The 54,339-nt window shown below is 68.3% G+C and carries 55 protein-coding genes (1 of these 55 only partly in view); 28 read left to right on the top strand and 27 right to left on the bottom strand.

The window, feature by feature from the left end:
* The 3 genes from HUJ28_09830 to HUJ28_09820 form a co-directional block, all read right to left on the bottom strand.
* Positions 1 to 1,236, bottom strand: the 5' portion of a protein-coding gene (locus tag HUJ28_09830; GenBank protein ID MBD3619761.1) for a hypothetical protein. Its footprint begins 297 nt before the window's first position; 1,236 of the gene's 1,533 nt are visible here — the first part of the coding sequence; the start codon lies at positions 1,234 to 1,236; the stop codon falls past the left edge of the window.
* 240 nt (positions 1,237 to 1,476) lie between these two features.
* Positions 1,477 to 2,595: a sensor domain-containing diguanylate cyclase gene (locus HUJ28_09825; protein ID MBD3619760.1), complete on the bottom strand. Its 1,119-nt coding sequence runs from the start codon at positions 2,593 to 2,595 to the stop codon at positions 1,477 to 1,479.
* A 20-nt stretch (positions 2,596 to 2,615) separates the two neighbouring features.
* Positions 2,616 to 3,512, bottom strand: a complete 897-nt coding sequence (locus HUJ28_09820) for a formylglycine-generating enzyme family protein (GenBank protein ID MBD3619759.1) — start codon at positions 3,510 to 3,512, stop codon at positions 2,616 to 2,618.
* A gap of 168 nt (positions 3,513 to 3,680) precedes the next feature.
* Here HUJ28_09820 and HUJ28_09815 point away from each other — a divergent pair, with 168 nt between their 5' ends.
* From HUJ28_09815 to HUJ28_09805, 3 genes are all read left to right on the top strand, one after another.
* Positions 3,681 to 3,908 carry a hypothetical protein gene (locus tag HUJ28_09815; protein MBD3619758.1) on the top strand — a complete coding sequence of 76 codons (228 nt, stop codon included), beginning with the start codon at positions 3,681 to 3,683 and terminating at the stop codon, positions 3,906 to 3,908.
* A 14-nt stretch (positions 3,909 to 3,922) separates the two neighbouring features.
* The gene (locus HUJ28_09810) at positions 3,923 to 4,132 is read left to right on the top strand and encodes a hypothetical protein (GenBank protein ID MBD3619757.1); all 210 of its coding nucleotides are present in this window, start codon (positions 3,923 to 3,925) and stop codon (positions 4,130 to 4,132) included.
* A gap of 141 nt (positions 4,133 to 4,273) precedes the next feature.
* A complete protein-coding gene (locus HUJ28_09805) occupies positions 4,274 to 4,594 on the top strand; it encodes a type 1 pili tip component (protein ID MBD3619756.1) in 321 nt (106 codons plus the stop codon).
* A 19-nt stretch (positions 4,595 to 4,613) separates the two neighbouring features.
* On the opposite strand, the gene HUJ28_09800 is transcribed toward HUJ28_09805, so the two are convergent.
* Positions 4,614 to 6,431: a SulP family inorganic anion transporter gene (locus HUJ28_09800; protein ID MBD3619755.1), complete on the bottom strand. Its 1,818-nt coding sequence runs from the start codon at positions 6,429 to 6,431 to the stop codon at positions 4,614 to 4,616.
* A gap of 185 nt (positions 6,432 to 6,616) precedes the next feature.
* Positions 6,617 to 9,262, bottom strand: coding sequence for an aminopeptidase N (gene pepN / locus HUJ28_09795; GenBank protein MBD3619754.1), 2,646 nt, complete (start codon positions 9,260 to 9,262; stop codon positions 6,617 to 6,619).
* A gap of 76 nt (positions 9,263 to 9,338) precedes the next feature.
* Between pepN and HUJ28_09790 the strand changes: the two genes are divergently transcribed.
* The 4 genes from HUJ28_09790 (at position 9,339) to HUJ28_09775 (ending at position 11,095) form a co-directional block, all read left to right on the top strand.
* Entirely contained in the window at positions 9,339 to 10,190 is an 852-nt protein-coding gene (locus HUJ28_09790) for a rhodanese domain-containing protein (GenBank protein ID MBD3619753.1), read from the top strand.
* 87 nt (positions 10,191 to 10,277) lie between these two features.
* The gene (locus HUJ28_09785) at positions 10,278 to 10,499 is read left to right on the top strand and encodes an acetyltransferase (protein ID MBD3619752.1); all 222 of its coding nucleotides are present in this window, start codon (positions 10,278 to 10,280) and stop codon (positions 10,497 to 10,499) included.
* 96 nt (positions 10,500 to 10,595) lie between these two features.
* On the top strand, positions 10,596 to 10,910 hold the full coding sequence (locus HUJ28_09780) for a BolA/IbaG family iron-sulfur metabolism protein (GenBank protein MBD3619751.1): 315 nt from the start codon (positions 10,596 to 10,598) through the stop codon (positions 10,908 to 10,910).
* Positions 10,910 to 11,095: a hypothetical protein gene (locus HUJ28_09775; GenBank protein ID MBD3619750.1), complete on the top strand. Its 186-nt coding sequence runs from the start codon at positions 10,910 to 10,912 to the stop codon at positions 11,093 to 11,095. The genes HUJ28_09780 and HUJ28_09775 overlap by 1 nt, the downstream gene beginning before the upstream one ends.
* A gap of 53 nt (positions 11,096 to 11,148) precedes the next feature.
* Here HUJ28_09775 and HUJ28_09770 read toward each other — a convergent pair whose 3' ends face one another.
* Together HUJ28_09770 and HUJ28_09765 are read right to left on the bottom strand one after the other, a co-directional pair.
* Positions 11,149 to 13,290 (bottom strand): sucrose-phosphate phosphatase, encoded by a 2,142-nt coding sequence (locus HUJ28_09770; protein MBD3619749.1) that lies wholly within the window; start codon positions 13,288 to 13,290, stop codon positions 11,149 to 11,151.
* A gap of 32 nt (positions 13,291 to 13,322) precedes the next feature.
* On the bottom strand, positions 13,323 to 14,684 hold the full coding sequence (locus HUJ28_09765) for a glycoside hydrolase 100 family protein (GenBank protein ID MBD3619748.1): 1,362 nt from the start codon (positions 14,682 to 14,684) through the stop codon (positions 13,323 to 13,325).
* A gap of 71 nt (positions 14,685 to 14,755) precedes the next feature.
* On the opposite strand from HUJ28_09765, the gene HUJ28_09760 reads away from it, so the two are divergent.
* Together HUJ28_09760 and msrB are read left to right on the top strand one after the other, a co-directional pair.
* Positions 14,756 to 15,655 carry an inositol monophosphatase family protein gene (locus HUJ28_09760; protein ID MBD3619747.1) on the top strand — a complete coding sequence of 300 codons (900 nt, stop codon included), beginning with the start codon at positions 14,756 to 14,758 and terminating at the stop codon, positions 15,653 to 15,655.
* Positions 15,656 to 15,697: 42 nt separating this feature from the next.
* Positions 15,698 to 16,102, top strand: a complete 405-nt coding sequence (gene msrB, locus HUJ28_09755; protein ID MBD3619746.1) for a peptide-methionine (R)-S-oxide reductase MsrB — start codon at positions 15,698 to 15,700, stop codon at positions 16,100 to 16,102.
* A 60-nt stretch (positions 16,103 to 16,162) separates the two neighbouring features.
* Here msrB and HUJ28_09750 read toward each other — a convergent pair whose 3' ends face one another.
* From HUJ28_09750 to HUJ28_09735, 4 genes are all read right to left on the bottom strand, one after another.
* A complete protein-coding gene (locus HUJ28_09750) occupies positions 16,163 to 16,888 on the bottom strand; it encodes a pirin family protein (protein MBD3619745.1) in 726 nt (241 codons plus the stop codon).
* A 12-nt stretch (positions 16,889 to 16,900) separates the two neighbouring features.
* Complete coding sequence (locus tag HUJ28_09745; protein ID MBD3619744.1) at positions 16,901 to 17,875, bottom strand: glutathione S-transferase family protein; 975 nt, start codon at positions 17,873 to 17,875, stop codon at positions 16,901 to 16,903.
* Positions 17,872 to 18,480 (bottom strand): NAD(P)H-dependent oxidoreductase, encoded by a 609-nt coding sequence (locus HUJ28_09740; protein ID MBD3619743.1) that lies wholly within the window; start codon positions 18,478 to 18,480, stop codon positions 17,872 to 17,874. Before HUJ28_09740 ends, HUJ28_09745 begins: the two co-directional genes overlap by 4 nt.
* Positions 18,481 to 18,548: 68 nt before the next feature.
* Positions 18,549 to 18,932, bottom strand: a complete 384-nt coding sequence (locus HUJ28_09735) for a DoxX family protein (protein MBD3619742.1) — start codon at positions 18,930 to 18,932, stop codon at positions 18,549 to 18,551.
* 109 nt (positions 18,933 to 19,041) lie between these two features.
* Here HUJ28_09735 and HUJ28_09730 point away from each other — a divergent pair, with 109 nt between their 5' ends.
* The 3 genes from HUJ28_09730 (at position 19,042) to HUJ28_09720 (ending at position 22,646) form a co-directional block, all read left to right on the top strand.
* Complete coding sequence (locus HUJ28_09730; protein MBD3619741.1) at positions 19,042 to 19,950, top strand: LysR family transcriptional regulator; 909 nt, start codon at positions 19,042 to 19,044, stop codon at positions 19,948 to 19,950.
* Between the two features lie 165 nt (positions 19,951 to 20,115).
* Positions 20,116 to 21,549, top strand: coding sequence for a HAMP domain-containing protein (locus tag HUJ28_09725; protein MBD3619740.1), 1,434 nt, complete (start codon positions 20,116 to 20,118; stop codon positions 21,547 to 21,549).
* Positions 21,549 to 22,646 (top strand): hypothetical protein, encoded by a 1,098-nt coding sequence (locus tag HUJ28_09720; GenBank protein ID MBD3619739.1) that lies wholly within the window; start codon positions 21,549 to 21,551, stop codon positions 22,644 to 22,646. Before HUJ28_09725 ends, HUJ28_09720 begins: the two co-directional genes overlap by 1 nt.
* Positions 22,647 to 22,697: 51 nt before the next feature.
* On the opposite strand, the gene HUJ28_09715 is transcribed toward HUJ28_09720, so the two are convergent.
* A complete protein-coding gene (locus tag HUJ28_09715; protein ID MBD3619738.1) occupies positions 22,698 to 22,892 on the bottom strand; it encodes a hypothetical protein in 195 nt (64 codons plus the stop codon).
* A 362-nt stretch (positions 22,893 to 23,254) separates the two neighbouring features.
* Here HUJ28_09715 and HUJ28_09710 point away from each other — a divergent pair, with 362 nt between their 5' ends.
* The 4 genes from HUJ28_09710 to HUJ28_09695 are packed head-to-tail and all read left to right on the top strand — an operon-like array spanning position 23,255 to position 27,937.
* Positions 23,255 to 24,535, top strand: coding sequence for a TlpA family protein disulfide reductase (locus tag HUJ28_09710; GenBank protein MBD3619737.1), 1,281 nt, complete (start codon positions 23,255 to 23,257; stop codon positions 24,533 to 24,535).
* A 57-nt stretch (positions 24,536 to 24,592) separates the two neighbouring features.
* Positions 24,593 to 25,159 carry a DUF2058 family protein gene (locus tag HUJ28_09705; protein ID MBD3619736.1) on the top strand — a complete coding sequence of 189 codons (567 nt, stop codon included), beginning with the start codon at positions 24,593 to 24,595 and terminating at the stop codon, positions 25,157 to 25,159.
* 14 nt (positions 25,160 to 25,173) lie between these two features.
* Entirely contained in the window at positions 25,174 to 26,721 is a 1,548-nt protein-coding gene (locus HUJ28_09700; protein ID MBD3619735.1) for an alpha/beta hydrolase, read from the top strand.
* Positions 26,722 to 26,740: 19 nt separating this feature from the next.
* On the top strand, positions 26,741 to 27,937 hold the full coding sequence (locus tag HUJ28_09695) for a TraB/GumN family protein (protein ID MBD3619734.1): 1,197 nt from the start codon (positions 26,741 to 26,743) through the stop codon (positions 27,935 to 27,937).
* A 6-nt stretch (positions 27,938 to 27,943) separates the two neighbouring features.
* Here HUJ28_09695 and HUJ28_09690 read toward each other — a convergent pair whose 3' ends face one another.
* The 7 genes from HUJ28_09690 to HUJ28_09660 form a co-directional block, all read right to left on the bottom strand.
* Positions 27,944 to 28,366 (bottom strand): response regulator, encoded by a 423-nt coding sequence (locus HUJ28_09690; GenBank protein ID MBD3619733.1) that lies wholly within the window; start codon positions 28,364 to 28,366, stop codon positions 27,944 to 27,946.
* Between the two features lie 81 nt (positions 28,367 to 28,447).
* Positions 28,448 to 28,963, bottom strand: coding sequence for a TlpA family protein disulfide reductase (locus HUJ28_09685; GenBank protein MBD3619732.1), 516 nt, complete (start codon positions 28,961 to 28,963; stop codon positions 28,448 to 28,450).
* A gap of 73 nt (positions 28,964 to 29,036) precedes the next feature.
* Positions 29,037 to 29,462, bottom strand: coding sequence for an FHA domain-containing protein (locus tag HUJ28_09680; GenBank protein ID MBD3619731.1), 426 nt, complete (start codon positions 29,460 to 29,462; stop codon positions 29,037 to 29,039).
* Between the two features lie 126 nt (positions 29,463 to 29,588).
* Positions 29,589 to 30,920 carry an adenylate/guanylate cyclase domain-containing protein gene (locus HUJ28_09675; GenBank protein MBD3619730.1) on the bottom strand — a complete coding sequence of 444 codons (1,332 nt, stop codon included), beginning with the start codon at positions 30,918 to 30,920 and terminating at the stop codon, positions 29,589 to 29,591.
* Between the two features lie 142 nt (positions 30,921 to 31,062).
* Positions 31,063 to 31,404, bottom strand: coding sequence for a DUF3135 domain-containing protein (locus HUJ28_09670; protein MBD3619729.1), 342 nt, complete (start codon positions 31,402 to 31,404; stop codon positions 31,063 to 31,065).
* Positions 31,405 to 31,497: 93 nt separating this feature from the next.
* Positions 31,498 to 33,276 (bottom strand): glutamate--cysteine ligase, encoded by a 1,779-nt coding sequence (locus HUJ28_09665; GenBank protein MBD3619728.1) that lies wholly within the window; start codon positions 33,274 to 33,276, stop codon positions 31,498 to 31,500.
* Positions 33,277 to 33,465: 189 nt separating this feature from the next.
* Positions 33,466 to 33,693, bottom strand: a complete 228-nt coding sequence (locus HUJ28_09660; protein MBD3619727.1) for a hypothetical protein — start codon at positions 33,691 to 33,693, stop codon at positions 33,466 to 33,468.
* A gap of 334 nt (positions 33,694 to 34,027) precedes the next feature.
* Here HUJ28_09660 and HUJ28_09655 point away from each other — a divergent pair, with 334 nt between their 5' ends.
* The 6 genes from HUJ28_09655 to HUJ28_09630 all read left to right on the top strand — a co-directional run bounded on the left by HUJ28_09655 (position 34,028) and on the right by HUJ28_09630 (position 41,397).
* On the top strand, positions 34,028 to 34,420 hold the full coding sequence (locus HUJ28_09655; protein ID MBD3619726.1) for a flagellar basal body-associated FliL family protein: 393 nt from the start codon (positions 34,028 to 34,030) through the stop codon (positions 34,418 to 34,420).
* Positions 34,421 to 34,438: 18 nt separating this feature from the next.
* Positions 34,439 to 35,143: an ABC transporter ATP-binding protein gene (locus HUJ28_09650; GenBank protein ID MBD3619725.1), complete on the top strand. Its 705-nt coding sequence runs from the start codon at positions 34,439 to 34,441 to the stop codon at positions 35,141 to 35,143.
* Positions 35,140 to 37,653, top strand: coding sequence for an FtsX-like permease family protein (locus HUJ28_09645; GenBank protein MBD3619724.1), 2,514 nt, complete (start codon positions 35,140 to 35,142; stop codon positions 37,651 to 37,653). The genes HUJ28_09650 and HUJ28_09645 overlap by 4 nt, the downstream gene beginning before the upstream one ends.
* 2 nt (positions 37,654 to 37,655) lie before the next feature.
* A complete protein-coding gene (locus HUJ28_09640) occupies positions 37,656 to 38,759 on the top strand; it encodes a carotenoid 1,2-hydratase (GenBank protein ID MBD3619723.1) in 1,104 nt (367 codons plus the stop codon).
* A 50-nt stretch (positions 38,760 to 38,809) separates the two neighbouring features.
* Entirely contained in the window at positions 38,810 to 40,561 is a 1,752-nt protein-coding gene (locus tag HUJ28_09635; GenBank protein ID MBD3619722.1) for a PAS domain S-box protein, read from the top strand.
* A 71-nt stretch (positions 40,562 to 40,632) separates the two neighbouring features.
* On the top strand, positions 40,633 to 41,397 hold the full coding sequence (locus HUJ28_09630) for an SPOR domain-containing protein (protein MBD3619721.1): 765 nt from the start codon (positions 40,633 to 40,635) through the stop codon (positions 41,395 to 41,397).
* 24 nt (positions 41,398 to 41,421) lie between these two features.
* Here HUJ28_09630 and HUJ28_09625 read toward each other — a convergent pair whose 3' ends face one another.
* Complete coding sequence (locus tag HUJ28_09625; protein ID MBD3619720.1) at positions 41,422 to 42,063, bottom strand: MarC family protein; 642 nt, start codon at positions 42,061 to 42,063, stop codon at positions 41,422 to 41,424.
* Between HUJ28_09625 and HUJ28_09620 the strand changes: the two genes are divergently transcribed.
* Positions 42,053 to 42,838 (top strand): pentapeptide repeat-containing protein, encoded by a 786-nt coding sequence (locus HUJ28_09620; GenBank protein MBD3619719.1) that lies wholly within the window; start codon positions 42,053 to 42,055, stop codon positions 42,836 to 42,838. The two genes, HUJ28_09625 and HUJ28_09620, sit on opposite strands and share 11 nt — an antisense overlap.
* A 65-nt stretch (positions 42,839 to 42,903) precedes the next feature.
* Here HUJ28_09620 and HUJ28_09615 read toward each other — a convergent pair whose 3' ends face one another.
* The 4 genes from HUJ28_09615 to HUJ28_09600 form a co-directional block, all read right to left on the bottom strand.
* Complete coding sequence (locus tag HUJ28_09615) at positions 42,904 to 43,416, bottom strand: DUF2914 domain-containing protein (protein MBD3619718.1); 513 nt, start codon at positions 43,414 to 43,416, stop codon at positions 42,904 to 42,906.
* 268 nt (positions 43,417 to 43,684) lie between these two features.
* Positions 43,685 to 43,981 carry a hypothetical protein gene (locus HUJ28_09610; protein MBD3619717.1) on the bottom strand — a complete coding sequence of 99 codons (297 nt, stop codon included), beginning with the start codon at positions 43,979 to 43,981 and terminating at the stop codon, positions 43,685 to 43,687.
* 98 nt (positions 43,982 to 44,079) lie between these two features.
* Positions 44,080 to 44,991: a pentapeptide repeat-containing protein gene (locus HUJ28_09605; protein MBD3619716.1), complete on the bottom strand. Its 912-nt coding sequence runs from the start codon at positions 44,989 to 44,991 to the stop codon at positions 44,080 to 44,082.
* On the bottom strand, positions 44,988 to 46,316 hold the full coding sequence (locus HUJ28_09600; protein ID MBD3619715.1) for a YihY family inner membrane protein: 1,329 nt from the start codon (positions 46,314 to 46,316) through the stop codon (positions 44,988 to 44,990). Before HUJ28_09600 ends, HUJ28_09605 begins: the two co-directional genes overlap by 4 nt.
* A 134-nt stretch (positions 46,317 to 46,450) precedes the next feature.
* Here HUJ28_09600 and HUJ28_09595 point away from each other — a divergent pair, with 134 nt between their 5' ends.
* Complete coding sequence (locus HUJ28_09595; protein ID MBD3619714.1) at positions 46,451 to 46,921, top strand: YchJ family protein; 471 nt, start codon at positions 46,451 to 46,453, stop codon at positions 46,919 to 46,921.
* Between the two features lie 16 nt (positions 46,922 to 46,937).
* Here HUJ28_09595 and HUJ28_09590 read toward each other — a convergent pair whose 3' ends face one another.
* Positions 46,938 to 48,830 (bottom strand): ATP-binding cassette domain-containing protein, encoded by a 1,893-nt coding sequence (locus HUJ28_09590; GenBank protein MBD3619713.1) that lies wholly within the window; start codon positions 48,828 to 48,830, stop codon positions 46,938 to 46,940.
* A gap of 289 nt (positions 48,831 to 49,119) precedes the next feature.
* On the opposite strand from HUJ28_09590, the gene HUJ28_09585 reads away from it, so the two are divergent.
* The 3 genes from HUJ28_09585 to HUJ28_09575 all read left to right on the top strand — a co-directional run bounded on the left by HUJ28_09585 (position 49,120) and on the right by HUJ28_09575 (position 51,832).
* On the top strand, positions 49,120 to 50,055 hold the full coding sequence (locus HUJ28_09585) for a GGDEF domain-containing protein (GenBank protein ID MBD3619712.1): 936 nt from the start codon (positions 49,120 to 49,122) through the stop codon (positions 50,053 to 50,055).
* Between the two features lie 78 nt (positions 50,056 to 50,133).
* Positions 50,134 to 51,111, top strand: a complete 978-nt coding sequence (locus HUJ28_09580) for a serine/threonine protein kinase (protein MBD3619711.1) — start codon at positions 50,134 to 50,136, stop codon at positions 51,109 to 51,111.
* Positions 51,089 to 51,832, top strand: coding sequence for a M48 family metallopeptidase (locus HUJ28_09575; protein ID MBD3619710.1), 744 nt, complete (start codon positions 51,089 to 51,091; stop codon positions 51,830 to 51,832). The genes HUJ28_09580 and HUJ28_09575 overlap by 23 nt, the downstream gene beginning before the upstream one ends.
* 25 nt (positions 51,833 to 51,857) lie before the next feature.
* Here the strand turns inward: HUJ28_09575 and HUJ28_09570 are convergent, their stop codons facing one another.
* Positions 51,858 to 52,061 (bottom strand): YdcH family protein, encoded by a 204-nt coding sequence (locus HUJ28_09570; protein ID MBD3619709.1) that lies wholly within the window; start codon positions 52,059 to 52,061, stop codon positions 51,858 to 51,860.
* A gap of 80 nt (positions 52,062 to 52,141) precedes the next feature.
* A complete protein-coding gene (locus HUJ28_09565; protein ID MBD3619708.1) occupies positions 52,142 to 53,776 on the bottom strand; it encodes a diguanylate cyclase in 1,635 nt (544 codons plus the stop codon).
* Positions 53,777 to 53,981: 205 nt separating this feature from the next.
* Between HUJ28_09565 and HUJ28_09560 the strand changes: the two genes are divergently transcribed.
* Complete coding sequence (locus HUJ28_09560; GenBank protein MBD3619707.1) at positions 53,982 to 54,299, top strand: hypothetical protein; 318 nt, start codon at positions 53,982 to 53,984, stop codon at positions 54,297 to 54,299.
* Positions 54,300 to 54,339 lie beyond the last annotated feature (40 nt).

Raw genomic sequence — 54,339 nt, 5'->3', positions numbered from 1 at the left:
GACGAAGGCCAGGGCGAAGGGCAGGATGAAACCCAGGATCATCTGCGCCACCGAGGGTATCCAGCGGAAGGACGGCGGGGCTCCGGCGATCTCGCCGGCCACGATCTCGGGCCCATCGCGCATGCTCTGGATGATCTCCTGGGTGAGGGCCTCGTCCTGCAGGGCGAGCAGATCGCGCATGTAGGCCAGCCCCGACTCGATGGAGGCGAGGATGAAGAGGATGGTGAAGGTCACCCAGATCATGCGCCGGCGCATGCGGTCGTCCAGGGAACCGATCACCGGGAACAGCCGCGTGATGCGCAGGCTCTCCATCAGGAAGATACCCATCGCCACCTCGAGGGCGACGATCACGATGGCGGCGATGTGCGAGATGTTCATGTCCAGCCCCAGCAGGCTGATGCCGGTGCTGGCCCCGACCATCTCCGACATCGGACGCTGGATGAGCCAGAAGTTGACCGCACCGCCGAGGATGGCGATGAACATGACCAGGCCGTCGACGAAGAACTGCTTGGTGGCCGAGGCCGAGAGGGTATTCACCACCCGGTCGGTCTTGGCACGCATCTCCTCGAAACGCTCCATCTGGGTATCGATCACCTCGGCCCGCTCCTCCAGGCCGGTGATGGTCTTGCCCACGTCCTCGAGCTGGTTCGAGATCTGGCGCCAGTGCGGCATCATGCGCTTGAGGTAGAGGTGGCGCTTCTGGCTGGCCGCGCGGTACTCCTCGATGGCATCGCGGCTGGCCTTGTTCAGGGTGCCGTGGATGTCCTCGAGGATGCGCGCCACGGTGGGATCGCCGTTGGAGGGGATCTTCGCCACCGCCTCCACGGCATCCAGCCAGGCCGGCGGCGCGGGCGGCACCTCGGTGGATTCGCGATAGTCCTCGTCGATCTTGGCGACCTGGTTGCCGATCTGGCGCTGCAGGGCCGGATAACCGCTGAGGTCACGGCGCACCACTGCGTTCACGCGGTGGAACTCGCGCTCTAGGATACGCTGCTGCTGCTCCTCGGCCATGTTGAGCAGGACTTCGCGGTTGCGCGCCTGCGCCTGCTGTTCGGCCTTCATCACCGAACGCGATGCCAGCCGCAGGCTGCGCTGGATGCCGCGACCCAGCCCCAGCAGAGCCTCGTGCGCCGGCGAACGGGCCAGGTACAGCAGGGTGATGAGAATCACGAGCCAGATCAGCACCGACAGGGCGATGCTGTCCGACCACAATGTCAGGATCTGCTCCCAGGTCATTGGAAACCTCACAATGGTGGCATATGGGCGACCGGGCGGCCGCCGCTCCTTGCTTCTTGTCGAACGCCGGGACCAGGGCCCCGGCAGCGCCCGCCGGTTGTTCCCCCCGGTCGGACTGCCCAGCGCCAACAGTAGCCCATCCCCTGCCTCCCGTCCCGTGACGGGCTACCCGTTTCCCACACATGCCGCCGGTCCCCGGTAGCCACGGGCGGCCGGGGACCGGTGTTCATCGCCAACGGCTCAGGCCTCGGTGCAGTCGGAGGCCACCACGCGATTGCGGCCACCCTCCTTGGCCGCGAGCAGGGCGTCGTCGGCACGCCGCAGCAACGACTCGCCCACGATCCGCGGGTCGCTGTCACGGCGCGGCGTGACGCAGGCCAGGCCCAGCGAGACGGTCACGGCGAGCCCGCCGGCGGTGCCATCGACCAGGTAGCCGACGGGGGCCGCGGCCAGCACGCTGCGGATACGCTCGGCGATCTCCCAGGAATCGCCCCCATCCATGGCCGGCAGCAGCACCACGAACTCCTCGCCACCGTAGCGGGCCAGCACATCGGATTTGCGCAGCTGCGAGGCGATGCGCCGGGCCGTCTCCGCGATCACGGCATCGCCCACGGGGTGTCCCAGGTTGTCGTTGATGCGCTTGAACTTGTCGATATCGACGAACAGGCAGCCCAGCGGGCTGTCCTCGCGCTGGGCACGGGCCACCTCCTCTACCAGGCGCTGGTCGAAATACCGACGGTTCTTGATGCCGGTGAGGGTGTCGGTGACGCCGAACTGCTTGAGGCGCTGGATGTTGACGGCGTTTTCGATGCACACCGCGGTGACGGCCGCCAGGCGCTCGATGAAATAGGTGCCCACCCCCTCGGCGTAACGGGCTGGGTCGCGGGTACCCAGGTGCAGGCGCCCGAGCAGCTTGTCGCCGCGCTTGAGCGGCACCAGGGCCACGCCACGCAGCTCGTGCAGCTCGCCGAACCAGTCGCTGTGCAGGGTCGGGTCGTAGGCACCCACATAGAAACGCGACAGCCGGGCGTGGGCGGCCTCGGCCGCATCCAGCAGGAACAGGGTGGACGGAATCTCGACCCCCTCTTCCTCGAGCAGGGCCTGCAGCTCCTCTTCCTCGTCCACCACCGCCAGGCCGATCATGTCGAGGCCATTGGCCATGCGCAGGTCGTGGAACAGGACGTCGACCAGGGCCCGCAGGCCCTCGGCACCGATCAGTCGCGACTCGATCTCGAGCATGCGCATCTGCTTCTGCTCGTTCTCGCGTGCCTGGTCCCAGAGCTGGCGCAACTGGCTCTTGAGCTGGCGATTCTCGTCCTTGAGCTCGCGGTGCCGTGTTTCCTTGAGATTCTCTTCCATGCGGCCGGTCCTTTCCGGGGCTAGGGGAGTTCGCGCAGCACGCGAAAACCGAGGTTCACGTCCATCTCGTCACGCAGCCGGGGACGACGGGCAGCGGAGCGGGCCAGGACCGCGGCATCGAACCAGGAGCCGCCCTTCACCACGATCCAGTCGCGATGCCGGCTGCTCCCCACGGTGCCATCACGGTGCGCACCGAGATGCGAGGTGGTCCAGGGATTTTGCGTGAACTCCCAGACGTTGCCGTGCATCTCGTGCAGCCCCCAGGCATTGGGCGGCTTGCTGCCCACTTCCAGCGCGGTGGGCAGGGGCACGCAGCGAGGCAGGAACCAGCGGCGCTTCTCACGTGCCTCGTTGTAGGGAAAGGTGGCATTGAAATGGACTTCCCGGCAGGTCACCGAATCGCCAAAGTGAAAGGGGGTGGACGTGCCTGCCCGACAGGCATACTCCCACTCCGCCTCGGTGGGCAGACGGTAGACCTGTCCCGTACGCTCGCTGAGCCAGGCGCAATAACGCTTCGCGTCGGCGATGCGAATATTCATCACCGGATGGCGGCCGCGGGCGACGATGAGATCGGAACGAAAGCGATAGCCGCTGTCGCGCTGGAAGACGGCGAACTCGTCGGCAGTGATGGTGAAGCGCCCCAGGGCAAAGGCGCGCTGCAGGGCCACGTAGTGCACCGGCCCCTCCTCCGGACGGTGACCGAACTCCTCCGGCGGCGACCCCATCTCGAAGCTGCCGGCCGGAATCACGCACAGCTGCACCCCCTCGCCGCCATCGTCCAGCCGGTCACGAAAGACCGGTGGCAGACCGGCCGCATCGGCCGCCTGCCGCTGCAGGGCCTGTAGTGCCGGGGTGTCGAGCTCCCCGACATGGACCAGGCGGTCATTGAAGGAAGAAACGTCTGCGGTATGGGCCATGGCGTCACCTGAACTCGGCTCAGTTTATCGCGTCATCGGGGCATTTTCCCGTGTTTTCCTCGCAAAACCCAGGGAAACTGGATATCAGGCCGACGCTGGACTACAAATAGAAGGGCCGGAATCTTCCGGCCAGCGCGACCCCGGTCATTCATCAGTTAGGAGGTCAGCATGAAAGTCGAACGTGCCGAAGACGGCAGCGTCCTCATCGAGATCGACGTCAACGACGGCCGCAAGCTCGTCAACGCCATCCGCGGACATGCGGACGAAATCACCAACGGCTGCCTGGAACTCGCCAGCCTCCTGAGCGAGGCCAACTACAACGCGAAGAACGACTTTCGCCAGCCGCCGCATGCCTTCGACGAAAACGCCCCCAAGGCGCCGTCCGTCGAAGACTGAGAGGAGGTTACCACATGAACATCGACAAACTGGAAGGCAAGACCGTTACCATCCGCGCCCGCGAAAGCAAGGCCCGTGACCTGCTCGATGGCCTGCTTGCCCACCAGGAAGAACTCGGCGAGCTGGGCCAGGAGCTGGCACGCCTGCTGCAGGCCGCCGGGATCGAACCAAACGCCCAGCCGGAGCATGTGCGTACCGAGTACATGCCACCACTGGCGCATTAGTGCCCCACCGCATGCATCCATGCCTGCGAGGGACGCGACGCCGGGCCGGGGGATACCCCCGGCCTTTTTCGTTCCCCCATTTTCCCCGTTCCTGGATTACACTGGATTGATGGCAATGACGCAGCCAACGAGGAACCCGCGATGCGTGTCAGAGAACTGTTGAATCAGTGGCAGCGATCCGGTGAGCAGGAGATACAGGATCAGGCCTTCACCGTGCGGCTCACCCGCCACGAAAAGGCCAAGATCGCGGCGCTGGCCGACATGTTTCCGGGACGCAGCGAGACCGACATCGTGCTCGACCTCCTGCGCGCGGCCCTGAGCGAACTGGAGGCCGGCATGCCCTATGTCCCGGGCCCACGGGTGGTGAGCGAGGACGAACAGGGCGATCCGCTCTACGAGGATATCGGCCCCATGCCCCGCTACCGCGAACTCACCCGCAAGCACCTGGAAGGCCAGGACTGAGGCGCCGCCCCGGCACCAATCACTTGATGGGCGGCGGCAACGCCTGACACTCCTGGAAGATACGCTTGTCGCAACGGCTGCAGATGTCGCGGTCGAGCTGATCGAAGATCGTCTTGATGGCGACCGTCTTCGACTCGAAGATGTTCTCCTCGCCGATGGTCTCCACGAAACCACCGCGCTTGAGCGCCTCGCAGACAGCCTCCTTCACTTCATAAAGGTACAGCCGCCCGCCCTGGGCCCGGCGCTTCTTCGCCTCCGCGGCGATGAATTCGGCACCGGCCACGTCCAGGAAATTGATCCCCTTGGCAATGATCAGCAGGTGCTTTTGCAGCGGCTGACGCTGCTCGAAGTCGCGCAGGCGCTCGGCCACGTAGGGCACTGCACCGAAGAACAGCGAACCATCGATACGCACCATCTTGAACTGCGGACATTCCGGAAGATCAGGATTGGTGGTGAATTCGCGCCGCGGCTTGTCCGGATCGGGCACGCGCACGCGCACTGCCGGGCGCGAGGTACGGCTCAGATACACGACCAGCGACAGCAGGACGCCGAGCAGGATGGCGAACTCGAGGTCCAGGAACAGGGTGGAGAAGAAGACCACACCGAGCACCGCCGTCTCAGAGCGGCTGGTCCGGATGATCTGGGCGATGTGATGGAAGTCGATCAGCCCCCAGGCCACCAGGACCAGGATGCCTGCCATGGCGGCATTGGGCAGATAGGCGGCATAGGGAGCGACCAGCAGCATGGTCACGATCAGCGCCAGGCCGGCGAACACGGCGGCCAGCGGCGTGCGCGCCCCGGCCTCGTAGTTCACGCCCGAGCGGTTGAACGAGCCGGTGGCGACATAGGAGGAGAAGAAACTGCCGACGATGTTGGACAGCCCCTGACCCTTGAATTCCTGGTTGCCGTCCAGGTGCTGACCGGAACGGGCCGCCAGCGAACGGGCGATGGAGACCGCCTCGGTCAGCGCGAACAGGGTCGCCGCCACGGTCAGCGGGGCGAGCTCCTTGATCGTGGCCAGCGAGAGGTCAGGTGCCGACAGCGGTGGCAGCTGTGCCGGCAGCGCGCCGACGGTCTCGATGCCGGTGTGTTCCTGGCCATAGAGGAGGTTCAGCACCACCGAGACCAGACTGCCCACCACCATGGCCACGATCATGTAGGGGACGCGTGGCAGGAAGCGCTTGACCAGGATGCCGCTGATCAGCGTGACCAGGGCCACCCCGGTGATATAGGGATTGATGTCAGAGAGCTGGCCATAGAAGCTGATGAAGACCTCGTGAAACATCAGCCCGCGTGCGATCTCCACGCCGAAGAAGTTCTTCAGCTGGTTGAGCGCGATAAGCAGGGCCGCACCGGCGGTAAAACCGATGACCACCGAGTGCGAGATGAAGTTGACCAGCGTGCCCATGCGCACCACGCCCATAACCAACTGCGTCACCCCCACCATGAAGGTGAGCGTGATGGCGAGCGTCACGTACTCCGGCGTGGCCGGTTCGGCCAGGGCGCTGAGGCCGGAGAACAGCACGATGGAGGCCGCCGTGGTCGGCCCCGACACCAGGTGCCAGGAAGAGCCCCACAGCGCAGCGATGATGGCCGGCACCATGGCGGCATAGAGGCCGTACTCGGGCGGCATGCCGGCGATGACGGCAAAGGCGACACCCTGGGGCAGTACCACGATGGCACCGGTAAGCCCGGCCATGCCATCGGCCCGGAGGGTTGTGGCGTTGACGCGCGGCCACCAGAGAAGAAAGGGGAAAAGACTCGTCAGCCAGGCCGGTCTCCGGTTGGACAATGCGCGCTCCTTAACTGCAACAGACCATGAGAGGACTCGGGCCATTGCCGGTGGAGAGGGCGGCGGTGCGCCGGAGGGCTCTCGAACCATCGCGCGCGTGGCGCGAAGCAGGCGAAGCGGGAATCAGGCCCGGGGGATACGCCTGACGGGGGTGCCCCGCCGGCGAGGCCCCGCATTATACACGAATCGCAGGCAAATACCGCATGGATCGGGCGGATACTCCATCCGCCTCAGTCGGCCAGACCCCTGGAGACGATCTCGAAGACATCCCGCGACAGCCCATCGCGCTCGCCCACCCGCTGCAAGGCCGCGCGCATCCGGGCACTGCGACCGGGCTCGTAGTGACGCCAGCGGGTCAGCGGCTTCACGAGCCGCGCCGCCACCTGCGGATTCAGGGCGTCGAGCTCCAGTACACGTTCGGCCAGGAAGTCATAACCGCTGCCATCGGGCGCATGAAAACGCAGCGGGTTGCCGCTGGTGAAGGCACCGATGAGGGCGCGCACGCGGTTGGGATTGCGCATCGAGAAACCGGGATGGCCCATCAGCTGCCGCACCCGCGCCAGGGTATCGGGCCGGCGCGACATGGCCTGGATGCCGAACCACTTGTCCAGCACCAGCGGGTCGCCGCGCCAGCGGGCCTCGAACTCGGCCAGGGCACGCTCGCCCTCCTCGCTCTCGCTGTCCGCCAGCGCACGCAGGGCGGCGAGCTGGTCGGTCATGTTGTCGGCCCCGGCAAACTGCGCATAGCTCTGCTCGTGGATGTCGGCATCGTCCAGTTCGGCCAGGTACGAGAGGCACAGGTTCTTCAGCGCCCGCCGGCCGATGGCCGCTGCTTCGGCGCTGTACGGCCCGTCATGCTTCAGGGTGTCGTAGGTCTCCTGGAACACGTCGCGCAGGGTGGCTGCCAGGGTGCGACGCACGAAGCGGCGCACGGCGTGGATCGCCTCCGGGTCGGCCGGCGTGAAACGCTCGGCCAGGTAGGCCTCGGAGGGCAGGGTCAGGGCCTCGGCGATGAGCGCCGGGTCGGCCGCCTCGTCCAGCAGCACGGCACGGAAGGCGTCGATGAAGTCCGGCTCCAGGCCCAGGGCATGCTGGTGGCCGTATTCCTCGAGCAGGCACTCGATGGCCTTGAGCGCCAGGCGCTGCCCCGCCTCCCAGCGGTTGAAGCTGTCCTCATCGTGGGCCATGAGGAACATCAGCGCCTCGGGCGTCTGCTCGTATTCGAGGTTGACCGGTGCGGAGAAACCGCGCAGCAACGACGGCACCGGCGCCCCGGTGATGCCGGTGAAACGGAAGACCTGCTCGGCCTGGGTGAGGCGCAGCACACGGGTGGTCTCGCCCGGCCCCGTCTCGCCCTCCAGCACCAGCGGCAGGTCGTGCCCGTCCGCCCCCAGCAGGCCCACAGCCACCGGGATCAGGAAGGGCTGCTTTTCGGTCTGCCCCGGCGTGGGCGGACAGGACTGGGCAAGTCGCAGTTCGTAGACCTGTTCGTCCGCCAGCCAGCGCCCCTCGGCCCTGACCACCGGGGTGCCGGCCTGGTCGTACCAGCGCTGGAACTGCGCGAGGTCCGCGCCATTGGCATCGGCCATGGCGGCACGGAAATCGTCGGTGGTCACCGCCTGGCCGTCGTGGCGGGCGAAATACAGGTCCATGCCGCGGCGGAAGCCCTCACGCCCCAGCAGGGTCTGGTAGAGCCGCACCACCTCGGCGCCCTTCTCGTACACGGTGACGGTATAGAAGTTGTTGATCTCGATGTAGGCATCGGGCCGCACGGGATGGGCCATGGGGCCGGCGTCCTCGGCGAACTGGTGGGTGCGCAGCATGCGTACGTCGTCGATGCGCTTGACCGCGGCCGAGTGCATGTCGGCCGTGAACTCCTGGTCGCGGAACACCGTGAGGCCTTCCTTCAGGCTCAGCTGGAACCAGTCGCGGCAGGTCACGCGGTTGCCGGTCCAGTTGTGGAAATACTCGTGCGCGATCACCGCCTCGATGGCGACGTAGTCGGCGTCGGTGGCCGTGTCGGGGCGGGCCAGCACGTACTTGGAGTTGAAGATATTCAGTCCCTTGTTCTCCATGGCGCCCATGTTGAAGTCGTCCACCGCCACGATCATGTAGATGTCCAGATCGTATTCCAGGCCGAAGCGCTGCTCGTCCCACACCATGGCCTTCTTCAGCGACGCCAGGGCATGATCGCACTTGTCGATGTTGTGCGGCTCCACGTAGACGCGCAGCGTCACGTCACGCCCCGAGGCCGTGACGTGATGGTCCTCGACGCAGTCGAGCTGCCCGGCCACCAGGGCGAACAGGTAGGAGGGCTTGGGGTACGGATCCTCCCAGGTGGCGTAATGACGGCCATCCTCCAGCACGCCGCTATCGATGCAGTTGCCGTTGGAGAGCAGCACCGGGCAGGCCGCCGGATCGGCCACCAGGGTGGTGGTGTAGCGCGCCATCACGTCCGGCCGGTCCGGGAAATAGGTGATGCGCCGAAAACCCTCGGCCTCGCATTGCGTACAGAAGAGCCCGCCGGAGCGGTAAAGCCCTTCCAGTCGCGTATTGTCCTGCGGGCGCAGGATGGTCTCCACCTCCAGGGTGAAGACCGCCGGCACGGCCTCGATCACCAGCGACGCCTCGTCCACCCGGTAGCGATCGGCGGCCAGCACCTCGCCGTCCAGCACCAGCGAGTGCAGCACCAGGTCCTCGCCGTCCAGCACCAGCGGGGCATCGTCGGACACACCCTCACGACGGCGCAGCGCCAGGCGGGAATGCACCCGTGCCTGTTCCTCGCCCAGCTCGAAGCGCAGCTCGACGCGATCCACCCAGTAGGCGGGAGGCTGGTAGTCCTTGAGATACACGGTCTGGGGATTGGCCTGTTTCATGCGTTACCCGTGGCGGTTGAGCGTAAAGGTCGGCTGGGCGATCATAGCGCCCCTGATGGCCAGCACACTAGCAGACATGACCCCCGAGCACGAACCGTCCGGCGCCACGATCCACATCGCTGGCTACCGCTTCACCGACCTGCCCGACTACCGCGCGCTGCGCGAGCCGCTCAAGGCACGCTGCGAGGCCCTGGGACTGCTCGGCACCATCCTGCTCGCCCCGGAGGGCATCAACGTGATGCTGGCCGGCCCGCGCGAGGCCATCGAGGGGATCAAGACCACACTGCGCAAGGACCCGCGCCTGGCCGATCTCACCTTCAAGGAGAGCCTCACCGACACGCCGCCCTTCGGTCGCCTGCTGGTAAAGCTCAAGCGGGAGATCATCAGCTTCGACGTGCCCGGCATCGACCCGGCGCGCTTCACCGGCCCCACCATCAGCCCGGCCGAGCTCAGGCGCTGGTACGACGAGGGCCGCGACTTCGTGGTGCTCGACACCCGCAACGACTACGAGGTACGCCTCGGCACCTTCGAGAACGCCATCGACCCGCGGATCGGCGGCTTTCGCGAGTTCCCGCAGGCCGTGCGTGCGCTGCCCGAGCAACTGAAGCAAAAGCCCGTCGTCATGTTCTGCACCGGTGGCGTGCGCTGCGAGAAGGCCTCGCCCTTCCTGCTCGGCGAGGGCTACACCGAGGTCTACCAGCTCGAGGGCGGCATCCTCAACTACTTCGCCGAGGTGGGCGGCGACCACTGGACCGGAGAATGCTTCGTCTTCGACGAGCGCGTGGGGCTCAGGCCCGATCTCACCCCCGGCGGCGCGGTGATCTGCACGGTCTGCCAGTCGGCCGTCACCGCCGCCGTACAGGCCTCGCCGGACTATCGTCCCGGCGAGTATTGCCCACATTGCAGGATGCAGCACGCGGGGGCATGACCCGCATCAATTGCAAAGCGGGCCCGGGCGACCATACTGTTCATAGGACCTGAACGACTCAGGCCCGACGACAGAAGGAGACCGCCCATGTTCCTGCGCGAGAAGAAGTCCAATCACCTGGTGGAAGTGCTCGATACCGGCGAACTGTTCGATCCCACGCGCGCCGAACTCACGGGACGCTACAATTGGGGCGAAGACCTGCCGGAGCCGCAGCCCTTTGCCAAGACCGACCTGATCTTCCCCTCGGGCGAGGCCCTGCCACGCTGCTGGACCGACGTGCATTACCGCGACGACGAACTGCGTCGCTGAGGCGTATTTCCCCATGCCGACGGGGGTCAATACCCCGGCCGGTTGCGGTATGCTCCGGGCATGGACGATCGTGGCAACGATCCAGGAGACAACCGCATGAGCATCCAGCAACAGATCCAGTCCCGGCTCGACGAGGCGCTCGACCCCAGCGTGCTCGAGGTCGTGAACGAGAGCCACATGCACAACGTGCCGCCGGGCTCGGAATCCCATTTCAAGATCACCGTGGTATCCGATGCCTTCGCCGGCAAGATGCTGCTGGCGCGCCACCGCATGATCAACGCCCTGCTGGCCGAGGAACTGGCCGGCCCGGTGCACGCCATCGCCCTGCACACGTACACGCCCGACGAGTATTTCGAACGCGCCGGCGCGGTGCCCGCCTCACCGCCCTGTCACGGCGGAGGCAAGGATTGATGGGTGACGTCGTCCCCTTCCGGCGCAAGACGGCGAGCGAGAAACACGGCAAGAAGATCCTCTGCCGCTCCAACTTTCACAAGTGGGAAGTGGTCAAGGAAAACCAGTTCGACGTCAAGCAGGGCAGGCTCGTCACCCTCTACCGCTGCACCCGCTGCGGCGCCACCAAGACCGAGGCACGCTAGGCGTTTGCGTGTGAGGCGCGAGGCGGGCACGGCCCGCCCTATCGCCCAACGCCTCAGGCCTCCCCCACAAACCCGTAATGCCTGAGTCCTTCCAGGATGCCGCCGGCATGGGTGGCGCTGGCGAAATAGAGCTTGTCCTGCGCGGCCAGTGACTTGAGCTCCTCGGCGTGATTGCCGACCACCACCCCCAGGGCCGGCCCCTCCAGCATGTCGCGGTCGTTGCCGGAATCACCGGCCACCAGCACGTGATCGAGTGCGAGGCCCCACTTGCGGGCAAGGTACTCGATGGCCGCCCCCTTGGAGGCGCGCACGGGCAGCAGGTCGAGAAACTCGCCGTGCGAGAAGATCACCCGGGCCTTCAGGCCGTGTTTTTTCATCAGGCCCTCGATGTCCTCGACCGGCCAGGCCGCGTCCGGATCGATGAAGTAGCTCAGCTTGAAGCGGCGCTGGTCGATCTCGGGCTGCAGGCGCAGGCCGGGTAACGGGTCGAGCAGCGCCTGCAGCGCCGCACGATCCCATTCGTGGTCGATCACCTCGGACCAGCCCTCGTCCTGCACCAGGTTGGGACCGTAGTAGATCTCCGAGCCCACGGAGGTGACGAGCACGTCCGGGATCGGCACCTTCCATTCCTTCAGCGCCTCCAGGGTGAGCTCCAGGCGCCGGCCGGTGGCCACGCCGAAGGCGATGTGGTCACGCTGCGACTTCAGCGCCTGCAGCAGTTCGCGCAGCGCGGCCCGGTCGCCGATCAGGGTGTTGTCGATGTCGCTGATGAGCGCATGATCGACGACGGTGAGCCGGTTCCAGCGTTCGCTGCCTGCGCGCTTGGGCCCGATGAGTTTCTTCAGCCGGCTCACGTACTTGCGCGCATGCCCGCTCCAGGAGAAGTGTTCGTGGGCACCGCGCACGGCGCGCGCGGAGTACTTGCGCCACTGCTCCCTGTCCGCCACCACCTCCAGGATGGCCTCGCCCATGGCCTTGGCGTCGTAGGGATCGACGAGCAGGCCGTTGCGGCAGTACTCGCGGATGTCGCGCGGACCGCCGTCGTTGGTCGCCACCATGGGCAGGCCGCTGGCGGCGGCCTCGATCAGGGTGAGGCCGAAGGGTTCGGTATAGGCGGGATTGACGAACACGCCCTTGGAACGGGTCGCGATGCGGTAGATCTCGGCCACCGAATCGAAGTCGATGTGCTTGGGATAGGCCACCTGCCCGTAGAGGTCGTACCGATCGATGAGCAGCAGCATCTCGGTGAGCACCTCACGCGGGCCGTCCTCGTCGATCTCGCGGATGTCGTCGCGCGAACCGGCGACGATCACGAGGTTGGCCAGGTCGCGCAGGCGCTGGTTGCCGCCGAATGCGTGGATGAGGGTGCCGATGTTCTTGCGCGGGTCGGGTCGCGAGAGGGCCAGTACCATGGGCTTCTTCGGCTGCTGCAGGAACCGGTTGATCTCGCCCAGCACCGTGCCAGGATAGTCGCCGCGCCGCGGGGGATGGAAGTGCTCGAGGTCGGTACCGGGCGGATTCACCAGCATGCGCTCGGGACGGTAGTGCTCATATACCGCGTACTGCTGCTCCACCTCCTGGCTGGTACTGGTGATGACGAGGTTCGCATGCGCCAGCACCTCCTCCTCGGCGGCGATGCGCTGCGACATGTTGTAGGCGGCCTCGATCTCCGCCTCCGAGAGCCCGCTCTTCAGCAGGCGCTCGCGCTTGATGCGCCCGAGCGAATGCCCCGTCTGCACCAGCAGCACGCCGAGCAGGCGGGCGAGCCGGGTGGCGACATGCCCGGCGTCGGCATAGTGTCCGTGCAGCACGTCCGGGATGCGGCCGATGCGACGGAAATGCGCCAGGGTGTTGTCGATGAACTCGCGCAGGTAGGGCCAGAGCAGCTCCTTGCGGAGATAGCCCTCGGGGCCGCAGGGGATGCGCACGATCTGCGCACGGCCGGCGATCTGCTCGACGGGTTGCGCGTAGTCCTTCGAGACGCGCGCGTCGACCACCTGCCGGGTGAACAGGTCCACCCGCTCCACATCGGGGTGCTCGGCCAGCGCGCGCGCCAGCTCGACGACGTACTTGGTCTGACCGCCGGTATCGGAATCGCGTCCCAGCTCCAGGTCCTGGCCCCGGATCAGGCCATGAATGCTGAACAGCGCGACGTAGAGTCCCCTGCCCCGGGTTGAATCCTTCTTGTCGGTCATGCGTCGGTCCACGGTTTGGGCTTGTCAGTACCTCATGCGGGAGTCGCGGCTTCCTCCTCCCGGTCGAACAGCCAGCCGATGCGTTTGAGCACCAGCGGGTCCTCGATGAACTTGTGCGACAGGATCAGCGCGGTGGCCGACCAGGTCTGGTTGAAGTTGGCGCGCCGGCCGATGAGGCGACCGTTGCGCCCGTCGTAGTACTCGGGCCACTGGTCCTTCATCAGGCGCCGCTCGGCGAAATCGTGCGCGCGGCTGGCCAGGTCCACGCGCCCGTACTTGAGCGCGGCGCCGGTGAGCGCCCACAGCAATACCGGCCAGTTGCCGCCGTTGTGGTACGACCAGGGGATGTTCTTGGGATCGGAGCCGGTGAGCAGCCGCCACTCCTCGCCCTCCATCGCCGGGTAGCAGATCTTCACCGGCATCGTGCCGACGAGATCGTCCCAGCGGCCGACGAAGACATCGAGGATACGTTGGGAATGCTCCTCGCTGGCCAGCCCGAAGAGCACGGCGAGCAGGTTGCCGAGCGAGAAGAAACGAAAATCCATGCGCCCCGGCCCGATGTTGCCGACCAGGTAGCCGGCCTCGTCCGGCAGCCAGCCGGGCAGCCAGTCCGGGATGCTCTCGGGATAGATGTTGAGCGCATTGATGGCGTCATGGCCGATGAGCTCGGTCTCGTAGCGGTGGATCTCGTTGAGCCGCCCGAGGTCCAGCCAGTAGAAGTCGTGCACGTAGGTCTTGAGCTGGGTGAGGCGCGCGGCGGACTCCTCGATTACCGGATGGTTCTCGGCATCGGCGGGGTCGAGCAGGCGCTGCGCCGCCTCCAGCGCACCGTAGAACAGCGCCTGGATCTCCAGCGGATGGCCGTACACGCCCATGCGCCGGTCGATCATGAAGGAGCCGTCCGGCACCAGCAGCGTGGGGAAGACCTCGAAGCGGTCGCGCAGGAAGATGTTCATGATGCTGCGGATGCCGCGCTGGCAGTCCGGCGCATGTGCGAACTCGCGATCGCCGGTGGCGCGCACGTAGGCCTGCAGCAGCAGGATCCACCACATCATGGAGTCCACGGGGGCGACGCGGCCGATGGCGCGGTCGCCGAAGTCGACATCGATCTCCTCGCGCCCGTCGGGATGGGTGATCACCTTGAAGCTCGCCGGCATCACGCGCGGCAGCATGCGGTGGCCGGCGATCTCGGCCTGCTTGTCGCGCAGCTTCAGCGTGAGCTGCAGGAAATTGCGCACGATCTCCGGGCGCCCGTCGAGCAGGAACACCAGGGCGGAGGAGACGAAATCGCGCACGAAACAGTCGGCGTAATTGGCCGCCGGCGCCTTGGGGTCGGCGCTCGCGATCGTGCCCACCGGCCCTCCCAGGTAGTGCACGATCGATTTTTCCAGCACCTCGTAGGCGCTCTGCACGGCGGCGGACAAGTCGGCTCTCCTGAGGATTCATGCGCGGATGGCAAGTCCTCATGGTAAACGATGCCTCCGGGCAATGGAAAACCGCGCCACCCCGGATTGACCCCGCGCGGGAAATTCACGACCATTCCGCTCAGTCTTTTTCCGGAGCCCGTCACGTGTCATTGCCCGCGATCCATGAAATCGAGTCCCTGCTGCGCGAGGTCGCGGCCGCCGAGCTGCTGCCGCGCTTCAACCGCGTCGGCCACGACGTGAAGGCCGACGGCAGCCTGCTCACCGAGGCCGATCTCGCCGTGGACCGCGCCCTGCACGAGGCCCTCACCGCCCGCTGGCCGGAGATCGGTTTTCTCAGCGAGGAGATGCCGAAGGCGGAACAGGAGGCCCTGCTGGCAGAGACCGGGCGCCCCCTGTGGGTGCTCGACCCGGTGGACGGCACCAGCAACTTCGTCGCCGGCATCCCCTACTTCGCCATCTCGCTGGCCCTGGTGGCGGACGGGCGACCGGTGCTGGGCGTGACCCTGGACCCGGTGCGCGACGAATGCTTCTCCGCCGCCCTGGGCCAGGGGGCCTTTCTCAACGGCGAGCCCCTGCGCTGCCGGGCGCCCGACATTGACCTCGAGCACGCCGTCGCCCTGGTCGACTTCAAGCGCCTCGCACCGCCCCTGAAGACGCGGCTGATGGCGGCCTCGCCCTTCGGCTCGCAGCGCAACTTCGGCTCCTGCGCGCTGGAGTGGTGCTGGATCGCCGCCGGGCGCGGGCACGTGTACCTGCATGGCGGCATGAAACTCTGGGACATCGCGCCGGGGTCGCTGATACTCGGCGAGGCCGGCGGGTTGTCGAGCACGCTGGACGGCGAGGCCGTGTTCGTGCCGCGCATGGAGGCCCGCTCGGTGATCATGGCCCCCGCGCCGGCACTGTTCGATGCCTGGTCGGGCTGGCTGCGCCAGGCCTGAACCCGGCGACACCCCGAGACAACCACCCGGAGGACCCACGTCGTGAGCGAGAACAAGATCGAGAAGTCCGAGGCCGAATGGCGCGAGCAGCTGACGCCGGAGCAGTACCACGTGACCCGCGAGGCCGGCACGGAGCGCGCCTTCACGGGCAGGTACCACGACCTCAAGGCGGATGGCGTATACCACTGCGTGTGCTGCAACGCGCCGCTGTTCACCTCGCAGGAGAAATACGACTCGGGCAGCGGCTGGCCGAGCTACTGGCAGCCGGTGTCCGCCGAGGCCGTGACGGAGCACCGGGACGACAGCCACGGGATGCGACGCGTCGAGGTCCGCTGTGCGCGGTGCGACGCCCACCTCGGCCACGTCTTCGAGGACGGACCGCCGCCGACGGGACTGCGCTACTGCATCAACTCCGCGGCGCTGGACTTCGAACCGGCCGAGGCCTGAACCGCCGCGCGGACCCTCAGTCGACCCTCAATCGACCCTCAATCGACCCTCAATCGACCCTCAATCGACAAAGGGCCCGCGCTGGCGGATCGGCTCGCCGTGCGGCAGGCCGGCGACGAACATGCACTCGGTGCCGGCCTGTGCCTGCAGGGCGAGGCCTTCCACGTCCTCGGCAAAGTACGCGTCGGCCGTGGCCAGGCGCTCGCCGTTGACGGACATCTCGCCGTCCAGCACGTAGACGATGGCCCGCCAGCCGACCGGCAGCGGCTCGTCGACCTCCCCGTCCGCCGTGAAGCGGTAGTGCACGTAGCGCACGGGCGTCATCAGCGCCACCGGCCCGCCCTCGCCCACGATCACGCGCCGCACGCCGCCGGCCACCGCCTCCTCGACCACCGTCTCGGCACCGGCCTCCTGGTAGGCGGGGGCACTGGCCTTGAGACGTGCCGGCAGGTTGATCCACAGCTGTATACCGCGGGTCGGTTCCTCCACCGAGGGCATCTCCGAATGCACGATGCCGTGCCCGGCGGTGAAACGCTGCGCACCGCCCGGCCCCACCCTTGAGACGTTGCCGAGGTTGTCGCGGTGCTCGATCTCGCCCGTGAAGAGATAGGTGATGGCCTCGAACCCGCGGTGCGGATGCGGCGGAAAGCCCGTGCCCGGTGCGAGCTCGAAGTTGTCGAAGAGCACGAAGGGGTCGAAGTTCATGAACCCCGGGATGGGCATGAGGCGCTTCACCCGCGCGCCATCGCCCTCGTGCATGTCACTGGCCCTGCGCACCTCGTTCATGGCACACCTCCATCAATGGCCGCGCCCGTGCGGCACGGAAAAGTCGATCTCGGGTCCGCGCGGCACGATGCCGCCCGGGTTGATCCAGTCGTGGCTGGTGAAATAGTGCTGCTTGATGTGATCGAGATTCAGCGTCGCCGCCACCCCCGGCACCTGGTACAGCTCGCGCGCATAGGCCCACAGGTTCGGGTAGTCCAGCAAGCGCCGGCGGTTGCACTTGAAGTGGCTGTAGTACACCGCATCGAAACGCAGCAGCGTGGTCAGCAGCCGCCAGTCGGCCTCGGTCACGCGATCGCCCACCAGGTAGCGCTGGCCGGACAGCCGCGCCTCCAGTTCCTCCAGGGTGTCGAACAGCCGCGCATAGGCCTCGTCGTAGGCCGCCTGCGAGGTGGCGAAGCCGGCACGGTACACGCCGTTGTTCACGTTCTCGTAGACGGTCGCGTTGATGGCGTCGATCGCGGCGCGCAGCTCGGCCGGGTAGTAGTCCTGCGTATTGCCGGTGATCCCGTCGAAGGCGCTGTTGAACATGCGGATGATCTCGGAGGACTCGTTGTTGACGATGGTCTCGCGCTGCTTGTCCCACAGCACCGGCACGGTGACGATACCGGTGTAGTCCGGCTGCGCCCGCGTGTAGATCTCGTGCATGAACGCCGAGCCGTACAGCGTGTCGCCGGTGGCACCGGGATAGGTGTCGAAGCTCCAGCCGGGCTCCCCCATGTAGGGGTGCACCACGTCCACGCTGACCAGGTCCTCCAGCCCCTTGAGCGCGCGGAAGATCAGGGTGCGATGCGCCCAGGGGCAGGCGTAGGACACGTACAGGTGGTAGCGACCGGCCTCGGCCGCAAAGCCGCCCTCGCCCGAGGGACCGGGCGCACCGTCCGGGGTGATCCAGTTGCGGAACTGCGCGTCCTCGCGCACGAACTCGCCGTCCTCGGATTCCGTCTCGAACCAGTTCGGTCTCAGTTCGCCGTTGACCAGCAGGCTCATGCCGCCTCCTTCCGGCCGCTCAGCCGTTCGACGGCCGCGGCCAGTGCCCGTGTACGGGTATCGGCGTCGATATTCAGGCCCTCCGCGACGACCTCCCGGATATCGGTGATACCGAGAAAGCCGAAGAAGCTGCGCAGGTACGGCGCCTGGTGATCCAGGGGGCTGCCGGTGTAGCGGCCGCCGCGCGTGAGCAGCAGGGTCACCCGCTTGTCGCCGGCCAGCCCCACGGGTCCTGCCGCGGTGTAACGGAAGGTCACGCCGGCCCTTGCCACGTGATCCAGGTAGGCCTTGAGCGTGGAGGGGATGCCGAAGTTGTACATGGGTACGGCGAGCACGAGCTCGTCGGCCGCCAGGAACTCGGCGATCAGCGCATCGGCCATCGCCACGCGGCCGGCGGCCTCGCCATCGCGCGCCTCGGGCGGCGTGGCCAGGGCGGCGAGCATGGTCCCGTCGAGATGGGGCACCGGGTCGGCGGCCAGGTCACGGACGCGCACCTGCCCCTCGGGGTGGCGCTGCCGCCAGTCCGCCACGAACCGGTCGGCCAGGGTGCGCGAATCCGAGTCGTCCTGGCGCAGGCTGGAATCGATGCGTAACAGTGTCGTCATCGGTGTCTCCTCGTGTCGTCGAAGTGGGTGGCGAATGGGGTGACCGGCCAGCCGGCCACCCCCGTCTGTTACCGGCGCGATCCGAGGCGGGCATCCAGGCTCAGGGCACCGGCCCCGACCGCCGCCAGGACGATCAGCCCGCCGGCCATGGCCAGGTTCTTCATGAACAGGATCTGCTGCATCGGGTCGCCGAAGTCCATGTGGAAGATCACGGCCGACACCACGGAGAACAGCGCCAGCGCCCAGGCCGCATACCGGGTAAGGAACCCGGCGATCAGCGCCAGGCCGCCGCCCACCTCGGCGAGGATCACCAGCGGCAGCAGGGCCCCGGGTACACCCATGGCCTCCATGTAGCCCTGGGTGCCGGCATATCCGGTGATCTTGCCGATCCCCGCGATCAGAAAGATGTGCGCCAGCAGCACGCGCCCGACCAGTAACGAAAGCTTTTCCATGTCTCGATCCTCAGGTAGTCGTCGTGGCGGATGCCACGATGACGATTATGGCTGTTACTCATCGATAAAAAAGCGCAAAATATCGGCATTATCTATCTATGATATCGATATGAAGACCCCCCGTGTCACCCTGGATCAGTGGCGGGCCCTGCTCGCCGTGGTGGACGAAGGCGGCTTTGCGCAGGCCGCCGGCGCCCTGCACCGCAGCCAGTCCTCCGTCAGCCATGCCGTGCAGCGCCTGCAGGCACAGCTGGGCGTGGACCTGCTTCAGGTTCAGGGCCGCAAGGCGGAACTCACCCCGGCCGGGTGGGCGGTGCTGGAGCGTGCCCGGGCCCTGGTCGTCGCCGCCGGCGAGCTGGAGGCCCTGGCCCGGCACGTGGACGAGGGCTGGGAGGCCGAGATACGCCTGGTGGTGGATGCGGCCTTTCCCTCGGACCTGCTGATGCAGGCCCTGCGCGACTTTCTGCCGATCAGCCAGGGCACCCGGGTACAGCTCATCGAGGAGGTGCTCTCCGGCGTCGAGGAGGCCCTGGTCGCCGGCGAGGCCGATCTGGCCATCGCCGCCCGGGTACCGGCCGGCCGCCTGGGCGAGCCGCTGCTGGCGGTGGAGTTCGTGGCGGTCACCCACCCGGGCCACCCCCTGCAGCGGCAACCGCACCCGCTCACCTCGGCCGATCTCTCCGACGAGTTGCAGGTGGTCGTGCGCGATTCGGGGATCGCGCGCAAGCAGGACGTGGGCTGGCTGAATGCCGGCCCGCGCTGGACGGTCACCTCACTGGACAGCGCCCTGGAGGCCGTGAGCAACGGGCTCGGCTTTGCCTGGCTGCCCACGCACCAGGTGAAGCCGTTGCTGGAGGCCGGCGAACTCACGCCGCTGCGCCTGCGCGAGGGGCAACGCTATTTCGCCGACCTCTACCTGGTCTTCGGCGAACCGGAGCGGGTCGGTCCCGCCACCCGCCAGCTGGCCGGCATCCTGCAAACCCATGCCGCGCGGGGGCAGCCCCGGGGGCCGAGGTAGCCTTTTCTTTAAAAACCCACGATAATTGACTGGTTGCAAAGGATTTTTGGACGATCACGAGCGAGCATGCAGTCACATCCGGACGACAACTCGGACGCCTCCTCACGGCAGGATGCCGCGGGCCTGCGCGCCTGGCTGTCCGGTCACGCCCCGCGCCGCATCCCCATCGCCTACAAGCTGGCCGTCGTCATCACCCTGCTGATCACGGCCGGCATGGGCGTGCTCGGATTCGTGGTCGTCACCAACCAGACCGAGGTGATGCGCTCGGAGGCCAACGCCTTCGGCCGCACCGTGGTCGCCCAGCTTGCCGAGACGGCCAAGGAGCCGGTGCTGGCAGAGGACGACCTCGCCCTGCAGGTAATGGTCAGCAACCTCGCCCACGGCGGCAAGCTGCTGGGTGCCGTGGTCTATGCCGAGAACGGCAGCGTGCTCAACCGCCTGGGTGTGGTGCCGGAGGATGACATCCTCGACGTCTACAACGAGGCACGGCGCATCGAGGACCGCTACTACGCCCTGGACTGGCAGCATGCGCTCGACAGCGAGACCAGCGAGGCGCTGATCTCCTTCATCACCCCCATCCAGTTCCGCGAGCTGACGGTGGGCCACGCACTGGTGACCTTCAGCCGCAACCAGATGGTGGAATCCGAACGCAAGGCCAAGCAGATGATCATCGCGGCGACCATCGCCCTGATCCTGCTGACCATCATCGGCGCCTTCGTCATGAGCCGCAGGATCTCGCAGCCCATCTACGAGCTGATGAATGCCAGCCGGGAGATCGGCGAGGGCAACCTGGCCTATCGCCTCAACGACCGGCGCAACGACGAACTCGGTACCCTCATGTCGGCCTTCAACAACATGGCGCAGAGCCTGCTGGAAAAGTCGCAGGTGGAAAACGCCCTGTCGCGCTACATGTCCGACAACATCGCCAGCGAGATCATCTCCAACATCAACCACGTGCAGCTCGGCGGCAAGCACGTACAGGCCACTGTGCTGTTCGCCGACATCGTCGGCTTCACCCGCCTGTCCGAGGACATGAGCCCCCGCGCGGTGGCCGACCTCCTGAACGAGTACTTCGGCTACATCACCCGCATCAGCCAGCTCTACCGCGGCACCATCGACAAGTTCATCGGCGACTGTGCCATGGTGGTGTTCGGTGTGCCGGACGACGACCCCAACCATCGCTTCAACGCCATCGCCTGCGCCGTGATGATCCAGCGTCTCACCGACCGGCTCAATGTCGTGCGCATGGCCGAGGGCAAACCGGCGGTGAAGTTCCGCATCGGCATCAACACCGGCGACATGCTGGCCGGCAACATGGGCTCGCAGGAGCGCATGCAGTACACCGTGGTCGGCGACGCGGTGAACCTCGCCTCACGCCTGTCGGCCGTGGCCGAGCCCGGCGAGATCGTGATTCGCGACGAGCACTACAACGACCCCGAAGTGCAGCGCCGGGTGATCGCGCGCAAGTTCAAGCACATCAAGATCCGCGGCAAGAGCAAGCCCGTCACCATCTACCGGGTGCGCGACGTGGCCACCACCTATCGCCGCGTGATGGATAGCCAGCTCGACGAGCTGGTGGCCGAGCGGCTGGACTCCTGATGTCCGCACTGTCGCGTCTGCCTGCCCTGCTCGGGCTGCTCGGATTGCTGCTCCTCTCCGGCTGCGCGCAGATGGCCGTCCTGCAGGGCGACCCGCTACAGGCCGTCGACGACCACATCGAACAGGGCAACTACGGCCGCGCCCTGGCCATACTCGAGGCCGTGCCCGCCTCACACCCCGACCACGAGCGGGCACGCGCGCGCCTGCCGGCCGTCAGCCGGGCCGCCGAGGCCTATGCCGACCGGGTCATCGCCAATGCCCAGGCGCTCATGAAGAAGGGGGAATGGCAACCGGCGCTGGAGGCCTACGACGAGGGCATGAGGAACTATCCGCAGAGCCGGCGCATCACCGAGGCCCGCGAGGCCTTTCTCGCCGCGCGCGAGGCCCAGCTCGTGGAGCTCGACACCCGCCTGCTGCTCAACCGTGCCGACTACCTGCTGGCGGATGCGCCGATACTGGCCCGCATCGAACAGACCATCCCCGACAGCTTCCGCGCCCGCAGCGACAACCGCCGCCATCAGCGCGAGCTCGAGGACACGGCCGCCCGCCTCCATGCCCGTGGGCTGGATGCCCTGGCGCAGAAGCGCCCCGACCTGGCCGAGCAGTGCCTCAGCCTGGCCCATACCCTGTCGCCCAGCAAGGAGATCGAGGAGGCCCTGGTCCAGGCCCGCCGCTTCCAGGCCAGCCTGGACAGCCGGGCCCGCGAAGCGCGGATGCAACGCACGGAACGGCAGCGCAGTCTCAGAGTTGCCGCCCTGCTGGAAAACTACCGCACGGCCATGGCCGGGCAGGACCTGCAACGGGCACAGGCGGCCCTCGACGAGGCCGGGCGCCTGCAGCCCGACCACCGGGAGGTGGTCGCGGCCCGCCGCGAACTGGATGTCGCCATCGACCGCTACGTGACAACGGAGATCGAGCGGGGACGCCGCGCGTATACGCTCGGTAACATCGAAGAGGCGCTGGGCATCTGGCAGCCGTTGCGGCGCTTCTCGCCCGACAACCGGCAACTGAACGAACACATCGAGCGGGCCCAGCGGGTGCTGGACAACCTGCGCGAGATCGAACAACGCCAGCAGCCCGCCAACCCGCCGACCTGAACCCCGGCACCATGACCCGCCGAGGACTGGCCGGCGACGGCAACTGCGGTGTCAGTCTTCCAGCAGCCCCTGTTCCCAGATGGCCAGGCACTGGGGGCCACAGAAGAACCAGCGGGCCTGGTATCCGTCGTCGAAATGCACCTGGCGTGCGAGCGAGCGGGGGATCTGCTTGCTGCAGACCTGGCAGTGGAAGACCGGATCCTCGGGATCCGGCAGGACTTCCTCGATCCTCATCGGCTTGATCACGTTCACTTCCTCCTCTATCCGGTCACGGCAGCGCGGGCTGCTACCGGAGGGACGGCGGTCCCTTGCACATCAGGCCCTGTCAGCGGCCTGCCTTCCCCTGGGCGGACATCGGGATCGAATGACGTCCGGTCCTGTCCTGTACACGAACCCTGTCGCAGGAACAGGGTCTATGAGCATAGGTCAAAATTCTGCGATGTGGGCCGCAGCAAGGGAAAAATATTCAGTTAAAGCATAGACTTAGATAAAAATCACAAGCAACTGATTTTAGTTGTCTTTCACCTGTTCCGACCGTGCATATGCACATACCGCCCACCCCGGCTGCCCACTAGAATGGGCCTCGTCACCACGATGTCCCGGCCCGCATGACCATGACCCGCATTCGCCTGCTCGCCCCTGCCCTCCTGCTGCTCCTGCTCGTCAGCCAGGCCCCGAGCGCCAACGCCGCGACCGAGGAATGGCTGGCGGTACCCAGCGGGGCGGAGATACCCGTCACGATCCATGCCGCCGGGACCGGCCCGCGCCTGGTCTGGCTGCCGTCCGAACACGGCAGCCGCCCGCCCGCCACCTTTTTCGCCGCGCTGGCCACGGAGGGATTCGAGACCTGGGTCGCCGACCTGCACGCGGGCTACTTCGTGCCACCCGGGCGCCACAGCCTGGCGAACATGCCAGGCGAGGACATCGCCGCCCTGCTCGAGACCGCCATGCAGGACGGGCGCCCGGTGGTCGTGCTGGCCACAGGCCGCAGCGCACAGCTCGCCCTCTCAGGCGCCCGCTGGCTGCAGGAACGCAAGCACTCCCCGCCCCATGGCCTGATCCTGTTCCACCCCTACCTCTACGACACCCGGCCGCGAGCCGGCGAGGACCCGGACTACCTGGCCATCGCCCGCGCCGTGAACCTGCCCGTCTACCTGATCCAGCCGGGTCTCTCGGCCAAGTTCTGGCGTCTGGAAGCGATGACCCGGGTACTGGCCGAGGGGGGCGCCGAGGTCTATGCCCACCCGCTGCCCGGACTGACCGACGGCTTCCAGCACCGGGCCGAGGCCGACCTGTCGCCGGCCGAGCGGGCATTCCGCGAACACCTACCGGTGCTCGTGGCCCGGGCGGCCCGCTTGCTGGCCGGACGCCCCCTTCCCGCCGGTGCAGCCCCCCTGCCGGATACGGCACCGGCCGAGGCGGCAGGCGCCACCGCCCTGGGCCTGCGCCCGATGGAACCGGTACCGGCACCCCCGCTGGCGATGACCGACCTCGAGGGCCGGCACCATGACCTGAACGATTACCGGGGCGAGGTGCTGCTGCTGAGCTTCTGGGCCAGCTGGTGCCCTCCCTGCGTGGAAGAACTGCCCTCGCTCAACCACCTGCAGGCCGACTACGCAGATCGCGGCCTGCGCGTGCTCTCCATCGACGTGGGCGAGCCGCGCGAGGTGGTGGAGGCCTTCCTGGAGAAGATCCCGGTCGACTTCCCCGTGCTGCACGACATTCAAGGCGAGACCGTCGGCACCTGGAAGATCTATGCCTACCCCACCAACTACCTGGTGGACCATGAAGGCCGGTTGCGCTACGGCCACTTCGGCGCCCTGGACTGGGGCCTGCCGGAGAGCCGGGCGCCGATCGAGGCCCTGCTGCGCGAGGCCGGCTCGCCTTGACACCCACGGCCCGGCCGGGGAAGCTGTCCACCCTTTGCGAGCCGAGCGGTTGAGGGCATGAGCGATCTCAAGGAACAGCTACTGAAGGCGGGCCTCATCACCGAAGCACAGGCCCGCGCGGCCAGCCGGCCGAAGCCGCCGTCACCGCGGCACGGCAGGAAGGCCGGTAAGGGCGGCCGGCGCGAACCTCGCCCGGACAAGCGCAGCACCGACACCAGTGCAGCGGAGATCGACCTGGCCCAGGCCTACCGCCTGCGGGCCGGCGAGGAACGGCGCGAGCGCGAGGCCGCCGAACAGGCCCGCCGCGAGGCCGAGCGCCGCCGCAAGGCCAACCGCGCCCGCATCGCCCAGCTGATTCGCGACCACCTGCAGAACGACGCGGGGGCCGAGCTCAACTACCACTTCACCGTCCGCGACAAGGTCAAGCAGGTGCGGGTCACCCCGGAGCAGCTCGCGGCCCTGGCGGCCGGTGAGCTCGCCATCACCTTTCTCGACGGACAGCGCTGCCTGATCCCGGCCGCGGTCGCCGAGGAGATTGCGACCCTGGACCCCGACAAGCTGGTGGTGCGCCACGCCCCGGACGCCGGTGAGGCGGACGGTGTGCCGGACGATCTCCTCTGGTAGCCCGGGAACCGCCCTTGCGTCGCCTGCTGCCCCTGCTCGCCCTGCCCCTGCTCGCGGCCCTGCTCTACGCGGGCTACCGGGGGCTGGCCGTCCCCCCCGACGCCCCGTCCGGCGAGGTGCTGCTGGCCAACGGCGCCCGCCTGGCCTGGACGACGTGCTGGTTCGAGGTGCCCGAGGACCGTTCCACCCACTGCGCCTGGTTCCATCCCGCATCGTCGGCTGGCGAACAGGCCCACCGCCTGCCCGTCGTGGTCTTCCGCCACACCGGCCTCGACCATCGCCCCTCGCCCATACTCTATCTGGCCGGTGGCCCGGGCGGCGGCGCCTGGATCGGCCCCGAGCAGATCGAGGGCTGGTATTACTGGCTGGAGGAGGTCGACTGGCCGCACGACTTCGTGGTCTTCGACCAGCGCGGCACCGGCATGGCCGAGCCCCGGCCGGACTGCCAGGAGCTCGATGCCCTGTATGTCGACATGCTGGACGACCCGTTGCCCCCGGCCGAGGCGGCAGCCGCCGGGCTTGCGGCCGCGACGCGCTGTCATCACCGCCTGAGCGCGGCGGGCCACGACCTCGCGGCCTACAGCACCCCGGCCAATGCCCGCGACGCCCGCGACCTGATGGCGGCACTGGACCAGGCCGAGGGGCAGCCCGCCGATGCCGCCCGCTGGAACCTCTACGGGGTGTCCTATGGCACGCGCCTGGCCATGGAGATCCAGCGCCGCCATCCCGGGCGGGTGCGCAGCGCCATCCTCGATTCCGTCTACCCCCCGGACATGGATGCCACCCTGACCTGGCCCGGCCTGCTGCAGGGGGCCATGGAGCGCCTGTTCACCGCCTGCGAGGCCGACCCCGGCTGCCGTGAGCGCCACCCCCTCCTGCGTGAGCGCTTCCCCATCCTGCTCGCCCACCTGGCCCGCCAGCCTGTCGACCTGTCCCTGCCCCATCCCTATGCGGAGGCATCCGTGCAGCTGCGGGTGAACGACGAACGCCTGCTGTACGTGCTCTTCGACAGCCTCTACCAATGGGACGCCATCGGCGAGCTGCCCGCCGCCCTGGACGCCCTCTGGCGGGGTGACAGCCAGCGCCTGGAGCCCCTGGCGGCCCGCCACGTGGGCAGCGTGCTGGACCCGAGCTTCTCGGATGCCGTGTACCTGTCGGTGGAATGCCACGACGCCCACCCCTTCGACCGGCAGGCCTACCTCGACGCGGTGCGTGCGCACCCGCTGTCGGCCCCCTATACCGCCGCCGCGGCCGACGCCGACGTCTGCGCCAGCTGGCCTGCCGCCCGCGCCCCCGAGGACTTTTACGAGCCCGTGCGATCCAGCCTTCCGACCCTGCTGCTGGCCGGCGAGATGGACCCCGTCACCCCGGTGGAGTGGGCCGAGGCCGCCGCCCGCGGCTATCCCAACGGGACGCTGCTGCGCTTTCCCGGCATCGGCCACAGCGTGCTGGACAGTGACGCCTGCGCCGTGACCCTGGCGCGCCGTTTTCTCGCCAACCCCCGGCGCGCGCCACGGGCAGACTGCATGCGCAACCTGAGCCCGGTACAATTCGCCCCCTGACCCCGCAACCAGCCGACACATGACTGACAACACCCAGCCCCTGACCCGCCTGCAGGTCGGCGACACCGAGGTCGTACTCCTCGGCACCGCCCACGTCTCCCGCGAGAGCGCCGAGGCCGTCCGCACCCTCCTGGACCAGGAGGCCTTCGACGCCGTGGCCGTGGAGCTCTGCCCCAGCCGCCAGCAGGCCCTGCTCGATCCCGACCACCTCTCGCGCCTGGACCTGTTCCGCGTGATGCGCGAGGGCCGGGTGCCCATGGTCATGGCCTCGCTGGCGCTGGGCGCCTACCAGCAGCGCCTGGCGGACCAGTTCGGCATCGAGCCCGGGGCAGAGATGAAGGCCGCCATCGAGACGGCACGCGCGCAGGGGCGCGCCGTGTGGCTGATCGACCGCGAGATCGGCACCACCCTCAAGCGCGTGTACCGCAACGTCCCCTTCTGGAGGCGCCTGGGCCTGATCGGCGGCCTCATCGGCAGCGTGATGTCGAAGGAGAAGGTCGAGGAAGCCGACATCGAGCGCCTCAAGGAGGGCGACATCCTCGAGACCACCTTCAGCGAGTTTGCCGAGCAGGCCGAGGCCCTCTACCTGCCGCTGATCGACGAGCGGGACCGCTACATGGCCGCCCGGCTGCGCGAGGACATCCTCGCCGAGCGACCGGCCCGGGTACTGGCGGTCGTGGGCGCCGGGCATCTGAAGGGGATCGCGAACTACCTGCAGGCAGGGGACAGCAACCCGGCTGAGACCCGGCGGGCGCTCGAGCAGCTGCCACCACCCAGCCGCTGGCCACGGCTCATCCCCTGGGCCATCGCCCTGCTGGTGGTGGTCGGTTTCGCGATCGGCTTTCGGGAGAGCCGCGAACTCGGCTGGCAGCTGATCGGGGACTGGGTGCTGATCAACGGCGGCCTGGCAGGGCTTGGGGCCCTGCTCGCACGCGGCCATCCGCTCACCGTGCTGAGCGCGGCTCTGGGGGCGCCGCTCACCTCGCTCAACCCGGCCATCGGCGCCGGCATGGTGGCCGCCTTCGTGGAGACCTGGCTGCGCAAGCCGAGCATGGCCGACTTTGCGGAACTCAAATACGCCACCACCCGCCTGGGCGGGTGGTGGAAGAACCGGGTGGCGCGCATCCTGCTGGTGTTCTTTCTCACCACACTGGGCTCGGCCGCCGGCACCTACCTGGCGGGCTTTCGCATCTTCGAGCGCCTGAGCGGCAGCTGAGGGCGGTCAGTACGTATCACCGAGACCAACCACGCGGGATGACACTCCGTAGCGGCTGCGCAGGATATTGCGGATGGTGGCCACGGCCCGGTCTTCCGACAGGGGCTTGAGCACGTAGCCCAGCGCCCCGTTGCGAATGGCCTCGCGCATGCAGTCGGCCGTGTCATCCACGGTGATCATGATCACGCCAAGGTCGGGGAAATCGTGGTGCAGCTGCTGCAGCACCGCCATGCCGCTCTGATCCGGCAGGTTGATGTCCAGAAAGACCACGTCCGGAACCAGCCGCCGTACCAGGTCCAACGCCTCGCGGGCATTGCCGGCCTCGCCGACCACCTCGTAGCCCTCGATCTCCAGCATCAGCTGCAGTATGCCGCGGGTCATCGCGGCATCGTCCACGATCACTACCCGGATACGCTCATGGGATCCCATCCCAGCCTCCCTTGCCAGCCATGTACGGACGTTCCGCTGCCAGATCATCCTGCAAACGTCCTTATAGCACAGCCGGGGGGCTTAACGGGCGGCGCTGCCTGCCGCCGCCTCGTCGATGAAGCGCTCCACAACCTCGGCCGGCATCATGCCCGCCTGGTAGCCGCGCAGCTGTCCCTGCGGATCGAACAACAGAAAGCTGGGGGTGCCGACAAAGGCATTGCCGGTGAGCTGCCGATAGCGCATGGCGACCTCGGCCGGATCGCCGATCAGGTTGGGGAACTGGACCTGGTGACGCTCGACGAAGGCCTTCGCATCGGCCACGGCGGCCGGCCCATCGATGGAGATGCCGAGCACGCGGGCGCGACGATCGGCGTTGAACTCATGGAAATCCACGTACTGATGGGCGACACGGTTACAGGCCGGGCAGTTCGATTCCCAGATCATCACCACCAGCCAGCGTTCGTCCTGGCCGATATGGTCGGCCAGACCGGCCGGGCGACCGTCGAAGTCCTGCAGCGCGGCCGCGGGGGCGGACAACAGGATGAGGATTAGCGTCAGTACGGGGGGAGAGAGGACCTTCACGATGTACTCCGGCATAAACGGGGGAATCGCCGGATTGGACACGGATCGGGGGCCGGGGTTCAGCATCCGCCGGGGCGGATGCCGGGATTCACTTGTCTTCGAAGCGATAGCGGATCAGGTCGTGGGCATCCTCGCTGCCCGGATGCCCCAGGCTGATGGCACCGTTGCCGGCCAGCGGGAATTCGTCGTCCTGCACCAGGCCGATCTCCGGACCGCCTTCGGCACGCACATAGGTGCCATTGCGGCTCTGGTCGATGAGCACGAACTTGCCCTTGCGGTACAGGATACGTACATGTACCAGCGACACGTAGGGCTCGTTGACGACCAGGTCGCAGTCGGCATTACGGCCCATGGTGAACACGCGCATGGCAGGGGTCATGACGATCTCGGCGTCGCCCATGCGCAACACCAGACGGGAGTCCGGGTTGTACAGCGCGCGCACGCGCGACACATCGCTCTCGGCCGTTTCCTGGTAGCCGGGCTCGAAGGAACCGCTGTTGACTGACTTCGACATGGGTCGTCCTCTTCAAGATTCGTGCGCCTGTCCTGGCGTGGCGGGGAGCTTCCCTCGCCCTGTGGACAGAAGATAACAGCGCCCCGTGCGCGCCGGTATGAACGCAGTCACAGTTCCAGCGCCAGCTCAGGTCGGGCGAATGCGGAAGTTTAACGTTCCCCAGAGGAACATCAACCCGCCAATGACCAGGGCATAGAGATCGGCCAGGGTAAAGAGGAAACGCTTGGTGCGGGTATTCTCGATCTCGGGCACACCAAAACGCGCCGGGATGGTTTCCTGGATCCAGCCCCGTTCGCGCTCACTCACGATGACCTGGTTCCAGGTCACGCCGTCACGCACGCGGTTGTCGGTTCGCAGTAGCAGGTTGCCCCGCTCCACCGTGGCGACGATGCGGGCGGTCGGCTCGAGCTGCTCGATGACGATGGCGTCGTGACGCACCTCGACAAACTCGTGGCGGGATTCGTAGAGCGGCGCATGGACCGTGGAGGTCAGCTCTGCCGGCAGATATTGCATCGGCAGCATGAACCCGAAGAAGCCGATGGCGAAGCCGAACCCCCCCTTGAGCAGCCGCAGGACGAAGGGCGGGATGCGGCGGATACGCGAGGCCAGCAGCACGGCATAGATCGCCAGAGCCGCCCCGAGTACCGGCATCAGCGGATGCACTTGCATCAGCATCAGCGGGTTGAGCGTGATCAGCGCGAAGGTCTCGAAGTCGGCGATCACGTAGCGCAGGTAGTTGGCGTAGAGGAAGTACAACATGCCGAGTGTGGCCACGGCATAGAGCAGCAGCTCGCGCTGCTGGCTCGGCCCCACCGGCAGGAAAGACGTGAATTTCACGTTCTCCAGCATGTCCTGGGCATGCTTCCATTCACAGCGCATCACCCCCATGGGCTCGCGCTTGCCCTTGAAGATGAACTCCCCCTCCTCCACCAGGAAATAGCCCTTGTCCTTGAGCGTGGCGGCCGTGTTCTCCGAGAGCAGGATCTCGTCGCCCTTGGCCTCGTTCTCGATGCGCGAGGCGACATTGACCACATCGCCGAACACGTCATTGTGCTCGACGATGGCCATGCCGGTGTGGATGCCGATGCGCACGCGGATATAGAAGTTGTCGTCCTGCTTGCGCGCGCGGTAGAGCGCCTGCTGGATGCCGATGGCGGCGCGCACGGCATCCTCGGGGTTCTTGAAGGAGGCCATGATGGCGTCGCCGATGGTCTTGATCACCCGCCCCCGATAGGCACGGATCACCGGAAACAGCAGGCGGTTGTGCTTGTCGACCATCAACCGGCCCTCGACATCGCCACGGATATCCCACAGGTAGGTGGAATACTCGATATCCGTGAAGAGGATGGTGACCTCTCTGCGGGAGCGCTTGATCTGGCGGGCGATGCTGGCGGCAATCGCCTTGTCTTGTGCGTCCATGATGGCGGCGTACTGGTATTGGGCGGTGTTCGTGCGCATCCGCCCAGTCTGCCTCACCGCCTGGCGCGGTGGCATGGGTGGAATGCCCGCCCTTGTTGTTGTAAGGCCCGGTTACACCCGCCGCAGGCCGGCGGGTCTGCATAACATGCCCAAGATGGGCGACGGGGTCAAACGGCAGGCATCAGCGCCGACGGAAGGGAATGATCACGGCCGCCGGGTGCGGTGGAGCGGCGCGGTGGGCGTTCTCATCATCGACCAGCCGCTGCAGCACCGGCAACAACTCGTTGTTGAGGGAGTCCCACATCAGCGAGGACAGACGCAGACAGGCCGCCAGAGGGGTACGGGCGCGTCGGCGCTCCTGGTCGATGCGCCACTGCAGCCCGCGCAGACGCTCCCGTCGATCCGGGGGCGCCGCCTCCAGGACTTCACCGATGGCCGCCAGCCGCGCCCGTTCGAAGCGCTCCGGGTCGGTGCCGGCCAGTTGCATCCAGTGGGCAAAGTCGAAGGGGGCGTATGCGGCCATGAAAAACCCGACGTCGTTCAGGGACAATACCCCTAGACTAGTCCAATCCTGCCGGACGGGGTCAAGCCGCGGATGGCGCGAATGCGAAGCCCGTCACCCCCCGGCGCTGCGGCCGGCGAAATAGTCCGCGAGAAACGCATCGAAGGGGGCCTGCGGCCCGGCCTCCAGGGCCGCCTGTTCGGCCAGAGAATCGGCCGCCAGCCGCTCCAGCATGGCCTCGGCCTCGGCACGCGCCGGCAGGGCATTGAAGTACTCGCCATGCACCTGGGACATGCGACGGGCGAAGTGATAAAAGCCCTCGCCATTGGCGCGCATCTCGGCGAGCATGCGCGCCGAGGGCGTGCGCTCGGGATCGTGCACGGCCTCGACCTGGATGGCGAGGACCCGGCTGTAGGGCCGTTCCGGGTCGTCGCGGTCCAGCGCCTCGCACACGCCCCGCATGGCCTCGAGCACCTCCAGCGCCCAGTCCCTGAGCGTCACGGCCCCGCCGGGGCGACGCAACGCGAGCCCGGGCTCGCGCCCCCGGTGCGAGGTGGTCGACTGGTTGTAGTCGATATAGGCCCGCTCCTCGGCATCGATGGGTGGGCTGTCCGCCAGCAGGCAGAACAGCATCAGGGCCTCGATGAAGAGCACCTGGTCGGCGTCGACCCCCAGCGGATGGAAGGCGTTCACGTCCACCGAGCGCAGCTCCACGTAACGCACGCCGCGACTGGCCAGTGCCCGGGTGGGCTTTTCCAGCCCCTGCAGGATCTGCTTGGGGCGTACCGTACTGTAGTACTCGTTCTCGATCTGCAGGATGTTGGCATTGAGCTGGCGATACTCGCCATCCACGCACACGCCGATGCGTTCGTACTCGGGATAGGGCGTCTCGATGGCGCAGCTGAGACTTTTAACGTAGCAGTCGAGGTCGTCGTAGCAGGCCTTGATCCCGGTCTCGCCCTCCTTGGCGTTGGTGTAGCCGATGTCGCCCATGCGCAGCGAGGTGGCATAGGGCTCGTAACAGGTGTTGCGGTCGAATTCCGGCATCGGCGGGTGCATGTCGCCGAAGAAGGACTTGCACACCGCCGGCGAGGCGCCGAACAGGTAGGGGATCAGCCAGCCCACGCGTTGCAGGTTGCGGATCATGCCGAAGTAGGCCCGCGAACGATAGGTGCCGGCCTCGCCCGTGTCGCCATCGAACTCGCGCAGTGCCGGCCACAGGGCCTCGGGCACGGAATAGTTGTAGTGCACCCCGGCGATCACCTGCATGACGCGCCCGTAGCGATGGCCGAGGCCCCGACGGTACACCGTCTTCATCAGGCCGACATTGGAGCTGCCGTACTGGGCGATGGGAATGCTCTCCTCGCCCGCCACCACACAAGGCATGCTGGTGGCCCAGAGGATCTCGTTGTCGAGCCGGGTATAGACGAACTTCTGCAGGTCTTCGAGAAACTGCAGCGGCCCCGTACGATCGGCGAAGGGCGGCGTGATGAATTCGAGCAGTGCCTCGGAATAATCGGTGGTGATGTAGGGGTGGGTGAGCGCCGAACCCAGGGCCCTGGGGTGTGGTGTCTGCGCGATGCCTCCGTTGGGGCTCACGCGCAGGCTTTCCTTTTCCAGACCGACCAGGCCGTCACCGAGGAGGTGCTGCTGCCGTGCGTTGAGCAGCCGGCCGAGTCGCTGTTCCGCCAGTCGGTACAAGGGCGCTACCTGTATGTCAGGGTTGATCGGGGTGGGTCGGGCCGCGACCGTCGTAGCGGCGCAGGGAGTCGCGCCAGTCCGGCGAGGGATTGCCCGTGGCCAGGCGCAGGCAGCGACCGACCTCGTTCTCGTACCAGCCGCGGTCGTGCAGATTGGGCTCGGCCTCGAACCCCCACCAGCTGCCGTCGGCATCCTGCGCAATCCAGGTCACCCAGTCCGGCGCGCCGTAGTTTAGCATTCTTTCCTCTCCTCCCGGCGGTCTGCCCGCTCATCGCCCGATGCAGTGTAGCGGGGCAGCGGTCCAAACAAAAAAACGCGCCGTCCTTGCGGACGACGCGGCAACCGGGGGAGTCGGACTGGCGTGCCGTCGGCACGCGCGGACTAGCGCGAGGATTCGGGCGCCTCGTCCATGGATTCCAGGGCGCTGAGCAGTGAGGCATGCGTCTGGCTGAGGGTCTGATTGGCGCGCTCGATGGCCACCATGGCCTCCGGGTTGGCGACCTTATCACCCTCCACCTGCCAGGTACGGGATTCCGGCATGTCGAGCTGGGCAAAGGCAGGGGCGGCAAGACCCATCAGCAGGGCCACGGTAGCGGTACGGATCATCATGGTAAACCTCCAGACTGTATATGCATGTGATGCGGAACCTGCGATGCGATCGATGCATCGTCATGTGCCATCCCCTGTCATGGCCCTGTCCATTCCGGGCCGAGATCCGCGAGCACATGATGCGTCCTGTTGGATGGACTGTAGTGATCGTAGGTATCTGAAGACATGGGAAAAATTCCCATAGGGACAGGATGTGAAGCCCATCACGCACCAGCCGGACCAGCGGTCGAAAACGCGGGACCAGAGGGGGGGGCAGCGCGGCCTGCGCATGCACGAGGCGCCGCCCGCGTGGTAAAACTGACGCCTGCAAACCCAAACCCCAGGACCCCTATCCATGCCCCGCCTGCTGACCCTGTTGCTGCTCCTGCTGCTGGCCACGCCCCCCGTTCTGGCAGAGGATGCGGCCGGACCGGTGACCTACATCCCGCTCGATCCCCCGCTGGTGCTCAACCTCACCGGCGGGCGCGGCACGCACTTCATGCAGCTGAGCGCACAGCTCGCCGTCGGCTCCACCGCCGATGCCGACCTGGTCAAGACCCACATGCCCGTGCTGCGCAACACCATGATCCTCTACCTCAGTGGCCGTGACGTGGAGACGGCGAGATCCACCCGCGAACGCGAGGTCTGGCGGCAGGAGCTGCAGGCCGAGATCCAGGCCGTCCTTGCCGGACTTACGGGCAGGGAGCCGGTACGCGGCCTCTATTTCACCGGCTTCGTCATCCAGTAGGCACCGCTGCGGCCACCCATGACCGAGACCGCCCCGCTCATCCAGGTACGCCACCTCGCCAGGGCCTATGGCGAGGGCGACGCCCTGCACCCGGTGCTGCGGGAGGCCAGCCTCGACATCGTCGCCGGCGAGCAGCTGGCCCTGATCGGGCGCAGCGGCTCGGGCAAGTCGACCCTGCTCAACCTGCTGGCGGGCATCGACCGGCCGGATGCGGGCAGCATCCGCATCGACGGCGTCGCGCTGGAGGCGCTCGACGAGACGGCACGCACGCGTTTCCGCCGCCGGCACATCGGCTTCGTCTACCAGTTCTTCAACCTGATCCCCACCCTCACCGCCACCGAGAACGCCGCCCGGCCGCTGGAGCTCAACGGCTGGGCACGACGCGAGGCCCTGGCCCGGGCGCGCCACGACCTCGACGCCCTGGGCCTTGCCGGGCGCACCGAGGCCTTCCCGGACCAGCTCTCGGGCGGCGAGCGCCAGCGCGTGGCCATCGCCCGCGCCCTGGTGCATGCCCCCCGGCTGGTGCTGGCCGACGAACCCACCGGCAACCTCGACGTCGAGATCGGACGCGAGGTGCTGGCCCAGCTGCAGTCGCTGTGCCGACAGCGTGGCGCCACCCTGATCACGGTCACCCACAGCGCCGAGGTCGCCGGCGGCGCCGACCGCGTGCTCACCCTGGCGGATGGGCAGCTGACCGAGACCCGCGAGGTGCGGGCCTGGTGAGCCTGCTCCTGCGGGCCGGCCGCCGCTTCCTGCTCGGCCAGCGCTGGCAGACGCTGCTGGCCGTGCTCGGCGTGGCCCTGGGCGTGGCCATCGTCGTGGCCGTGGACCTCGCCAACGACAGTGCCCGACGCGCCTTCGAGGCCTCCATGGACGGCGTGACCGGGCGCGCCACCCACCAGCTCCTCGGCCCGCCGGAGGGCCTGCCCGGCGAGACCTATGCCAGCCTGCGCCGGACCGGTCTGCTGCCGGCCGCCGCGCCCGTGGTCGAGGGGCTGGTCCAGCACCGGGACGAGACCCTGCGTCTGATCGGCATCGACCCCTTCGCCGAGGCCGACTTCCGTCCCGCCCTGGCCGACGACCGCCAGGCGGACCTCAACCGCTTTCTCACCGGCCCCGGGGCCCTGCTGCCGGCGAGCACGGCCGCACGCCTGGACCTCTCCCCCGGCACGGACTTCGAGGTGACCGTTGCCGGGCGCGTGCAGACACTGGCACTCACCGGCCTGCTGGAGGGGGACGCCGACGTGGACGGCCTGCTCTGGGTGGACGTGGCCACCGCCCAGACCCTGCTCGGGCGCGGCAACCGGCTGGATCGCATCGACCTCTACCTGCCGGCGGAGGACGCGCAAGGCCTGGCCCGCCTGCGCGACGCCCTGCCGCCCGGCCTGCGGCTCGTCACCGCCGAGGCACGCGGCAACGCCCAGCGCGAGATGACACGGGCATTCGAGACCAATCTCGCCGCCATGAGCCTGCTGGCCATCGTGGTTGGCGGCTTTCTCATCTACAACACCATGACCTTCGCGGTGCTGCGCCGCCGCCCCGTACTCGGCATCTACCGCATGCTGGGCGTGGAGCCCCGCCAGGTCGTGCGCCTCATCCTGCTCGAGACCGGCCTGCTCGCCCTGCTCGGCATCCTGTTCGGGCTCGTCCTCGGCGTGGCACTGGCCGAGGTCCTGCTCGACCGGGTGGTTCAGACCATCAACGACCTCTATTTCCAGCTGACGCTGGAGGCGGTGCGCGTCGCCCCCGCCGTCCTGGCCACCGGCGCCGGCCTGGGGCTTGCCGCCGCACTCGTCGCCGGCCTGCCCGCCGCCCTGGAGGCCGGCCGTACCCCGCCCATCACCACCCAGCGGCGCTCGTCGCTGGAGGCCGGCATCCGCCGCCGCCTGCCGCTGCTCAATGCCATGGGCCTGCTGCTCGTCGCCGGCGGCTACGGCCTCGCCCACTACCCGGTGCGGGCCCTGCTGCCGGGCTTCGTCGCCCTGTTCCTGGTCATCCTCGGTGCCGCCCTGCTGGCCCCGGCGCTGCTGCAGCTGCTCACGCGCCTGGCCGCCCCCCTGCTCGACCGGCTGTTGCCGGGCATCGGCCACCTCGCCGCCCGCGACACCGGGGCCGGCCTCAGCCGCAGCGGCGTGGCCGTGGCGGCGCTGGGCATCGCGGTGGCCGCCAGCATCGGCGTGGGCCTGATGACCGGCAGCTTTCGCCACAGCGTGACGAGCTGGCTGGACCAGACCCTGCAGGGCGACATGTATGTCGCCGCAGCGGCCAGCACGAGCCTGCGCAGCGGCGGCCACCTGCCGGAGGCCCTGGTCGACGACCTGCGCGGGCTGCCCGGCGTGGCGGCCATCAGCACCGGCCGGCAGGTCACCCTGGAGACCGGTCTCGGCCCGGTGGAGACCCTTGCCATCCAGATGGCCCCGGCCAGCTACCGGGGCTTCCGACTGCTGGCCGAACGGCCCGGCGGCAGCTGGCCCGCCTTCGACGGGGAACAGGCCCTGCTCGTCTCCGAACCGCTGGCCTATCGGCACGGACTCGCAGCCGGCGATAGCCTCACGCTCTACACCGCGCGCGGACCGGTGGCCCTCCAGGTAGCCGGCATCTACCAGGACTACGGCAGCGACCAGGGCCAGCTGGTGATGCGCCGCGCGCTCTATGATGCCCACTGGGACGATCCGGCCGTGGGCAGCGTCGGCCTGTACCTGCAACCGGGCGCCGACACGGACACCGTGGCAGCCGCGGTGCGCGCGCGCCTGGCCGACCACCCCGGCCGGGCCGTGCTGAGCCTCACCCGCGAGATCCGCGAGCGTTCGCTGGTCATCTTCGACCGCACCTTCGCCGTCACCGACGTACTGCGCCTGCTGATGATCGGCATCGCCTTCATCGGCATCCTCAGCGCCCTGTCGGCCATGCAGCTGGAGCGCCGCCGCGATCATGCCACCCTGCGCGCCCTGGGCGTCACACCCTGGGAGCTCTGGCGACTGGTCGCCCTGCAGGCACTGCTGATCGCCTTGGCCGCGCTGCTGCTGGCCGGCCCGCTGGGGCTGGTCATGTCGCAGCTGCTGGTGGAGGTGATCAACCTGCGCGCCTTCGGCTGGCGCCTGCCGTTGTCCATCGGCCCGGCGGCCTTCGTCGAGGCGACGCTGCTGGCGCTGGCCGCCGCGCTGCTCGCCAGCATCGTCCCGGCCTGGCGCATCGCCCGCACCCCGCCCGCCGAGGCCCTGCGGGAGGAATGAACATGCGCCTGTCCCTGCTGCTGCTCTGCGCCGCCCTGCTGACCGGCTGCGGCCCCGCCGGCGAGCCGGACGACGGGCCGCTGCGCGCCCGCGACCTGCTGGGCGGCACGCCGGACCCCGCCTTCGCCCGCGCCCAAGCGCCCCGCGAGTTCCGCTTCCCGGCTGACCACGGCCCCCACCCGGACTACCAGACGGAGTGGTGGTACCTCACCGGCAACCTCCGGGATCCGGCCGGGGGACGCTACGGCTTCCAGGTCACCTTCTTCCGCTTCGCCCTGGCACCGGCGGTCGCCGACGACAGCGCCTGGCGCACCCGTGACGTGTGGATGGCGCATTTTGCCATCACCGACGTGCCCGGCGGGCAGCACCACGCGGCCGAACGCTTCGCCCGGGGTGCAGCCGGGCTGGCCGGCGCCCGCGCCCAGCCGCTGGCCGTGTGGCTGGAGGACTGGCGCCTGGGGGCCGACCCGGCACGCCCCGGTCACTGGCACCTGTCACTGGACGCCGGCGACTACGCCCTCTCGCTGGACCTCTCGCCGCAAAAGCCCCCCGTGCTGCAGGGCGAGGCCGGACTCAGCCAGAAGAGTGCCGACCCGGGCAATGCCTCGTACTACTACTCCCTGCCGCGCCTGGCCGCCGCCGGCGAGCTGCGCCTGGGCGAGCGGCGTCTGGCCGTCGCCGGCCGGGCCTGGATGGACCGCGAGTGGAGCACCAGCGCCCTGGCGGACGACCAGGCCGGCTGGGACTGGTTCGCCCTGCAGCTCGATGACGGGCGCGAACTCATGTACTACCGCCTGCGCCGGCTCGACGGCGGCACCGACCCGGCCAGCGCCGGCAGCCTGGTCGCCGCCGACGGCAGCTACCGCCGCCTGCAGGCGACAGACGTGACCCTCGCCCCCCTGCGTCACTGGCAGGCCGCGGATGGTCGTCGCTATCCGGTGGAATGGCAGCTGACCGTGAACGGCGAGACCTGGCGCATCCGGCCGGTACTGGATGACCAGGAGATGGCCCTCAGCGTGCGCTACTGGGAGGGGGCGGTGGACGTCCTCGATACCCGGGGCGAGCCGATCGGGATGGGCTATGTGGAGCTGGCGGGTTACGATTGACCCGGACGAGCCGCCAACCACACGACCCCCAAACCGAGAACGACCCCACCATGGACGATGCCCCGAGCCCCGGCGTGCAGTACGCGATCTTGGCGTCCCAGACCCGCCTGCTCTACGAACAGGCCAGGACCGGCTTCATCGCCACGCTCATCAATACGGTCATCCTGGCCACCGTCCTCTGGCCGGTACAGCCGCCGGCCGAGATCCTGGCCTGGGTTGCCGGCATGACGGTCATCACCCTTACTCGCTGGGTCCTGGTCGGGTCCTGGCGACGCGACCGGGATCGTCTCCCCCTGCGGCGCTGGACCCGCGACTACGTCATCGGCGCCGCCCTGTCCGGTGCGGCCTGGGGCACGGGCGCCGCGCTGCTGTTCCCGTCCGCGAGCGTGCCCCACCAGATGGTGCTGCTCATCGTCATCGCCGGCATGTCGGCCGGCGGCATCACCTTCCTCTCCTCCGTACGCGCCGCCTATCTCGCCTACGCCCTGCCCATGCTGCCTCCCCTGGCGCTGCTGCTGTTCCTGCAGGAGAGCCAGATCCACGCCTTCCTCGGCCTGCTGACGCTGGTCTACCTGGGGGCGCTGCTGGTCACCTCGGCGCGGCTCAATACCACGCTCACCGAGGCCCTGCGCCTGCGCCATGACAAGGACCGACTGCTCGAGGAACTCGCGCGCTCCCGCGACGAACTGCGCGACACCAACCGGCTGCTCTCGGAGAAGCTCACCGCCCTCACGCGCAAGGAGGGCGAGCTGCGCGACAGCAACCGGCTGCTCTCCACCATTATGGACAATGCCTCCGACGCAATCTTCAGCCTGGATCGCGAGGGATGCTTCACCCACGTCAACCGGGCCATGGAACACATCACGGGCCACACCGCCGACACGCTCCTCGGCCAGCGCTTCGACCGCCTGTTCGCACCGGCCCAGCAGGCCGAGCGCCTGGACGACCTCTGGCGCATCCTGCGCGAGGGCGAACAGGTGACGCACCGCCTGCTCGAGATCCGTCGCCCCGACGGGCAGCCCCGAACCCTGCAGTTTGCCGTCACGCCGCTGCGCGAGGGCGAACCGCTCACGGCCCTGGTCGGCACCGCCGAGGATGTCACCGAGCGTCTGCGCGCCGAACGCCTCAAGGACGAGTTCGTCTCCAGCGTCAGTCACGAACTGCGCACCCCGCTCACCGCCATCCGGGGTGCGCTCGGCCTGATCGACCAGGCCGGTGGGGGCGGTCAGCAGGCAGAGCTGCTGGACATCGCCCAGCGCAACTGCAACCGCCTGGTCTTTCTCATCAACGACCTGCTGGACCTGCAGAAACTGGAGTCGGGCAAGCTGGCCTTCACCCCGCGCGACATTCCGCTGGACGATTTCCTGCACGAGGTACTGGCCACCCACCAGCCCCTGGCGGAATCCGCCGGGGTCGGACTGGCACTCCACGACCACGCCCCCGGCCTGACCCTCTTCGCCGACCCGGACCGCCTGCAGCAGGCCATGGCCAACCTGCTGTCCAACGCCATCAAGTTCTCCCCGCCGGACAGCACGGTGGAGGTGGGCGCCAGCCGACACGGCAGCATCGTGCGCATCCATGTGCGCGACCATGGACCCGGCATCGATCCGGCCTTTCGCCCGCGCGTGTTCCAGCGGTTCGCCCAGGGCGACGCCTCCAGCACCCGGCAACGCGGCGGCACCGGGCTGGGGCTCAACCTCACCAAGAGTGTCATCGAGCAGATGGGTGGACGGATCGACTTCGAGAGCACCCCGGGCAAGGGCACGACCTTCCACATCGACCTGCCCGTCGTCGGGCCATGAAACCCCGCCGGTTTGCCAGGGTCGGAGTCTTCATCGACAATGCCGCTTTGCCCCATGCGAAAGAGAGAATCGTGCGCACCCTCCGCCTGAGCTGCCTGTCCTGTCTCCTGCTGGCGACCGCCCCGGTCGCCGCCCTGCAAACCCACGACTGGGATGCCGATACCCATATCCAGCAGGCCGACGGTACGCAGGCCGCGGCGCAGCCGGACGCGCGCGCGCTGACGCTGACCCGCGGCATCGTGGAGCTCTCCACCCGCAATGCCCCGGTGACCATCGACACGCCGCGCCTGCGCGCCGAACTGACACAGGGACGGGCCTGGCTGCGGGCCGAGGGCGAGCGCGTGAGCTTCTGGCTCATCGAGGGCCGCGGCCACATCGACCACCCGACCAGCGGGCGCGTGTCACTGGACCTGCCCATGACCTTCGTCGAGGCCCGTGGTGATACCGCCCCCACCCCGGCCCTGCCGGTGAGCCGGGCGCGTGCCGAGGCCTGGTCGGCCGCCCTGCCGGGCAGCAGCCAGCCGGCGGCCACGCCCAGCGCCACCCCCACAGCGCCCCCCGCCGCCACGCCCGCCGCTACCCTGGGCAACGGCCCCTGGGCCCTGCAGGCCGCCTCGCTCGCCACGGCCGGCGACGCCGAGCGCGAGGCGCGCCGCCTGCAGGCCGCAGGCATCCCGGCGCGGGTCAGCCCCGCCGAGGTCGCGGGGATGCTCCGTTACCGCGTGCGCATCTACGGCTTTTCCTCGCGGGCTGCCGCCCGGGAATACGCGCAGGCACACCAGGACGCCCTGGGCACGAACGCGCCCTGGGTGGTCTGTACCACCAACGATTGCTGAGGGAAGAACCGACCCGAGGAAGGTTCAGGCTGTGGCGATGCCGGGGAAGACGGCGACCAGGCCGTCCAGCACGTACTGCGCCGCCAGGGCGGCGAGAATCAGGCCCAGCACGCGGTTGACGACGTTGACGCCCGTGGCGCCCAGCGCGTGCATCAGCCGCGGCGCCAGCAACAGGGCCAGCAGGGCCAGCAGCAGCACGGTCACCACCACGCCGGTCAGGGCCAGGTAGTCGAACAGCGCGTGGCCCTGCGAGGCCAGCAGCAGCACCGTGGTCAGGGCACCCGGCCCGGCGAGCAGGGGAAAGGCCAGCGGAAACACGGAGATGTCACCGCGGGTGGCCGCCTCGTCACGCTCGGAATCGGTGGCCGTGCGCAGCGCCGAATCGCGCACCAGCACCATGTCGATGGCGAGCAGGAACAGCAGGATGCCGCCGGCGACGCGAAAGGCCGGGATACCGATACCCAGCCAGTCGAGCAGCCGTTCGCCGACGAGGAAGAAGAGCAGCAGCATGCCCAGCGCCACCAGCACCCCCTGCAGGGCGGCGCGGCGCTGCGCGGCACGGGTCATGCCCACCGACAGGCCGGTGAACACCGCCGCCACGCCGATGGGATCGACGACGATGAACAACAGGATGAAATTGGCAAGCAGCATGTCCATGGCGAGCATCTATACCACAGGCCCGCGCACGACGTCGCGCGACATCCTCATCCCCCTGCTCGGTCTGCTGACCCTGCTGGCAGCTGCACCGGCCATGGCCGGCTGCGACGACCCGCCCGCTCCACGCGTGCTCTGGATCGGCTGCGACTTCGCCGGGCGCGACCTGCGCGGCGTCAACCTGCGCGGCGCCGTCATGATGCGCAGCAATCTTGCCGGTGCCGACCTGCGCGACGCCATCCTCGACGGAGTGGACTTCACCCTGGGCAGCCTGGAGGAGGCGCAACTGGGTGGCGCGCGCATGGTGAAGGCCAACCTGGTCGGCACCCGCCTGACCGGTGCCGACCTCAGCGGTGCCGACCTCAGCGGCGCCCGCTTCGACGGCGCACCCATGCAGGATACGACCCTGGTCGGCGCCCGCCTGACCGAGGCCTCGCTCTACACCACCGACCTCAGCCGGGCCGACCTCAGCGACACCGACCTGACGCACGCCAATCTCTCGCGTGCCCGGCTGGACGGGGCGCGGCTGGACGGCGCCCGCCTCGGCCAGGCACGCCTCGACCGGGCCAGCCTGGAGGATGCCAGCCTGCGCGGCATCCAGGCCCGGCGCGCACGCCTCGAGCAGGCCTCGCTGCTCTATGCCGACCTGACCGGCGCCGACCTCACCGAGGCCACGCTGGTCAACGCCCGCATCGACGGCGCGCGCTTCGACGACGCCATCCTCGACTCCACCCTGTGGGTGGACCGCCAGCGCTGCCGCCCCGGCTCGCGCGGCCACTGCGACTAGCCAGACGCAGACAGGGCGCCCGTGGGCGCCCTGTCTGCGTGGCATGCGGATTGGCGGGGGGCGATCTACTGCCCTTCGCCGGCTGCCGGCGCGGCCTCCGCGGGGGCCGAGTCAGTCGACTCCTCCGTTACCGGCTGGTCCGACGCCGCGTCCTCCACCGGGGTGCTCTCCGCGGGGGCAGGCGCTGCCGGGGCTTCCACATAGTCGAAACTGCGCGTCTCGACCACCTCGCCATTGGCGTTGAGCACGTCCACCTCCCAGGTGCCGGTCCACTCGGGCAGCAGGTTCTTGCTGGAACTCACGCGCCAGCGCGGCCCGCCCACGGCGAAGTCCACCTCGGCCATCACGTTGCCGTCATAACGCCAGCGATGGATGACCGTCTGGCCGTCCATGTCCATCAGCTCGGTGAAGAAATACACCGTGCGGATGTCGTTCTCCACACGGCTCAGGTCGTCCACCGGCTCGCGGTTGTCCACCGCCGAGGTGAACCGGGCGCGGGCCACCGACCCGGTGCTCGCGGCCATGGTCGGTTCGGCACCCGGTTCGGCGGCCGCCTCGACGTCGGTATCTTCCGCCATCGGCGCCATCGGTGCCTCGCCGTGGTTGTCGGCCCATACGGCCTGGGTCAGGCCCAGCAGCAGCGCCAGCATCAGCACTCGCATCATCATGTCGATCTCCTTGCAGTGAAAGCGGCGCAACCCCCCGTCGCGCCTGCTGCGGCAAACATAGCAGGCCCTGCGACGGGCGATGTGACGCAGCAGTCAGATTCATCAAACGAAACAGGCCCGGGGGGAGACCCCGGGCCCGGTCTGTGACGTGCCCGACAGATGGCCGGGCCATGCTGGCCTAATGCGGCCGATGCAGATAGGGCATGTCGCCGCGACGGATCATGTGCCGGATCAGGTCGGCACGACCGGGTTCACGCCGTTCCAGTTCGGCGGCGCAGGCCGAGGGTACGTGCGCCACCTCGGCGAGCATCACCTCGAGCTCCAGCAGGTCCACCTTCGGGTCGACCAGCTCATCCGGTGTCGGGTTGTCCTTCATGCGGGTCTCCCAGAACATGCGCGGATGCCACATGTGGTTCATCACGTCCGGGTTCTGCATCAGCTCGACACAACGCTGGTTGAGTTCTCTGTCGTTCATGCGACACCTCCTGTGCATCGGTGAAACGTGTGTTCACCCTCAAGCCTAGAAGAGACTGCCGACAATTCAATCACAAAAATCAACGGGTTATTGGCGTGTCAGCGGGCGCAATCGCCCACCGCGTCACTGCCGCAGACCCGTCCGTCCACCCAGATGGCCCGGTGCAGGCGGGCCCCGGCCAGGTGGGCACCGGCGAGGCCGGCCTGGCTGAGGTTGGCGAAGGAGAGGTTGGCCTGGTTGAGGTCCGCCGTGGAGAGATCGGCACCCGTGGCCACGGCACCGGTGAGGTCCGCACCGGCCAGATCGGCGCCCGCCAGGCGGGCGGCGGACAGGTCGGCATAGCGCAGATCGGCCCCGGCCAGGCGTGCGCCACGCAGGTCCACCCCCACCAGCACCGTGTTGCTGAGATCGGCCCCGCGCAGGTCGGCACCCGCCAGGTCGGCCCCGGCCTTGTTGCAGTAGCGCCAGTTCACCCCCGCGGCGGCCGGCGCACGACAGTCCACCACCGCCTGTTCGCTCGGGGCCGGCGCCAGCCAAAAGAACAGACCGATCAGCACCAGGGCACCCAGCACGATACCCAGCACCGGCAGGGGGCCCAGGCGCTGCAGGCCCTCGAAGCGGCGGGCCTCGGTCAGCTCCTCGGCCAGCAGGCGGTGCTGTACCGTCTCCACGGTCTCCGGACGACGGCGTTCGGCCTCGCGCCGCTCACCAGGGCCCGGGGCCGCCTCCGATCGACGATCGTGTCCACGTCGTTCGTCGGCCCGCAGCCGCGCCAGCCGCAGCGCCTCGCGGGCCTCCGGGGTCTCGACGTGGCGCATCACCTCGGGGATCAGCTCCGGATGCTGCTCCAGCGCTCGCCAGTGCATGCCGTCGCTGCTCAGCTCGTCCTGATCATGGATGCGACCGAGCAGGATGTGGTTCTGGATGACCGCCAGCGGGAACGGCCCACGCACCTCGCCATCGCGGCGCGTGTACCAGAGGCGGGGACGACCGTCATCCGGCGCGGTCATGTTCCACCACCCTCCCCCGCGTCCGTACCCAGGGCCAGTGTCTTGAGCGTCTGCCCCGCCAGGGCCTGGTCGCAGGCCGTCTCCAGGTCCCGGATCACGGCGTCGACCCGGGCCTCGGCCGGGAGCTTGCCCGGATTGAAGGAACGGGTCTCGCCGGCACTACGCACTGCACGCAGCACCTCGTCGACGGTGGTGGTGTCCAGCGGTCGGCCGGGCAGGTAGACCGGTTCCTCGTCGCAGTTCTCCACCAGGAGACCGGCCTCCTCCAGCGTATCCAGCACCGGGTCGACCAGCTCCATGGGCAGGCGCAGGGCCTCGGCCAGGGCCGCTCCGGACCAGCGCGGCCCCTGCTCGTAGTGGCTGCGCCCCACCAGGTGCATGATGTGCAGCGCCACCCGCTCGCGCACGCGTCCGCTCAGGCGCATCTCGGCGCGGCTCAGCGTAAGGTAGTTGGGATACTGCGCATAAAAGGCGATGCTCGCCCCCACCAGCAGGATCAGCCAGGTGAGATACAGCCACAGCATGAACATGACGAGGCTGGCGAAGGCCGAGTAGATGGCGGTGTACTTGGCCGAGCTCACCACGAAGGAGGCGAAGACCCAGCCCGTGGTCTGCCAGAGGATGCCCGCCACCACGCCACCCGCCAGGGCCGCCCCCACCGACACGCGGGTGTTGGGGATGAAGACATAGATGAACGTGAACGCCAGGATGACCAGGGCGTAGGGCACCAGCCGGGTGGCGAACTGGATGAGCGTGCCGAAGGGCTCGATCTGCGAGAGGGTCAGCACCAGGTCGGTGCCCATGATGGAGGCGGTCATCCCCAGCGCCGAGAACACCAGCACCGGCCCGACCAGGATCACGCTGAGGTAGTTGCTGAAGCGCTGCGAGAGCGGCCGCAGCTTCTTCACATGCCAGGTGTAGTTCAGCGCCGTCTCGATCTTCTGCATCAGGGCGACGGTGGTATAGATGAGAAAGCCGATGCCGATGGCCCCGAGCACCCCCACCTTCATGTTCTCGACGAAGCCGATGACGTGCTGGACAATCTCCACGCTGCGCGGCCCCAGGGGGGCGAGGAACTCCTGCAGCAGCGGCTCGATCTGGTTGTGCACGCCGAAGGCCTTGAGCACGGAGAAGCTCACGGCCAGCATGGGCACCAGCGACAGCAGCGTGGTGTAGACCAGGCTCATGGCGCGCAGGTTGAGCTGGCCGTCGGCCAGGTCGCGGCCGATCACCACCACGGTACGCAGGGCGGCCAGCGGCCAGGCCTGCCACCAGGGCAGGTGGTCCAGGCGGATCGACCAGAGCTGGTCGGTGAGGAAGTTCATCAGCCGGTGCACGGGGTTGAACATGGTCGCTCTCTTGTCATTATTGTCTGAGCCTAACCGCAATCCGCGTGCCGCGCACGCGCAAGGCCCCGCCGCCTATAATGCAGCGTCCCTGTCCCCCGGTGTAGAGCCCGATGCCCATGCCCGAAACCTGCCCCTGCGGTTCGCACCGCGCCTACGACGACTGCTGCGCGCCGCTGCACCACGGCAAGACCCTCGCCCCCACCGCCGAGGCGCTGATGCGCTCACGCTACAGCGCCTACGCCCTGGGGCTGGCCGACTACCTGCTCGCCACCTGGGCCGCAGCGACCCGCCCCGAGGCACTGTCGCTGGACGAGACCGCCTCGCGCTGGATCGGACTGGAGATACGCGCCACCCGGGCGGGCGACGAGACGGACGCGCAGGGCGAGGTGGAGTTCGTCGCGCGGGCCATCAGCGGGGAACACCTGCACTGCCTGCACGAGGTGAGCCGCTTCTGCCGCGAGGACGGCGCCTGGCGCTACCTGGACGGGGACCTGGCGCCGGACGCCCCGGTGAAGCTCCAACGCAACATGCCCTGCCCCTGCGGCAGCGGCCGCAAGTTCAAGCGCTGTCACGGGGCCTGATGCCCAACCCGGGGACTCAGGCCCCGGCCTCGGCGGTCTCCAGGGCCTCCATCGCCAGCAGCCAGGCCTCCTCGGCCTCGGCCAGGCGCCGGTCGAGTTCGCCCTTCTCGCGGCTGAGCTCGGCGACACGGGCGGCCTCGCCGGCATAGAGTGCGGGGTCGGCCAGCTCGGCATTGAGCCTCGCCTGCGCGAGGCGCAGGGCCTCGCACTGCTGCTCGGCCCGGCGCACGGCGTCGGTCAGGGGCTTCAGGCGCTGGCGGCGCTCGGCCTCCAGGCGCCGCTGCTCCTTGCGTGAGGGGCCGAGGTCGCCGTCGCTGCCCACCGGCACCCCGGCGCCGCGGCCACCTTCGGCCAGCCAGCGGCGGTAGTCATCGAGATCGCCGTCGAACGGCGTCACCCGCCCGCCGTCCACCAGCCAGAAGCCGTCGCAGACCGAGCGCAGCAGGTGCCGGTCATGCGAGACCACCAGCAGCGCCCCCTCGTAGGCCTGCAGCGCATTGATCAGGGCCTGGCGCATGTCGAGATCGAGGTGATTGGTGGGCTCGTCGAGCAGCAGCAGGTTGGGCCGCAGGCGCACGATGAGCGCCAGCACCAGCCGCGCCTTCTCCCCGCCCGAGAACGGCCGCACCGGCTCGAACACCCGGTCGCCGGAAAAGCCGAAACTGCCCAGGAAGTCACGCGCCTCCTGCTCGGTGATGGCCGGTTCCTGCCGGCGCAGGTGATCGAAGGCGCTGCTATCGAGCGCCAGGGCCTCGAGCTGATGCTGGGCGAAATAGCCGAGCACCAGCTCGGGGGACAGGCTCACCTCACCGGCGATCACCGGCGACTCGCCGGCCAGGGCCTTGATCAGCGTGGACTTGCCGGCACCGTTGTGGCCGAGCAGGCCGATGCGGTCGCCGGGCTCGATACCCAGATCGACGTCATGCAGCACCGGCCGCTCGCCGTAGCCGATGCTCACCTGCTCGAGGCGCGCCAGCGGATGCGGATAGCGCTCGGCCGGGCGGAAGGCGAAGCGGAACGGCGAGTCCACATGCGCCGGGGCGATGAGCTGCATGCGCTCCAGGGCCTTCAGCCGGCTCTGCGCCTGGCGGGCCTTGGAGGCCTTGGCGCGGAAGCGGTCGATGAAGCGCCGCGCATGGGCGACCTCCTCCTGCTGGCGCTGCCAGGCCGACTGCTGCTGGGCCAGGCGCTCGGCGCGCACCGCCTCGAAGCGGGTGTAGTTGCCGGTGTAGAGGGTGATGCCCCGGTTCTCGACATGGACGATGTGCTCGACCACCTCGTCGAGAAAGTCCCGGTCATGGGAGATCAGCAGCAGGGTGCCGGGATAGCTCTTGAGCCAGCCCTGCAGCCAGATCACGGCATCCAGGTCCAGGTGGTTGGTGGGCTCGTCCAGCAGCAGCAGGTCGGAGCGGCACATCAGGGCACGGGCCAGATTGAGCCGCATGCGCCAGCCGCCGGAGAAGTCGGCCACGGGGCGGGCAAGATCGGTGGCGGCAAAACCCAGGCCGTTCAACAACGCCGCCGCCCGTGCCGGGGCCGCATAGCCATCGAGCAGTTCGACACGCTGGTGCAGCCGGGCCTGGGCCTCGCCATCGCCGGCCGCCTCGGCGGCGGCCAGTGCGGCCAGTGCCTCGGCCACCGGTGCATCGCCCCCCAGGGCATAGTCCTGCGCCGAGGTGGCGACCGCCGGCGTCTCCTGCGCCACATGTGCCACCACCCAGTCCGACGGCACGGCCAGCTCGCCGGCATCGAGCTCCAGCTCGCCGCGAATCAGGGCCAGCAGGCTGGACTTGCCGGCCCCGTTGGCACCGGTGATCCCGATCCGCTGACCGGCATGCACGGTGAGCGAGGCGCCTTCGAACAGGCACTGCCGGCCGCGGTAGAGGGTGATCTGGCTGAGCTTGAGCATGAGGGGTGGCAGTGTAGCAACCGGCCCGCGGGCCGCACAGCCCACCCGACAGACAATATCCCGACGCCCGGTGTTGCCCGACGGCCGACTTACGGTTTTTTGACGCCGACGGGTTGGACGCGAGGCCCGGGCCATCCCTCCACCCGCCAATTTCTCGTCATTCGGCCATTGAAACGGTGCACGACCAAATCATAACCATCTGTAATTTATATATTTTTTACGGATAAATCACAGGTGGCACGATATTCGCTACATACCGGTCACTACCACGCAGCGGACTCATAACCACATGAACCAGCAGCTGACCAACGCGACCACCCGGAACACCACGCTCCGCGCCCTGAACACCGGCGCGGATAACGGGGCGACCACCGCCGCCCTGCGCGCACCGCATGCCGACCGGGCATTGACGGCACTGAACCTGATGCAGCGCCTGCAGACCACGCTGGACGCCTCGCGACTGATCGAGTTCTTCGCCGAGGAGGCAGGACGCCAGCTCAACCTGGACGGGGTGGAATATGTCTGCGAGGCCCTGGCAATCGATTGCCGCCTGGGGCGGCAGGGGCGGCATTCCGCTGCCTACCGCCTGAGCCTGGGCGAGGAGGAACTCGGCACCCTGACCTTCCGCCGGGGCCGCAAGTTTGACGCTGGCGAGCTGGAGCAGCTGGAAGACCTGCTCTGCCACCTGCTGCACCCGCTGCGCAATGCCCTGGCACACGAACGCGCGCTGCAGGCCGCCCTGCGCGACCCGCTCACGGGGCTGTGCAACCGCACGGCCCTGGGCGAGGCCCTGGAGCAGGAGGTGCACCGCGCCCATCGCTATGGCCACACCCTCTCGCTGGTGGTGCTGGATGTCGACCACTTCAAGCAGATCAACGACACCCACGGCCACATGGCGGGCGATGCCGCCCTCAAGGCCATTGCCGAGCTGATCCGCGAGACCGTGCGCGACACCGACCTGGCCTTCCGGTTTGGCGGCGAGGAATTCGTGCTGCTGCTCAACGAGACGCCGGCCAGTGGCGCACTCATCGTCGCCGAACGCCTGCGCCAGGCCCTGGCCCGCCGGCCGACCAGGCTCTGCGACGGCACCGAGCTGGCGCTCACGGCCAGCCTGGGCGTGGCCGAACTCCAGGCCGACAGCAACGGCCACTGCCTGCTCGAGGCCGCCGACGAGGCCATGTACCGCGCCAAGCGCGCCGGCCGGAACCGGGTCGAGCAGGCCTGAGTCAGCGACCTGCGCGCCCTGTGCATCGACAGGGCGCAACGCAACGCCTATAGTGCCGCGGACACAGGACCGTCCGCCATGCATGCCACTCATCCCTTCGATCGCCTCCAGCCCGACCTGATCCTCGATGCCGTGGAAGGCCTGGGCTTTCGCGCCGACGGCCGCCTGCTTGCCCTCAACAGCTTCGAGAACCGCGTCTACCAGGTCGGGCTCGAAGACGCACCCCCGCTGATCGCCAAGTTCTACCGCCCCGGGCGCTGGAGCGACGAGGCCATCCTCGAGGAGCATGGCTTCACCGCGGAACTGACCGACGCCGAGCTGCCGGCCGTGCCCCCGCTCACGATCCAGGGATGCACGCTGCATCGGCATGAGGGCTTCCGCCTCGCGCTGTTCCCCCGCCGCGGCGGGCGCCTGATCGAGATCGACGACGCCGAACACCGCCGCTGGGTCGGCCGGCTGCTGGGCCGGCTGCACGCCATCGGCTCGATACGGCGCTTTGCCCACCGCCCGACCCTGTCGGTGCAGGAGTTCGGCGAGGACGCCGCGGCCTTCATCCTCGGCAGCGGCCTGCTGCCATCCCATGTGGAAGCGGCCTACGCCAGCCTCAGCCGCGACCTGCTGCAGGCCATCGGCGAGGTCATGGCCGGTATCGCCCCGGCCACCCTGCGCCTGCACGGCGACTGTCATGCCGGCAACATCCTCTGGACCGACGCCGGTCCGCACTTCGTCGACTTCGACGACGCCCGCCAGGGTCCCGCGATCCAGGACCTGTGGATGCTGCTGGCCGGCGCACGCGAGGAACAGGAACGGCAGCTGGCCGAGGTGCTGGAGGGCTACCAGCAGTTCCGCCCCTTCGACCACACCGAACTGGCCCTGATCGAGCCCCTGCGTACCCTGCGCCTCATGCACTACGAGGCCTGGGTGGCCCGGCGCTGGGACGACCCCGCCTTCCCGCCCGCCTTCCCCTGGTTCGCATCGCCGCGCCACTGGGAGGACCACATCCTCGCCCTGCGCGAGCAACTGGCCCTGCTCCATGAGCCGCCCCTGGCACCTTGAGCTCGGCGACGGGCGGCGCCTGCGCTGCCGGGTGATACGCAATCCGCGCTACCGGCGCGTGGGCCTGCGCGTGACCGCGGAGGAGCTGCGCATCTCCGCCCCGCCGGCGGCCAGCGAGCGTGAGCTGCGCGGCATCGTCGAGGACCACCGCGCCTGGGCGCAGGCCGCACTGGCGCGGCTGGAGGCGGCCCGCCCGCGCAATGCCATCCATGGCGACCCGCTGCCCCGGCTGCTGCCGCTGCGGGCCATCGCGGCACGCTGGCCGGTGGTCTATGCAACGGCATCCGGCAACCGCCTGCGGGTGAGCTGCCGGGACGGGACGGTGACGGTACAGGCCCCGGCGGAAGCCGGCGAGACGGACCTCGGCGAGGCCCTGCGCCGCTGGCTGATGCGCGAGGCCCGCCGCCACCTCGCCCCCCGCCTGACCGACCTGGCCGCCCGGCACGGCCTCGACTACGGCCGGCTCAGCATCCGTGCTCAGCGCAGCCGCTGGGGCAGCTGCTCGGGCCGGGGCGACATCAGCCTCAACTACCGCCTGCTGTTCCTGCCGCCGGCGCTGGTCGATTACGTGCTGCTGCACGAGCTGGCGCACACCGTGGAGCGCAATCACTCGGCGCGTTTCTGGGGGTTGCTGGAGGAGATGCTGCCGGGCGCCCGGGACAGGGACCGCGAGCTGGATGCCAGCCGGGAGCTGATACCGGCCTGGTCGGAGCGATACTGACCGGTACCCGACCGGTCTGGGGGAGTCAGGCGTTGAGGTCGGGGATGAGCCGGCTCTCGAGGCGGGCGATGGCGTCCTTGAGCTGCAGCTTGCGCTTTTTCAGCCGCGTGACCTGCAGCTGGTCCTGCGCGGGATTGTCCGCGAGACGCCGAATGATCTCGTCGAGGTCCCGATGCTCGACCTTCAGGGCCTCGAGTCGCTCCCGAATCTGTTGTGGGTCATCACGCATGGCGCTTGCAGGTAACCGGTCGACAGGATGCCCCATCATAGCCAGCCCCCGCGCCGCTGGCCAGCGTCCCAGGCGGCCGGCTACTGGCCACCCATCTCGCCAAACACACTGACGCAATCCCGCCCGCGGTCCTTGGCGTCATAGAGCGCGTTGTCGGCCTGCACGAAGAGGGTGTCCCGATCCGAGATCCCATCCCACTGCGCCACGCCCAGGCTTGCGGTGATGCCAAAGACCTCGCCCTGCGGCCCCGTAAAACGCAGCGCCGCGATCTCCCGGCGCATGCGCTCGGCTATGGCCCGTCCCTGGCTGGCATCGGCATCCGGCAGCAGCACACACAGCTCCTCGCCACCATAACGCCCCGCCAGGTCCACCGACCGGATGTGGTTCAGCAGGAAGCGCCCGACCTGCTGCAGTACCTCGTCACCGGCCTTGTGCCCATAACGGTCGTTGACGTCCTTGAAGTAATCGAGGTCGATGAGCAGCAGTGTCAGATGTCCACCGGATCGCTGGGCGCGGTCCAGTTCCACCTGCATGCGTTGCAGGAAATGACGGCGGTTGAACAGCCCCGTCAGCCCATCCGTGGTCGCGATGCGCGTGAGTCGACGGTTGAGCTGACGGACCTCGACCGTGCGCCGGTGGAGTTCGGACTCGAACACGCGGATGCCCCCGCGCAGCAACAGCAGCAGGATCAGCTCCAGCACCACGAAGCCGCCGATGGCCGAGGCGATGTTGCGCACCACGGTGTGCTCGTAGGCCGCCAGCGCCGCCTCGGCATCGAACCAGATCACGACATTGCCTCCCGCCGCGGCCGGACCGACGAATTCCAGCGGCGCGCTGATACGCGCCAGTCGCCGTCCGTGCGACTCCATGACGGTCACCCCGTCCTGCGGCTGAGCGGTGACCTCGCCGCCCATGGCATCCAGCAGGTCCATGACGTCCGGGCCCACGGCGCTGGCGAGTTCGCACTGGGTCCCCGGCAGGGGCATGAGCTCGCGCTCACGCACCACCTGGTCCACTACCGACGTCACGGCCTCCCGATCCAGCAACACGGCCATTTGCACGCCCAGGTGCTGGGCCAGCAGTTCCAGCAGGGAATCGAAGCTCAGGCCCACCTCGACGAAACCCACCAGCAGCTCACGATCGGTCTGTGGATCGGGCAAGGTCACCGGCTCCACGGCCCGCAGCGCGGCACCGCCGGAATCCAGCACGACCGCCCGCGCCGGACGGCCCGTGGCCAGGGAGAGGTTCACCGGGTGATAGGCCCCCTGCACCCGGTCACCGAAGCGTTCGGGGCGGTAGACGCGCAGGAAGGTGATGGCCTGCCCACCGTGGGCCAGGTGGAACTTGAGCTCGTTCATGCCGAAACGCTGCTGCAGGTCCCCCAGGCGCGGCTGCACCCAGCGCAGCCAGTCATAGCGCACGGCCGAGGCCTTCTCCCCGCTGGCCCCGTCGCCATCGACGACGCGCGCGGCATGGGCATCCGCCATGTAGCGCTTGATCTCGACATCCGCGGCCACGAAACTGGCCATCTGCGCGGCGCTGGTGAGCGAGGAGGTCTTCACCAGTTCATAGGCCGAGACGATCTCCTGGGCCCGCTCGTCCAGCGACTGGTCCAGCGACTCGCGCGCGGCGCGGTTGTTGATGAGCACGAAGGCCACCACCGCGACCAGAATGGCGGTGGAGAGCGACAGGAACAGGCGCCTGGGCGTATGCATGGGCGTCAGCGGCGGCGGGAGACCGGGTACGGCAGCAGGATGGGCATGAAAGTCAGGATACTCCCAATAGATCGGAACTTAATCCCGAAAAGTGTATGGTCATGGTTGCCGCCCGGGCGCAATAGGCCTAAGTTCGCTCAAGAAGAACGCAATTACAACGATATATATAACAACGATATCCCGCCCCGCACCGGGAACCATATAAATGATCTTCAAGACGCGTCCGACGCTCGTCCTCGGATTCGGATTCATCATCGTGCTCGCCGGCGCATTGATGGTGGCCTGGATCACAGTGACCAACGCCACCGTGCAGCAGCTGGACGCGGTGGTCAACTCCTATAATATCAAGCGGCAGCTGCTCACCGACATGCGTACCATCGCGCGCGAACGCACGGTGAGCCTGCAGAAGATGCTCATCCTCGACGATCCCTTCGCCCGCGACGAGGAATACCTGCGCTTCAAGCGGCTGGGCACCGATTTCGTGCTGGCGCGGGAACGCTACCTCGCCCTAGCAGGCCGTTGAAAAACCCACCACTTCGGGCGCCCTGACTCCCAGATGATGG

The sequence above is a fragment of the Chromatiales bacterium genome (assembly GCA_014762505.1).
Taxonomy (GTDB): Bacteria; Pseudomonadota; Gammaproteobacteria; order SpSt-1174; family SpSt-1174; genus SpSt-1174.
The sequence above is the reverse complement of the archived record's forward strand: the minus strand, read 5'-3'. Positions and strand labels throughout refer to the sequence as shown.

What these genes read in the sequence shown, in the direction of transcription:
- HUJ28_09695 (MBD3619734.1), top strand. Translation starts at nt 26,741, where the DNA reads ATGACTGACAACACCCAGCCCCTGACCCGCCTGCAGGTCGGCGACACC.
- HUJ28_09565 (MBD3619708.1), bottom strand. Translation starts at nt 53,776, where the DNA reads ATGCATACGCCCAGGCGCCTGTTCCTGTCGCTCTCCACCGCCATTCTG.
- HUJ28_09690 (MBD3619733.1), bottom strand. Translation starts at nt 28,366, where the DNA reads ATGGGATCCCATGAGCGTATCCGGGTAGTGATCGTGGACGATGCCGCG.
- HUJ28_09580 (MBD3619711.1), top strand. Translation starts at nt 50,134, where the DNA reads ATGCATGCCACTCATCCCTTCGATCGCCTCCAGCCCGACCTGATCCTC.
- HUJ28_09800 (MBD3619755.1), bottom strand. Translation starts at nt 6,431, where the DNA reads ATGGCCCGAGTCCTCTCATGGTCTGTTGCAGTTAAGGAGCGCGCATTG.
- HUJ28_09735 (MBD3619742.1), bottom strand. Translation starts at nt 18,932, where the DNA reads ATGGAAAAGCTTTCGTTACTGGTCGGGCGCGTGCTGCTGGCGCACATC.
- HUJ28_09710 (MBD3619737.1), top strand. Translation starts at nt 23,255, where the DNA reads ATGACCATGACCCGCATTCGCCTGCTCGCCCCTGCCCTCCTGCTGCTC.
- HUJ28_09600 (MBD3619715.1), bottom strand. Translation starts at nt 46,316, where the DNA reads ATGAACTTCCTCACCGACCAGCTCTGGTCGATCCGCCTGGACCACCTG.
- HUJ28_09605 (MBD3619716.1), bottom strand. Translation starts at nt 44,991, where the DNA reads ATGACCGCGCCGGATGACGGTCGTCCCCGCCTCTGGTACACGCGCCGC.
- HUJ28_09665 (MBD3619728.1), bottom strand. Translation starts at nt 33,276, where the DNA reads ATGCCGACGGCAGCTGGTGGGGGTTCGAGGCCGAGCCCAATCTGCACG.
- HUJ28_09780 (MBD3619751.1), top strand. Translation starts at nt 10,596, where the DNA reads ATGAGCATCCAGCAACAGATCCAGTCCCGGCTCGACGAGGCGCTCGAC.
- HUJ28_09640 (MBD3619723.1), top strand. Translation starts at nt 37,656, where the DNA reads ATGCGCCTGTCCCTGCTGCTGCTCTGCGCCGCCCTGCTGACCGGCTGC.
- HUJ28_09560 (MBD3619707.1), top strand. Translation starts at nt 53,982, where the DNA reads ATGATCTTCAAGACGCGTCCGACGCTCGTCCTCGGATTCGGATTCATC.
- HUJ28_09815 (MBD3619758.1), top strand. Translation starts at nt 3,681, where the DNA reads ATGAAAGTCGAACGTGCCGAAGACGGCAGCGTCCTCATCGAGATCGAC.
- HUJ28_09625 (MBD3619720.1), bottom strand. Translation starts at nt 42,063, where the DNA reads ATGCTCGCCATGGACATGCTGCTTGCCAATTTCATCCTGTTGTTCATC.
- HUJ28_09595 (MBD3619714.1), top strand. Translation starts at nt 46,451, where the DNA reads ATGCCCATGCCCGAAACCTGCCCCTGCGGTTCGCACCGCGCCTACGAC.
- HUJ28_09740 (MBD3619743.1), bottom strand. Translation starts at nt 18,480, where the DNA reads ATGACGACACTGTTACGCATCGATTCCAGCCTGCGCCAGGACGACTCG.
- HUJ28_09760 (MBD3619747.1), top strand. Translation starts at nt 14,756, where the DNA reads ATGGTAAACGATGCCTCCGGGCAATGGAAAACCGCGCCACCCCGGATT.
- HUJ28_09570 (MBD3619709.1), bottom strand. Translation starts at nt 52,061, where the DNA reads ATGCGTGATGACCCACAACAGATTCGGGAGCGACTCGAGGCCCTGAAG.
- HUJ28_09615 (MBD3619718.1), bottom strand. Translation starts at nt 43,416, where the DNA reads ATGGCGGAAGATACCGACGTCGAGGCGGCCGCCGAACCGGGTGCCGAA.
- HUJ28_09705 (MBD3619736.1), top strand. Translation starts at nt 24,593, where the DNA reads ATGAGCGATCTCAAGGAACAGCTACTGAAGGCGGGCCTCATCACCGAA.
- HUJ28_09650 (MBD3619725.1), top strand. Translation starts at nt 34,439, where the DNA reads ATGACCGAGACCGCCCCGCTCATCCAGGTACGCCACCTCGCCAGGGCC.
- HUJ28_09610 (MBD3619717.1), bottom strand. Translation starts at nt 43,981, where the DNA reads ATGAACGACAGAGAACTCAACCAGCGTTGTGTCGAGCTGATGCAGAAC.
- HUJ28_09745 (MBD3619744.1), bottom strand. Translation starts at nt 17,875, where the DNA reads ATGAGCCTGCTGGTCAACGGCGAACTGAGACCGAACTGGTTCGAGACG.
- HUJ28_09670 (MBD3619729.1), bottom strand. Translation starts at nt 31,404, where the DNA reads ATGGCCGCATACGCCCCCTTCGACTTTGCCCACTGGATGCAACTGGCC.
- HUJ28_09790 (MBD3619753.1), top strand. Translation starts at nt 9,339, where the DNA reads ATGACCCCCGAGCACGAACCGTCCGGCGCCACGATCCACATCGCTGGC.
- HUJ28_09590 (MBD3619713.1), bottom strand. Translation starts at nt 48,830, where the DNA reads ATGCTCAAGCTCAGCCAGATCACCCTCTACCGCGGCCGGCAGTGCCTG.
- HUJ28_09805 (MBD3619756.1), top strand. Translation starts at nt 4,274, where the DNA reads ATGCGTGTCAGAGAACTGTTGAATCAGTGGCAGCGATCCGGTGAGCAG.
- HUJ28_09825 (MBD3619760.1), bottom strand. Translation starts at nt 2,595, where the DNA reads ATGGAAGAGAATCTCAAGGAAACACGGCACCGCGAGCTCAAGGACGAG.
- pepN (MBD3619754.1), bottom strand. Translation starts at nt 9,262, where the DNA reads ATGAAACAGGCCAATCCCCAGACCGTGTATCTCAAGGACTACCAGCCT.
- HUJ28_09810 (MBD3619757.1), top strand. Translation starts at nt 3,923, where the DNA reads ATGAACATCGACAAACTGGAAGGCAAGACCGTTACCATCCGCGCCCGC.
- HUJ28_09585 (MBD3619712.1), top strand. Translation starts at nt 49,120, where the DNA reads ATGAACCAGCAGCTGACCAACGCGACCACCCGGAACACCACGCTCCGC.
- HUJ28_09770 (MBD3619749.1), bottom strand. Translation starts at nt 13,290, where the DNA reads ATGACCGACAAGAAGGATTCAACCCGGGGCAGGGGACTCTACGTCGCG.
- HUJ28_09655 (MBD3619726.1), top strand. Translation starts at nt 34,028, where the DNA reads ATGCCCCGCCTGCTGACCCTGTTGCTGCTCCTGCTGCTGGCCACGCCC.
- HUJ28_09575 (MBD3619710.1), top strand. Translation starts at nt 51,089, where the DNA reads ATGAGCCGCCCCTGGCACCTTGAGCTCGGCGACGGGCGGCGCCTGCGC.
- HUJ28_09635 (MBD3619722.1), top strand. Translation starts at nt 38,810, where the DNA reads ATGGACGATGCCCCGAGCCCCGGCGTGCAGTACGCGATCTTGGCGTCC.
- HUJ28_09730 (MBD3619741.1), top strand. Translation starts at nt 19,042, where the DNA reads ATGAAGACCCCCCGTGTCACCCTGGATCAGTGGCGGGCCCTGCTCGCC.
- HUJ28_09620 (MBD3619719.1), top strand. Translation starts at nt 42,053, where the DNA reads ATGGCGAGCATCTATACCACAGGCCCGCGCACGACGTCGCGCGACATC.
- HUJ28_09785 (MBD3619752.1), top strand. Translation starts at nt 10,278, where the DNA reads ATGTTCCTGCGCGAGAAGAAGTCCAATCACCTGGTGGAAGTGCTCGAT.
- HUJ28_09685 (MBD3619732.1), bottom strand. Translation starts at nt 28,963, where the DNA reads ATGCCGGAGTACATCGTGAAGGTCCTCTCTCCCCCCGTACTGACGCTA.
- HUJ28_09675 (MBD3619730.1), bottom strand. Translation starts at nt 30,920, where the DNA reads ATGCGCACGAACACCGCCCAATACCAGTACGCCGCCATCATGGACGCA.
- HUJ28_09680 (MBD3619731.1), bottom strand. Translation starts at nt 29,462, where the DNA reads ATGTCGAAGTCAGTCAACAGCGGTTCCTTCGAGCCCGGCTACCAGGAA.
- HUJ28_09660 (MBD3619727.1), bottom strand. Translation starts at nt 33,693, where the DNA reads ATGATGATCCGTACCGCTACCGTGGCCCTGCTGATGGGTCTTGCCGCC.
- HUJ28_09820 (MBD3619759.1), bottom strand. Translation starts at nt 3,512, where the DNA reads ATGGCCCATACCGCAGACGTTTCTTCCTTCAATGACCGCCTGGTCCAT.
- HUJ28_09775 (MBD3619750.1), top strand. Translation starts at nt 10,910, where the DNA reads ATGGGTGACGTCGTCCCCTTCCGGCGCAAGACGGCGAGCGAGAAACAC.
- HUJ28_09720 (MBD3619739.1), top strand. Translation starts at nt 21,549, where the DNA reads ATGTCCGCACTGTCGCGTCTGCCTGCCCTGCTCGGGCTGCTCGGATTG.
- HUJ28_09750 (MBD3619745.1), bottom strand. Translation starts at nt 16,888, where the DNA reads ATGAACGAGGTGCGCAGGGCCAGTGACATGCACGAGGGCGATGGCGCG.